53 protein-coding genes and 1 pseudogene (2 of these 54 running past the window's edge) are annotated in these 56833 nt (G+C 59.6%); 31 read left to right on the plus strand and 23 right to left on the minus strand.

From position 1 onward, the window contains the following. Together gyrA and NOR97_RS08345 are read left to right on the plus strand one after the other, a co-directional pair. On the plus strand, positions 1-1610 hold the 3' portion of the coding sequence (gene gyrA / locus NOR97_RS08340; protein WP_257598803.1) for a DNA gyrase subunit A. It extends 1117 nt beyond the left edge of the window; only the last 1610 of its 2727 coding nucleotides appear in the window; its start codon lies off the left edge, out of view; the stop codon is at positions 1608-1610. A 131-nt stretch (positions 1611-1741) separates the two neighbouring features. Next, complete coding sequence (locus NOR97_RS08345; RefSeq protein WP_257598804.1) at positions 1742-2404, plus strand: hemolysin III family protein; 663 nt, start codon at positions 1742-1744, stop codon at positions 2402-2404. A gap of 146 nt (positions 2405-2550) precedes the next feature. Here the strand turns inward: NOR97_RS08345 and NOR97_RS08350 are convergent, their stop codons facing one another. Genes NOR97_RS08350 through NOR97_RS08365 form a run of 4 tightly spaced genes read right to left on the minus strand, consistent with a single transcriptional unit; the run spans position 2551 to position 6872 of the window. After that, positions 2551-3396: a PHB depolymerase family esterase gene (locus NOR97_RS08350; protein ID WP_257598805.1), complete on the minus strand. Its 846-nt coding sequence runs from the start codon at positions 3394-3396 to the stop codon at positions 2551-2553. 53 nt (positions 3397-3449) lie between these two features. Further along, positions 3450-4919, minus strand: coding sequence for a carboxypeptidase M32 (locus NOR97_RS08355; protein ID WP_257598806.1), 1470 nt, complete (start codon positions 4917-4919; stop codon positions 3450-3452). A 1-nt stretch (position 4920) separates the two neighbouring features. Beyond that, complete coding sequence (gene ctaA / locus NOR97_RS08360; protein ID WP_257598807.1) at positions 4921-6069, minus strand: heme A synthase; 1149 nt, start codon at positions 6067-6069, stop codon at positions 4921-4923. A 59-nt stretch (positions 6070-6128) separates the two neighbouring features. Next, complete coding sequence (locus NOR97_RS08365) at positions 6129-6872, minus strand: RNA methyltransferase (protein ID WP_170344120.1); 744 nt, start codon at positions 6870-6872, stop codon at positions 6129-6131. 155 nt (positions 6873-7027) lie between these two features. Here NOR97_RS08365 and NOR97_RS08370 point away from each other — a divergent pair, with 155 nt between their 5' ends. After that, positions 7028-7648, plus strand: coding sequence for a thiamine phosphate synthase (locus NOR97_RS08370; RefSeq protein WP_257598808.1), 621 nt, complete (start codon positions 7028-7030; stop codon positions 7646-7648). Here the strand turns inward: NOR97_RS08370 and NOR97_RS08375 are convergent. Next, positions 7645-8787 carry a HupE/UreJ family protein gene (locus NOR97_RS08375; RefSeq protein ID WP_257598809.1) on the minus strand — a complete coding sequence of 381 codons (1143 nt, stop codon included), beginning with the start codon at positions 8785-8787 and terminating at the stop codon, positions 7645-7647. The two genes, NOR97_RS08370 and NOR97_RS08375, sit on opposite strands and share 4 nt — an antisense overlap. Positions 8788-8958: 171 nt before the next feature. Between NOR97_RS08375 and NOR97_RS08380 the strand changes: the two genes are divergently transcribed. From NOR97_RS08380 to NOR97_RS08390, 3 genes are all read left to right on the plus strand, one after another. Continuing rightward, positions 8959-9852, plus strand: a complete 894-nt coding sequence (locus NOR97_RS08380) for a PfkB family carbohydrate kinase (protein ID WP_257598810.1) — start codon at positions 8959-8961, stop codon at positions 9850-9852. Next, positions 9849-10760 (plus strand): pseudouridine-5'-phosphate glycosidase, encoded by a 912-nt coding sequence (locus NOR97_RS08385; RefSeq protein ID WP_257598811.1) that lies wholly within the window; start codon positions 9849-9851, stop codon positions 10758-10760. The genes NOR97_RS08380 and NOR97_RS08385 overlap by 4 nt, the downstream gene beginning before the upstream one ends. Before the next feature lie 64 nt (positions 10761-10824). After that, on the plus strand, positions 10825-11502 hold the full coding sequence (locus NOR97_RS08390; RefSeq protein WP_170344115.1) for a DUF502 domain-containing protein: 678 nt from the start codon (positions 10825-10827) through the stop codon (positions 11500-11502). Here NOR97_RS08390 and NOR97_RS08395 read toward each other — a convergent pair whose 3' ends face one another. The 3 genes from NOR97_RS08395 to NOR97_RS08405 form a co-directional block, all read right to left on the minus strand. Next, positions 11503-12528 carry a patatin-like phospholipase family protein gene (locus NOR97_RS08395; protein ID WP_170344114.1) on the minus strand — a complete coding sequence of 342 codons (1026 nt, stop codon included), beginning with the start codon at positions 12526-12528 and terminating at the stop codon, positions 11503-11505. 64 nt (positions 12529-12592) lie between these two features. After that, on the minus strand, positions 12593-13366 hold the full coding sequence (locus NOR97_RS08400; protein ID WP_257598812.1) for a 3-hydroxybutyrate dehydrogenase: 774 nt from the start codon (positions 13364-13366) through the stop codon (positions 12593-12595). A 135-nt stretch (positions 13367-13501) separates the two neighbouring features. Next, the gene (locus NOR97_RS08405) at positions 13502-13720 is read right to left on the minus strand and encodes a hypothetical protein (RefSeq protein ID WP_257598813.1); all 219 of its coding nucleotides are present in this window, start codon (positions 13718-13720) and stop codon (positions 13502-13504) included. Here NOR97_RS08405 and NOR97_RS08410 point away from each other — a divergent pair. Both NOR97_RS08410 and NOR97_RS08415 read left to right on the plus strand, forming a co-directional pair. Then, positions 13665-15482: an extracellular solute-binding protein gene (locus tag NOR97_RS08410; RefSeq protein ID WP_374041567.1), complete on the plus strand. Its 1818-nt coding sequence runs from the start codon at positions 13665-13667 to the stop codon at positions 15480-15482. The genes NOR97_RS08405 and NOR97_RS08410 overlap by 56 nt on opposite strands. A 559-nt stretch (positions 15483-16041) precedes the next feature. Then, positions 16042-16281: a hypothetical protein gene (locus NOR97_RS08415; RefSeq protein ID WP_170344111.1), complete on the plus strand. Its 240-nt coding sequence runs from the start codon at positions 16042-16044 to the stop codon at positions 16279-16281. Here NOR97_RS08415 and NOR97_RS08420 read toward each other — a convergent pair. Then, positions 16270-16893, minus strand: coding sequence for a helix-turn-helix domain-containing protein (locus NOR97_RS08420; RefSeq protein ID WP_170344110.1), 624 nt, complete (start codon positions 16891-16893; stop codon positions 16270-16272). The genes NOR97_RS08415 and NOR97_RS08420 overlap by 12 nt on opposite strands. A gap of 64 nt (positions 16894-16957) precedes the next feature. On the opposite strand from NOR97_RS08420, the gene NOR97_RS08425 reads away from it, so the two are divergent. From NOR97_RS08425 to NOR97_RS08440, 4 genes are all read left to right on the plus strand, one after another. Beyond that, a complete protein-coding gene (locus NOR97_RS08425) occupies positions 16958-18475 on the plus strand; it encodes a class I adenylate-forming enzyme family protein (RefSeq protein ID WP_257598815.1) in 1518 nt (505 codons plus the stop codon). Continuing rightward, positions 18472-19131 (plus strand): DsbA family oxidoreductase, encoded by a 660-nt coding sequence (locus NOR97_RS08430; RefSeq protein ID WP_257598816.1) that lies wholly within the window; start codon positions 18472-18474, stop codon positions 19129-19131. The genes NOR97_RS08425 and NOR97_RS08430 overlap by 4 nt, the downstream gene beginning before the upstream one ends. 76 nt (positions 19132-19207) lie before the next feature. After that, positions 19208-20416: a multidrug effflux MFS transporter gene (locus tag NOR97_RS08435; protein ID WP_257598817.1), complete on the plus strand. Its 1209-nt coding sequence runs from the start codon at positions 19208-19210 to the stop codon at positions 20414-20416. A gap of 58 nt (positions 20417-20474) precedes the next feature. Then, on the plus strand, positions 20475-22133 hold the full coding sequence (locus NOR97_RS08440; protein ID WP_257598818.1) for a tetratricopeptide repeat protein: 1659 nt from the start codon (positions 20475-20477) through the stop codon (positions 22131-22133). Positions 22134-22279: 146 nt separating this feature from the next. Here NOR97_RS08440 and mfd read toward each other — a convergent pair whose 3' ends face one another. Continuing rightward, entirely contained in the window at positions 22280-25738 is a 3459-nt protein-coding gene (gene mfd, locus NOR97_RS08445) for a transcription-repair coupling factor (RefSeq protein ID WP_257598819.1), read from the minus strand. Between the two features lie 21 nt (positions 25739-25759). Then, entirely contained in the window at positions 25760-26284 is a 525-nt protein-coding gene (locus NOR97_RS08450) for a component of SufBCD complex (protein ID WP_170344104.1), read from the minus strand. A 120-nt stretch (positions 26285-26404) separates the two neighbouring features. Here NOR97_RS08450 and hemB point away from each other — a divergent pair, with 120 nt between their 5' ends. The 4 genes from hemB to NOR97_RS08470 all read left to right on the plus strand — a co-directional run bounded on the left by hemB (position 26405) and on the right by NOR97_RS08470 (position 31257). After that, positions 26405-27403 carry a porphobilinogen synthase gene (gene hemB / locus NOR97_RS08455; protein ID WP_257598820.1) on the plus strand — a complete coding sequence of 333 codons (999 nt, stop codon included), beginning with the start codon at positions 26405-26407 and terminating at the stop codon, positions 27401-27403. A gap of 142 nt (positions 27404-27545) precedes the next feature. Continuing rightward, positions 27546-28121 carry a YSC84-related protein gene (locus NOR97_RS08460; RefSeq protein ID WP_170344102.1) on the plus strand — a complete coding sequence of 192 codons (576 nt, stop codon included), beginning with the start codon at positions 27546-27548 and terminating at the stop codon, positions 28119-28121. 168 nt (positions 28122-28289) lie between these two features. Next, positions 28290-30752 carry a penicillin acylase family protein gene (locus NOR97_RS08465; RefSeq protein ID WP_257598821.1) on the plus strand — a complete coding sequence of 821 codons (2463 nt, stop codon included), beginning with the start codon at positions 28290-28292 and terminating at the stop codon, positions 30750-30752. 109 nt (positions 30753-30861) lie between these two features. After that, entirely contained in the window at positions 30862-31257 is a 396-nt protein-coding gene (locus tag NOR97_RS08470) for a nuclear transport factor 2 family protein (protein WP_257598822.1), read from the plus strand. A gap of 1 nt (position 31258) precedes the next feature. On the opposite strand, the gene NOR97_RS08475 is transcribed toward NOR97_RS08470, so the two are convergent. The 5 genes from NOR97_RS08475 to trkA form a co-directional block, all read right to left on the minus strand. Then, complete coding sequence (locus NOR97_RS08475; protein ID WP_257598823.1) at positions 31259-31564, minus strand: putative quinol monooxygenase; 306 nt, start codon at positions 31562-31564, stop codon at positions 31259-31261. A 14-nt stretch (positions 31565-31578) separates the two neighbouring features. Further along, the gene (gene hflX, locus NOR97_RS08480; protein WP_257598824.1) at positions 31579-32856 is read right to left on the minus strand and encodes a GTPase HflX; all 1278 of its coding nucleotides are present in this window, start codon (positions 32854-32856) and stop codon (positions 31579-31581) included. Then, positions 32856-33095, minus strand: a complete 240-nt coding sequence (gene hfq, locus NOR97_RS08485; RefSeq protein ID WP_005982826.1) for an RNA chaperone Hfq — start codon at positions 33093-33095, stop codon at positions 32856-32858. The genes hflX and hfq overlap by 1 nt, the downstream gene beginning before the upstream one ends. 132 nt (positions 33096-33227) lie before the next feature. Continuing rightward, positions 33228-34766 (minus strand): TrkH family potassium uptake protein, encoded by a 1539-nt coding sequence (locus NOR97_RS08490; protein WP_257598825.1) that lies wholly within the window; start codon positions 34764-34766, stop codon positions 33228-33230. After that, the gene (gene trkA / locus NOR97_RS08495; protein ID WP_170344096.1) at positions 34766-36142 is read right to left on the minus strand and encodes a Trk system potassium transporter TrkA; all 1377 of its coding nucleotides are present in this window, start codon (positions 36140-36142) and stop codon (positions 34766-34768) included. Before trkA ends, NOR97_RS08490 begins: the two co-directional genes overlap by 1 nt. Positions 36143-36238: 96 nt before the next feature. On the opposite strand from trkA, the gene NOR97_RS08500 reads away from it, so the two are divergent. Next, positions 36239-36718, plus strand: a complete 480-nt coding sequence (locus NOR97_RS08500; protein WP_257598826.1) for a hypothetical protein — start codon at positions 36239-36241, stop codon at positions 36716-36718. Between the two features lie 18 nt (positions 36719-36736). Here NOR97_RS08500 and NOR97_RS08505 read toward each other — a convergent pair whose 3' ends face one another. The 5 genes from NOR97_RS08505 to dusB all read right to left on the minus strand — a co-directional run bounded on the left by NOR97_RS08505 (position 36737) and on the right by dusB (position 43966). Further along, positions 36737-38146: a sigma-54 dependent transcriptional regulator gene (locus tag NOR97_RS08505; RefSeq protein ID WP_257598827.1), complete on the minus strand. Its 1410-nt coding sequence runs from the start codon at positions 38144-38146 to the stop codon at positions 36737-36739. Beyond that, positions 38143-40407, minus strand: coding sequence for a PAS domain-containing sensor histidine kinase (locus NOR97_RS08510; protein WP_170344732.1), 2265 nt, complete (start codon positions 40405-40407; stop codon positions 38143-38145). Before NOR97_RS08510 ends, NOR97_RS08505 begins: the two co-directional genes overlap by 4 nt. A 123-nt stretch (positions 40408-40530) precedes the next feature. Continuing rightward, positions 40531-41898, minus strand: a complete 1368-nt coding sequence (locus tag NOR97_RS08515; RefSeq protein WP_257598828.1) for a sigma-54 dependent transcriptional regulator — start codon at positions 41896-41898, stop codon at positions 40531-40533. Then, positions 41898-42986, minus strand: coding sequence for a nitrogen regulation protein NR(II) (locus tag NOR97_RS08520; protein WP_257598829.1), 1089 nt, complete (start codon positions 42984-42986; stop codon positions 41898-41900). Before NOR97_RS08520 ends, NOR97_RS08515 begins: the two co-directional genes overlap by 1 nt. Continuing rightward, positions 42983-43966, minus strand: a complete 984-nt coding sequence (gene dusB, locus NOR97_RS08525) for a tRNA dihydrouridine synthase DusB (RefSeq protein ID WP_374041568.1) — start codon at positions 43964-43966, stop codon at positions 42983-42985. The genes NOR97_RS08520 and dusB overlap by 4 nt, the downstream gene beginning before the upstream one ends. A gap of 182 nt (positions 43967-44148) precedes the next feature. Here dusB and NOR97_RS08530 point away from each other — a divergent pair, with 182 nt between their 5' ends. The 7 genes from NOR97_RS08530 (at position 44149) to NOR97_RS08560 (ending at position 51334) form a co-directional block, all read left to right on the plus strand. Beyond that, complete coding sequence (locus tag NOR97_RS08530; protein WP_257598830.1) at positions 44149-45279, plus strand: bifunctional 2-C-methyl-D-erythritol 4-phosphate cytidylyltransferase/2-C-methyl-D-erythritol 2,4-cyclodiphosphate synthase; 1131 nt, start codon at positions 44149-44151, stop codon at positions 45277-45279. Next, on the plus strand, positions 45276-45773 hold the full coding sequence (locus NOR97_RS08535) for a phosphatidylglycerophosphatase A (protein ID WP_257598831.1): 498 nt from the start codon (positions 45276-45278) through the stop codon (positions 45771-45773). Before NOR97_RS08530 ends, NOR97_RS08535 begins: the two co-directional genes overlap by 4 nt. After that, a complete protein-coding gene (locus tag NOR97_RS08540) occupies positions 45770-46246 on the plus strand; it encodes a CinA family protein (RefSeq protein ID WP_257598832.1) in 477 nt (158 codons plus the stop codon). The genes NOR97_RS08535 and NOR97_RS08540 overlap by 4 nt, the downstream gene beginning before the upstream one ends. Positions 46247-46443: 197 nt before the next feature. Continuing rightward, on the plus strand, positions 46444-47625 hold the full coding sequence (locus NOR97_RS08545) for an ammonium transporter (protein ID WP_257598833.1): 1182 nt from the start codon (positions 46444-46446) through the stop codon (positions 47623-47625). 142 nt (positions 47626-47767) lie between these two features. Beyond that, a complete protein-coding gene (locus tag NOR97_RS08550; RefSeq protein ID WP_170344088.1) occupies positions 47768-48448 on the plus strand; it encodes an orotate phosphoribosyltransferase in 681 nt (226 codons plus the stop codon). Positions 48449-48673: 225 nt separating this feature from the next. Continuing rightward, a complete protein-coding gene (locus NOR97_RS08555; RefSeq protein WP_170344087.1) occupies positions 48674-50164 on the plus strand; it encodes a replicative DNA helicase in 1491 nt (496 codons plus the stop codon). A gap of 123 nt (positions 50165-50287) precedes the next feature. Continuing rightward, positions 50288-51334 carry a Hint domain-containing protein gene (locus tag NOR97_RS08560; RefSeq protein WP_257598834.1) on the plus strand — a complete coding sequence of 349 codons (1047 nt, stop codon included), beginning with the start codon at positions 50288-50290 and terminating at the stop codon, positions 51332-51334. Positions 51335-51379: 45 nt separating this feature from the next. Here the strand turns inward: NOR97_RS08560 and NOR97_RS08565 are convergent, their stop codons facing one another. Further along, the gene (locus NOR97_RS08565) at positions 51380-51919 is read right to left on the minus strand and encodes a GNAT family N-acetyltransferase (RefSeq protein WP_257598835.1); all 540 of its coding nucleotides are present in this window, start codon (positions 51917-51919) and stop codon (positions 51380-51382) included. A 241-nt stretch (positions 51920-52160) separates the two neighbouring features. Here NOR97_RS08565 and alr point away from each other — a divergent pair, with 241 nt between their 5' ends. The 3 genes from alr to NOR97_RS08580 are packed head-to-tail and all read left to right on the plus strand — an operon-like array spanning position 52161 to position 54717. Beyond that, positions 52161-53195, plus strand: a complete 1035-nt coding sequence (alr, locus tag NOR97_RS08570) for an alanine racemase (protein ID WP_170344084.1) — start codon at positions 52161-52163, stop codon at positions 53193-53195. Beyond that, positions 53192-53974 carry an ABC transporter permease gene (locus tag NOR97_RS08575; RefSeq protein WP_170344083.1) on the plus strand — a complete coding sequence of 261 codons (783 nt, stop codon included), beginning with the start codon at positions 53192-53194 and terminating at the stop codon, positions 53972-53974. Before alr ends, NOR97_RS08575 begins: the two co-directional genes overlap by 4 nt. After that, on the plus strand, positions 53971-54717 hold the full coding sequence (locus tag NOR97_RS08580; RefSeq protein WP_152458164.1) for an ABC transporter ATP-binding protein: 747 nt from the start codon (positions 53971-53973) through the stop codon (positions 54715-54717). The genes NOR97_RS08575 and NOR97_RS08580 overlap by 4 nt, the downstream gene beginning before the upstream one ends. On the opposite strand, the gene NOR97_RS08585 is transcribed toward NOR97_RS08580, so the two are convergent. Then, positions 54714-55124 (minus strand): hypothetical protein, encoded by a 411-nt coding sequence (locus NOR97_RS08585; RefSeq protein WP_257598836.1) that lies wholly within the window; start codon positions 55122-55124, stop codon positions 54714-54716. The two genes, NOR97_RS08580 and NOR97_RS08585, sit on opposite strands and share 4 nt — an antisense overlap. Positions 55125-55248: 124 nt before the next feature. Between NOR97_RS08585 and NOR97_RS08590 the strand changes: the two are divergent. The 4 genes and pseudogenes from NOR97_RS08590 to NOR97_RS08605 form a co-directional block, all read left to right on the plus strand. After that, positions 55249-55458: pseudogene (locus NOR97_RS08590) on the plus strand (paraquat-inducible membrane protein A); the annotation flags it as partial. 99 nt (positions 55459-55557) lie between these two features. Then, positions 55558-56040 carry a cytochrome b gene (locus tag NOR97_RS08595; protein ID WP_257598837.1) on the plus strand — a complete coding sequence of 161 codons (483 nt, stop codon included), beginning with the start codon at positions 55558-55560 and terminating at the stop codon, positions 56038-56040. 77 nt (positions 56041-56117) lie between these two features. Continuing rightward, positions 56118-56570 (plus strand): paraquat-inducible protein A, encoded by a 453-nt coding sequence (locus tag NOR97_RS08600; protein WP_170344080.1) that lies wholly within the window; start codon positions 56118-56120, stop codon positions 56568-56570. Positions 56571-56720: 150 nt separating this feature from the next. Beyond that, positions 56721-56833, plus strand: the beginning of a protein-coding gene (locus NOR97_RS08605) for a DNA repair protein (protein WP_257598838.1). 670 nt of this gene lie beyond the right edge of the window; only the first 113 of its 783 coding nucleotides appear in the window; the start codon lies at positions 56721-56723; the stop codon falls past the right edge of the window.

Genomic DNA, 56833 nt, shown 5'->3' on the forward strand with positions numbered 1-56833 from the left:
AAGATGTCGTTGCCCGCCGCACCGCATACGACCTGCGCAAGGCGCGGGAACGCAGCCATGTCCTGTGCGGTCTGGCCGTTGCGGTCTCGAACGTGGACGAGGTCGTGGCCACGATCCGGTCCTCGGCCGACGCGGCCGAGGCGCGCGAAAAGCTGATGACCCGCCGCTGGCCCGCGGCCGAGATCGAAAGCTATCTGCGCCTGATCGACGACCCGCTTTCCAAGATGAACGACGACGGCACCTACAACCTGACCGAGGTTCAGGCCCGTGCCATCCTTGACCTGCGCCTGCAACGCCTGACGCAACTGGGCGTCAAAGAGGTCACGGACGAGTTGGAAGAGCTGGCCGCCAAGATCAAGGAATACCTGGATATCCTGTCCTCGCGCGAACGCATCATGGGCATCATCGCTGATGAACTGCGCAGCGTCCGCGAACAGTTCGCGGTACCGCGCCGCACCGAGATCGTCGACTGGTCCGGCGACATGGAAGACGAGGACCTGATCGAACGCGAAGACATGGTCGTGACCGTCACTTCCGGCGGCTATATCAAACGAACCCCGCTGGCCGATTTCCGCGCGCAAAAGCGCGGCGGCAAGGGGCTGTCGGGCATGCAGACCAAGGAAGAGGACGTGGTCACCACCCTCTTCGTGGCCAACACGCATACCCAGCTTCTGTTCTTCACCACCGACGGGATGGTCTACAAGCTCAAGACCTGGCGCCTGCCCCAATCGGGGCGCACCGGCAAGGGCAAGGCGATCGTCAACATCCTGCCGATACCCACGGGTGTTTCGATTGCGGCGATCATGCCGGTCGATGTGCCGGATGAGGAATGGGAAAACCTTCAGATCGTCTTCGCCACCAGCGCCGGCGACGTGCGCCGCAACGCGCTGAGCGACTTCACCAACGTCAAGCGCAACGGCAAGATCGCGATGGACCTGCCCGAGGGCGTGGAACTGGTCAACGCGCGCATCTGCTCGGACGATGACGACGTGATGCTGGTCACCAATTCCGGCCGGGCGATCCGTTTCTCCACAACCGACGTGCGGGTGTTCAAGGGGCGCAAATCGACCGGCGTGCGCGGCATCCGGTTGAACGCGGGCGACCGTGTGGTCTCGATGTCGGTGATCCGCCATTTCGAGGCCACCCCGGACGAGCGCGCCGCCTATCTGAAGATGCGTCGCCTGATGGCCGGCGTGACCGATGACACCGAAACCGACGAGGATGGCGGCAATGCCGACAGCATCCTGCCGCAGGAACGCTATGCCGAGATGTCGGCGGCCGAGAACCTGATCCTGACCATCACGGCCAAAGGATCGGGCAAGCTCAGCTCGTCGCATGACTACCCGGTGCGCGGTCGTGGCGGCATGGGCGTGATGGCGATGGACAAGGCGATGCGGGGCGGCCCGCTGGTGGCCTCGTTCCCGGTCGAAATCGACGACCAGATCATGCTGGCCACCTCCAAGGGTCAGTCGATCCGGGTTCCGGTCGACGGCATCTCGTTCCGGTCCCGCAGTGCCGGCGGGGTCAAGGTGTTCAACACCGGCAAGGGCGAAGAGGTCGTCAGCGTCGCCCGGATCGCCGATCAGGGTGATGAGGAAACCGAAGAATAGCCCTCACGCTCAATTACGGATCTGAAACAAAACGCTCGCCCTGCGGGCGTTTTGTCATTCTGGATCACGATATCGACAACTCTCGGGATGATCTGCTTGCCCGAAGCCATTCTGCCGCCTAGCCTTTTCATATGTGGTCTTTTGCGCATATCCGACCAGCTTACAGTCGCACGGAACGGATCAGCGACGGTGTGGTCCATGTGCTCGGTGTCTCAAGTGCGTTGGTTGCCGTACCCCTGCTGATCACAATGACCATCTATTACCGGTATGATCAATCTGCGGTTCTGGGTGCCTCGGTTTACGGGGTGACGCTGATACTCATGCTCACGTTTTCCGCCTTGTACAACATGGTCGAAAACGAGGAATGGCGCGGGTTTCTGCAGCGCCTCGATCATTCTGGCATCTACGTCAAGATCGCTGGGACCTATACGCCGTTTCTTCTGTTGTCCGGTGCTCAGCCCCCGGGGCTGCTACTCGGATTGTGGTCTTCGGCGACGCTTGGGTCGGTTCTCAAGATGCTGGACCCAAACCGGTTCCGTTGGTTCGGGCTTGCGTTATACCTATTGATGGGTTGGGCGGTGGTCTGGGCCGGGCAATCCATGTTGGCTGACCTGTCCCCCACAATCGTCACGCTGATGATTGCCGGAGGGCTCGTGTACACGGCCGGGGTCGCCTTCTACCTGCTGGACTGGCTGCCGTTCCACAACACGATCTGGCACGTATTTGTGCTGCTGGGCAGCGTATTGTTTTTTGCGGCGGTCGCGGCCCGAATCGAACTGGTTCAGGTCGTTTAGGATAACCTGCGCGCATTTGTTCAGTAAAAAATTTTGGTCAGAATGAAAGAAAGCGGCCCCCCAAAGATAGAGTCGCGAGTGAAGCCGTAGACCCTCCCGCGTCCACCTCTCCATATCCACCAGACCAGTTTTGCGTTGGAAGCCCCCTATTCCAAAGCATTCACCGTCTCAAACCAGTCAAGCATCAGATCGCTCCGGCCACTTGGAACGCCATGCCCGGCCTCATAACCGATCACCGAAACGGTCGAACCGGTTTTACAACCGCTTAGAATGCGCTGATCATGGCTATCTGTCTCAACAACTTCATCCTTTTGGCAGCCTGCAGAAGATGCGAGCGTTAACGTAGCCTCAACTGCACCCATATATCCCGGATCGGACCACGAAGACCCGGAACCGGCGAATGGAATAACCGTGTCGTCATGACCATGGCTATAGAACATATCGAAATCGAAGTCCGCTGAAGCACAATCCCCAGGCTTGCCACGCACCGGTGTTCCAGCAATAGGGGCGAATGCTTTTAAACGTGGGTCAATATCTGCAAAGGCAAGATACCAAGCGAAGGATCCGCCTCGGGAATGGCCAGTGGTTACGATCTGCGCCGGATCAACGGGGAATCGAGCTAACACGTCCTCAAGCATATTGGCAATGAACTCAAAATCATCCCGGCCATAATATGCGTCATTCCAAACCCACCTTGTACCCGGGCCGTTTCGGTATTCAATTTCCAGCGCGGTCGGAACGACAATGGCATACCCGCGCTCCAGTATCGGCTTGACAAGAAATGCACTCTGAATCACCCGCTGCCCCGTTCCGCGCGATCCATGAAGAAAGATCACGGCCGGAAATGGTCCTTCGCCCTTCGGAAACAATACACTGTATTGCCGCCCTGAAACCATACATGGGGCACCCACGCCGCCACATTCCTGTGCTCGGTACAGATGTGAAAAGCTCTCCGCAGGTCGCGCTGGTTTGAGTGCCAAAACCAGAGCCATTGCTGCAATGCAAAGAGCAATGAGCCTTACCGTTCAGTTGCCGCTCCGTGCTTTCACAGCCCATATATCGCGCTGAATTTCTGTTCCAGATATCCCAGCAAAGGTTCGGGACCCGGCTCAATGCCGCTTGCCCGTCGGATAATCTCGCGCGGGGCATAAAGCCCGCCGTGCTGCTGGACGTGTTCGCGCAGCCAAGCAGTTGCGCCAGATGTGTCGCCGTCTGCCAGTTGGTCATCCAGCCCCGGCACCGCCGCTCGCAGGGCCTGATACAGACATCCTGCATAGACATTGCCCAGCGAATAGGTCGGGAAGTACCCGAACAGCCCGACCGACCAGTGCACATCCTGCAAGCAGCCGTTCGACGGTTTGTCGACCGCATAACCGAAGTCAGCCTTGAAGCGGTCATTCCAGGCCGCCTCAAGTTCGTTGACCTGCAAGTCTCCGGCCATCAAAGCGCGCTCAAGATCGAAGCGAAGCATGATGTGCAGATTGTATTGCACTTCATCGGCTTCGGTGCGGATATAGCCGTTGTGAACCCGGTTGACGGTGGCATAGAACGCGTCTGCATCGGCAATTCCGAAATCGCCGAATGCGACTTTCATCTGATCGAACAACCAGCCCGTAAACGCACGCGAACGGCCAAGCTGGTTTTCATAGATCCGACTTTGGCTTTCATGCACACCCATGGATACGCCACGCCCCAGTGGCGTCAGCAGGTAGTCGCGGTCGATCCCCTGTTCGTAAGCGGCGTGGCCGACCTCGTGAATGGTGGAATAAAAGCAGTTGAACGGGTCCGTTTCGCTGGTTCGCGTGGTGATGCGCACATCCAGACCCGAACCCGAGCTGAACGGATGAACCGCCTTGTCCACACGGCCGTTGTTCAGGTCATAGCCGAAGGTAATCGCCAGTTTTTGCGCAAGCTGCATCTGGATCAGCTCATCAAAGCTGCCGCTCAGCGCGGCAGGTTCCGGGCGATCCAGTACGGCCGCGCGCAAGGCCACCAGACGTGGGCGCATCTCATCGAAAATGGCCGCGATCTGAGCGCCGGTCGTATAGGGTTCATAATCCTCGACCATGGCGTCATAGACGTCTCCGCCCTGTGCCAGCGCCTCACCTTCCTGACGCTTCAGCGATACGACCTCTTCCAGCACCGGAAGGAACGCCGAGACATCTTCATCCGCGCGCGCCTGGGCCCATGTTCCCTGTGCGGCGGACGTAATTCGGGCAATCGCCGTAGCCAGATCGGCAGGCACCTTGACCGCCCGATCATAGGCGCGCCGGATTTCCCGAAGCTGCGCCTTTCCGACTTCATCCTGTGGGGCCGCCTGATCCAGCCACTCTGCCACGCGTGGATCTGCACGACGCGCATGAAGGACCGCCTCGATAGCGGCCATTTCTTCGGCACGTTGAGGTGCGGCCCCACGCGGCATGACGGTTTCCTGATCCCAGCCAAGCCGACCGGCAATCTGGCCCAATGCCGAGGTGTCACGCTGAAAAGCCATCAGTTCATCGAAAGCGGTCATGTTATTTTACTCCGCGCACAGATGTTGCGATTGGATATGCAGTCAGGAACCGTGCGCGCAGGATCAGAGTCCAGACGACGACGGCCATGAACTGGTGGAAGATGGCGATCTGCCAGGGCGCTCCGTAGACGACGGTTACGATACCGACGACAAACTGCACCGACAGGGCCGCAAAAGCCGCATTGACGGCGAAGCGCGTCTGAGGATGCGCGCTGCTGCTGCCGCGGCGCCAGACGAAGATGCCAAAGGCGAACAAGGCATAGCCCACGCAGCGGTGGATGAACTGTACCAGCCCCGGGCTTTCGAAGAAATTGCGCCACATCGGTTCAAGTGCGGTGGCGTCCGGCGGCAGCAGCTGCCCGCCGATCAGCGGCCAGTCGGTATAAGACCGTCCGGCGTCGATCCCGGCGACAAGCGCGCCAATGAGTATTTGCAAAAAGGCGAAATGCATGAGGCCCGTGGACAGCGAGAACAATTTCGCTTCCTTCATGCGGCGCGCCTGCATCAGGTCACGTTCTTCCCGGCCGAGCTCGAAAATATACCAAGCGAGGAACCCGAGAATAACGAAGGCCAGTCCCAGATGGGTGGCCAGGCGATAGCTGGCGACGGCGGTCATCCCCTCGCCCTGCGTCACGCCCGAAGCGACCATCCACCAGCCGACAGCACCCTGGAGACCGCCCAAAAGGCCGGGGATCAGCAGCTTGCCTGTCCAACCCGTGGGTATCTTGCGGGCCACGAGGAAACCCAGAAAACCGGCGGCCCAGACCAGCCCGATCAAGCGGCCCAGTTGGCGATGCCCCCATTCCCACCAGTAGATGGTTTTGAAGTCGCTCAGCTGCATCCACTGGTTCTGAATGCGCCACTGGTCGATCAGCTTGTACTTGTCGAACTCGGCCTGCCAGTCGGCCTCGGACATCGGTGGAACTGCTCCGGTGATCGGGCGCCATTCGGTGATCGACAGCCCGCTGTCAGTCAGACGCGTCAGGCCGCCGACTGTGATCATCACGACGACCAGGGCAAACAGGATCATCAGCCAGGCACGGATTGCCTTGCGCGCGCCGCCACGCCCCCGGTCGATCATACCGGGTTGAACCGCCTGTTGTTTTTCCGTGTCCGAGACCTCTTCGAAGATGCTGCGCTTACCGCTCATGCTGTCCTCATGTCCTGATTTCGTCGCAAGCTAGGGTGTGGTGGAAGATAGGTCCAGCCTCAGCCCTTGTCTTTCCAGCGGACCATCTGCCGCATGATCCCGTGCAGCATCTGCACGTCGGCCCGCGTCATCCGCATCCGCGACCACAGGTTGCGCAGGTTGATCTTCATGCCCTCGGCCTTTTCTGGGGGGTAGAAGAACCCGGCCTCTTCCAGCCGGTCCTCGTAGTGCTCGACCAGTTTTTCGACTTCGATCCCCGTGGCCCAGTCGCCCTTGCCCAGATCGGTGGATTCATGCACCACGTCGCCGGTCTGGCGCATCCACTCGTAAGCGGTCAGCAAGACGCATTGGCCCAGGTTCAGCGACGCGTATTCCGGGTTCACAGGCACCGAGATGATTGCGTTTGCCTTGGCGATGTCTTCGTTCTCCAACCCCGCGCGTTCGGGGCCGAACAGAACCGCAACCTTTTCGCCCGCCGCTACCTTTTCAGCGGCGATCTGCATGGCGCGCTCGGGGCTGTAGACGGGTTTTGTCAGCCCGCGTTGCCGTGCAGTGGTGGCGAAGACAAAAGTGCTGTCGGCCAGCGATCCGGCCAGATCGTCAAACAGCTGCGCTTCGTCCAGCAACCGGCCCGCACCGCTGGACATCGCCACCGCCTTGGGGTTCGGCCAGCCGTCACGGGGCGCCACGATGCGCATCCGGTCCAGCCCAAAGTTCCACATCGCCCGGGCCGCGGCACCGATATTCTCACCCATCTGCGGGCGAACAAGCACGAAGGAAGGCTGGGATTTGTCGCTGGGCATGGTTCACCTTATGAAAACTTGGCCTGCTGTAATCGGCAGGCACTTGCAGGGCAAGGCGTTGGGGGTGTTATTTGCGCGGCCTCAGCCATAAAAGTTTGCTTCCCCGCCGCAATCCGCTAAACCGCGCCAAAGACTGAAACCCGAAGGACGCGCCCATGGACACCCCCGAGCAGCCGCAGATTTACCTGATCACGCCTCCGACGATCGAGCTGAGCACGTTCCCCGCCAAACTGGCCTCGGTTCTGGACGGGGCCGAGATCGCCTGCATCCGCCTGGCGCTGGCTGGCAACGACGAAGATACCATTGCCCGTGCTGCTGATGCCTGCCGCGAGGTGGCCCACGCCCGCGACGTGGCCATCGTTATCTCGAACCACGTGCTGCTGGCGCAACGTCTGGGGCTGGACGGGGTGCATCTGGATGACGGCGCGCGCTCGGTCCGTGCCGCGCGCAAGGAACTGGGCGCGGACGCGATCGTCGGAAGCTTCTGCGGCGCGTCCAGCCATGACGGCATGACGGCGGGCGAACACGGCGCGGATTATGTGGCCTTCGGCCCCGTAGGCACTGCCACGTTGGGCGACGGAACCCGCGCCGAAAAGGATCTGTTCCAATGGTGGTCCGAGATGATCGAAGTTCCGGTCGTGGCCGAAGGCGGCCTGACGCCTGAACTGATCGGTGATCTGGCCCCCTGCACCGATTTCTTTGGTATCGGCGACGAGATCTGGGGCGGTGACGACCCGCTGGGTGCGCTGAACAGGCTGCTGGCGGCGATCTCTTAAGCCAGCAACCAGGGTTCAGCCATCCAATACACGCCGATCCCGGCGATCAGAATCGAGGCCAGAACCGAAATCCGGCCTCGTGTTCTGTGTGACCCGCCTGCAACCAAAAGCGCGCAGGCAAAGGCCAGAACAGCCACGAAGACAATCGGCATTATATTTCCGACGCCAAACCCAAAAACAGCCGGGGCCAGATGATCGGGCGGCACCCCGATCCCAGTCAGAGCCGTAGCCAATATCACCCCGTGAAGACTGCCTGTGGCAAGCACAGCCAACAGGCGCCAGACCTGCAAGTGCCGGGCCACCAGGTTCCATAGCGCCAGAATGATGATCGCAGCCACCAAGGCCTGATCCTGCATGTTTTCTGGTACGTCCAGCACGCCGTACATGCCCAACCCGAGCCCGATAAAAACTCCTGCTGCCAAAAACGCCACCTGAGACATCACAGGCCGCAGGCTCAGCGTCAGCATCACGAGTGTCAGAACAAGGATGGATGGCTTGAGGGGGCTTTGAACAAATCGGCTGATCCCCTTTGCGAAATACGTCTGCAATGTCTGCTCGGTCGTCAGCGACGCCCCGCCCTGCAACGGGATCAACGGGCTGATTTCTCCGGCCGTCAGAAACCCTGTATACGGGGCCACAACGTTTTGCTGACGAAGCACAACCGACCCGCCGTGCAGCGGCCAGGTCAGGCGCAGGTTCGATGCCTGATCCGACAAATAAGCGGTCAACAACAATTTGGAAACACGCACTTTTTCGACATCTCCCACCACGGGAATACGCACACCTTCATAAGACAGGTCCAGGCGATCAGGTGCTTCGACAACAAGGTTCTGCTTCCAGACCTGAACGAAATTTCTGATCTGAGGTTCCAGTTCCGACGACACCAATCGTCGCAGAGATCGGTACTGTGAATTGCCGGAATAAGCGTCGGGTTGTGTCGGATCGGCACCGGCCAGCATAGCCTCGGCGTTCAGTTTCACCTCGAGAAACAGAGTGTCATCCTTGACCCAGAAATCAATGACCGTCGGCGGGGCCGTTTGCGCCTTTACGGATCCCGGATGCAAGGTCAGAAGAACGAAAAAACTCAGGGCGCAGGTATTGAGGGCTCGGAGGATGGCACGGAAGACAGGGCCATTCATACGAAACGCTCCAACAGGAAAACAAAATCACCAATCATTGCATTTGATTGTTCCCGCGAAGGCCTCGGATCGCAAGCCCAAAGGCCATTTCGGCCCAGGCCGGTCGGGAATCTCTTGTTGCGAAGACGTTCCGGCTTGCACGGGCAACACTGCTGCGGCATGACGTCCCCTATGACTCAGAACACCAATATCCTGTGCATCGGCTCGGTCCTTTGGGACGTGATCGGCCGATCGGCCAGCGCCATGCGACAGGGCTCGGACGTGCCGGGCCGGATCACCCGCCTGCCCGGCGGCGTTGCGATGAACATCGCCATGACACTGGTTCGGTTCGGGATGACGCCCACCCTGCTGACCGCCATTGGCCGTGATCCCGAAGGCGACGAGCTTGTCCATGCCTGTTCACGCCTCGGCATGGTGACGGATCACATCTATCGGTCGCAGGATTTGCCGACTGACCGCTATATGGCCGTCGAAGGTGCGAACGGGTTGATCGCGGCGATTGCCGACGCGCATTCGCTGGAGGCCGCAGGCGCAAAGATACTGCGCCCCTTGATGCACGGGCCTTTGGGCTATGAGAACGCACCGTTTGAGGGCCCGATCGCACTGGATGGCAATCTGACACTGGACCTGCTGGAAGAAATTGCCCAAAGCCCTGCTTTTGCCCGTGCTGATCTGCGCGTGGCCCCGGCCTCGCCCGGCAAGGCCGAACGTCTGCTGCCCTTCCTGAAACACGCCCGTGCCACGCTCTATGTGAACCTCGAAGAGGCTGGCATCCTGTGCCAGCGCGAATTCCCTGATTCCGAATCCGCCGCGAAAGGCCTTCTGGATCGCGGCGCGCTGCGCGTTCTGGTCACCGATGGCGGCAATTCGGCAACCATCGGCAGCGCGACAGAAGTCCTGACGCAAACACCCCCTGCCGTTCTGGTCACCCGCGTGACCGGTGCCGGGGATACTTTCATGGCGGCCCATATCGCCTCAGAATCCCGCGGTGCATCCAGTGACGAGGCTCTGGCCCGCGCCCTGCACGCCGCTGCAACCTACGTTTCCGGAGAAACCCCACTGTGATCGACATCCAATACTCAGCCGAAGTCCGCGCCGCCAAGGACGCGGGCCTGCCCATCGTTGCGCTGGAAAGCACCATCATCACCCACGGGATGCCCTACCCGCAGAACATCGAAGTCGCGGCACAGGTCGAACAGGACATCCGCGATGCGGGTGCGGTTCCTGCAACCATGGCCGTGATCGAAGGCAAATTGCATGTGGGGCTTGAGCAGGATCAGCTGCAATGGCTGGGTCAGGCACAAGGCGTTGCCAAGATCTCGCGCGCGGACATGGCAGCGTGCATCTCGACCGGTGGCACCGGGGCCACCACCGTTGCCGCCACGATGATCGCCGCGCATTATGCCGGGATCGAGGTTTTTGCCACCGGCGGTATCGGCGGCGTGCATCAGGGGGCCGAGACCACGTTCGACATCTCTGCCGATCTGCACGAGCTTGGGCATACGCCCGTGACCGTCGTCGCAGCCGGGGCGAAAGCCATCCTGGACCTTGCCAAAACGCTTGAGGTTCTGGAAACGCTGGGCGTGCCTGTGATTGCACATGGTCAGGACGAGTTTCCTGCGTTCTGGTCGGCAAAGTCGCCCTTTGCCGCGCCCCTGCGCATGGACAGTGCCGACGCCATCGCCAAGGCCCACTCCACCCGCCGCGCGCTGGGTCTGCCGGGCGGGCAGTTGGTGGCAAACCCGATTCCGGCCGCCGATCAGATTCCGGCCGAGGAACTGGCCCCGATCATCGCCGAAGCCCAGTCAGATGCGGATGCCCATCGTATCACCGGCAAAGCCGTGACCCCCTATCTGCTGCAACGTATCTTTGAAAAGACCGAAGGCCGGTCCCTGGTCGCCAACATCGCCCTTGTTCGAAACAATGCGCGGTTGGCGGCCAAGATCGCGCAAGCGCTGGTCAAACAGAGGTGACGTTAACCTATTGTACCAAGGCCGTGGATTGACTACCTAATTCCGGAAACCATTCGGAACCGCAATGAATACACCGTTCGACGAAGAACCTCACCGCCGCCCGGGCATGCTTTCACGGCTGCGCGCGTCCTTTCTGACGGGCGTCGTGGTCATTGCGCCTGTCTGGTTGACGGTCTGGCTGATCTGGTCGGTGGTCGGCTGGATAGACAGCGCGGTCCTGCCGCTGGTGCCCCACCAGTTCCAGCCCGAACAGTATGTGGGCATCAACCTGCGCGGTGTGGGCGTGGTGATCTTCCTGATATTCACCGTTCTGGTCGGCTGGATCGCCAAGGGCATTCTGGGCCGTTCCCTGATCCACTTCGCCGAAAGCGTTGTTGACCGGATGCCTGTCGTGCGCTCGGTCTATTCCGGGATCAAACAGATTTCGGAAACGGTGTTTGCCCAGACTGAGCGGTCTTTTGAAAAAGCCTGCCTGATCCAGTACCCGCGTCGCGGAATCTGGGCCATCGGCTTTGTCTCGACCAGCGCCAAGGGTGAGGTAAGCGAACGCGCCGAAACCGGCGGAGAGCTGCTCAGCGTCTTCGTACCCACGACACCCAACCCGACATCGGGGTTCCTGCTGTTCTTCCCCGAAGAAGACGTGATTCTGCTGGATATGAGCATCGAAGACGCAGCCAAACTGGTGATTTCAGCGGGGCTTGTCTATCCGAATGGAAAAGATCCGACCCAGCCGCCCGAGTGATCAGCTGAACATCGCAGGCAGATCAATTGTGCTGGCCTGACCCAAATCGTCCTTGTGTTCCGCAAGAAAACCATCCGCCGCGTCCCGTCCGGCCTGTTTCAGCTTATGCAGAATGACCGGATTGGGCACGGTCTTGGTGGCAACGGACAGGCTGTTCATCAACGCGTCATCCGCAATCATGTGAACCAGAACACGGCTCATCTCTCCGGAAGTCAGCTTGCCCTCTTTCAGCAACCGTTGGACAAAGCTGATCGCCCGCAACTCGCGAAACAGGGATGAGTTGAAGCTGATCTCGTTGATCCGGTTCTGGATTTGCTGCGGTGTGACCGGAACTTCGTCGCGCTCCAGCGGATTGATGTTCACGATCACCACGTCATCCGGCAAATCATCGTTGAACAGCGGATAGAGCGCCGGATTGCCGGTATACCCTCCGTCCCAATAGGCTTCGGTCCGGTTTGTCTTCGGGTCAAAAATCTCAACCGCCTTGAACAGGGTCGGCAAACAGGCCGAGGCCAGAATAGCCTCCGTGCTGATCTCGTCTCCGGTAAAGACGCGGATCTTGCCGCTGCGTACGCAAGTGGCGCACACAAACAGGCGCGGGCCTTCTTCCGCGCATATCTCGTCAAAATTGAACCTGTCCACCACCGGCTTCAAGGGGTTGCTGTAGAACGGCCCGTACGCATAGGGCGACACCATCCGCGACCACGCATCCCCGATCGAAAACGGCACAGAATATTCCACCGCTTGCGCGATGGCCGCCGGTTCCAGGCCGCGAAACCAGTTGGCAAAACGCATGTCGCCAATAGCGCCCATGCGCGTCCACAACCCATCCAGGCGCGCCCGCGCGCCTTCGCGCCCGGAATGAACCATACCAGATTTGTAGGCCGCACCGTTCAGCGCCCCTGCGGAAGTTCCTGTGATGGCAGCGACCTCGATGTCTTCCTCGTCCAAAAGACGATCTAGCACACCCCAGGTGAACGCCCCATGCGCCCCACCTCCTTGCAAAGCCAGATTGATCCGCTTCATACCGCAACCCCTTCATCTTTTTCAAAATACTCCGGGGGTGTGGGGGCAGCGCCCCCACGAAACCTCAAAGCGCTGTCCAGCCGCCATCGACGGAAATCGTGGTTCCGGTGATCTGAGCCGCCGCGTCCGAGCACAGAAAGACAGTCGTTCCACCCAGTTGCTCGACGGTGGCGAACTCCTTGGACGGTTGCCGTTCCAAAAGAATGTTCTTCACAACGTCCTCACGGCTCATGTTGTATTCTTTCATCGTATCGGGGATCTGCGACTCGACCAGCGGCGTCAGCACATATCCCGGGCAGATGGCGTTGCAGGTGATCGGCTCTTGCGCGGTTTCCAGCGCTACGGTCTTGGTCATTCCCACCACGCCGTGTTTGGCCGCAACATATGCCGCCTTGTAAGGGGATGCCGTCAGACCGTGGGCCGAGGCGATGTTCACCACCCGTCCCCAACCCGCCTTGCGCATCATCGGCAACGCGGCCGCCGTGGTGTGAAAGGCCGAGTTCATGTTGATTGCGATAATCGCGTCCCATTTGTCTACCGGGAATTTGTCGATCGGCGAGACATGCTGAATCCCGGCATTGTTCACCAGAATGTCACAAGACCCCGCCTGTTCGATCAAGGATCGGCATTCCTCGCCCTTGGACATGTCGGCCTTGATGTAGCGCGTATTGGTTCCGGTCTCTTTCGCAATTTCGGCGGCCAGCGCGTGATCTTCATCGCGATCGGTAAAGGAATTCAGAACCACATCGGCACCGGCCTTGGCCAGCTCGCGCGCGACGCCCAGCCCGATGCCCGAATTTGATCCCGTGATGATTGCCGTTTTGCCGGACAGGCTCATGTCCATTCTCCCTCAAGCGTTGATCAGGCGCACCATGCCATGCTGCACCTGCAAAGAAAACGGGGAAACACTTCACATTGGAATCCCGGCCTGAGACTTCGCGACGCACAAAAAAACGCCCGCACGAAGCGGGCGTTAAGTTATTGAGGCAGGTTTCATACAGGCAAGAAACCTATCGAGCAGTGCAACCTTTATAAGCAATTCTGCGCCTTGGTCCAAGCTAAAAGTTTGATAATAAGAAAAATCATCACTACGGTGAACACCAACAAAATAAGGCCAGAGCAGGATTGTTTCCAAAATGAGCCCGGATTTTCTCCGTCCGTTTCGATCCCTTTTGGCGGGAATCGCCAGCATTTTCGTGATCTCCGTCGCCCATGCAGAATCGTCTCATGGCATAGCTATGTACGGGGACCCGGCCCTACCACCGGATTTTGTGTCTCTCCCATACGCCAACCCGGATGCCCCCAAAGGCGGCAAAGCGGTGTTCGGAAACACGGGCGGCTTTAACAGCCTGAACCCGTTTTTGCAAAAAGGCACCGCGCCATGGCAGTTGCCTTTCTGGACCCATGAAAGCCTGATGGGGCGATCCTGGGACGAACCTTTCACACTTTACGGGCTGTTAGCCGAATCAGTTGAGACCGATCCAGACCGGTCCTGGGTCGAATTCACCCTGCGGGAGGAGGCGCGTTTTTCAGACGGCACCCCGGTCACGGTCGATGATGTGATCTGGTCTTACGAGACTTTGGGTACCCAGGGGCATCTGCGCTATCGCGGGCTTTGGGGCAAGATCGACAGTATCGAACAAACCGGCCCGCGTTCGGTGCGGATCACGTTCAATGAGCCCGACCGAGAGCTTGCGCTGCTGGCCGGGATGCGCCCGATCCTGAAAAAAGCGCAATGGGATGGCAAGGATTTCGCGGATGCACAACTGCATGATGTGCCGATTGGAACCGGCCCCTATGTGATCGAAAGCTACGAAGCGGGGCGCTTTGTGAATCTGCGACGCAATCCGGACTATTGGGGGACCGACATTCCGTTTCGCCGCGGCACCATGAACCTTGATGAGCTGCGGATCGAATTCTACGGCGACGGCAGCGTCTTGTTCGAAGCTTTCAAAGCCGGAGAGTTGTCGGCCGTTCGTGAATTCAATGCCGACAAATGGGACACGCAATACAACTTTCCCGCCGTGCAGCGCGGCGACGTCATCAAGACTGAAATTCCGCATGGAAAACCGTCGGGAATGACCGGGTTCGTGATGAACACACGAAAGGCTCCGTTCGACGACTGGCGCGTGCGCGAAGCGCTGATGCTTGCGTTCAACTTCGAGTTCATCAACGACACGATAACCGGTGGCGCCCAACCAAGGATCACGTCTTATTTCTCGGGGTCCGACCTTGCCATGCAGCCCGGCCCAGCCCGGGGGCAGGTAAAAGACCTGTTGCTTCCTTACGCTGACATCCTGTTGCCCGGCACGCTGGAAGGGTATGAACTGCCGAAGGGGGACGGATCGGCCCGGAACAGGGCAAACCTTCGCAAGGCCACCAAGCTTTTGAGCGAGGCAGGCTGGACCGTTCAGGACGGCGTACTGCGTAACGAAAATGGTGATGCCTTTCAGGTGACTTTCCTGCTGCAACAGGGCGACAGCGAGATGGCAACCGTGGTCGAGATCTATTCCCGCGCGCTGGAACGTCTTGGCATCCAGGTCACGACGGAACAGGTCGACAATGCCCAATATGTCGGGCGCACGTCTGAACTGGACTTTGACGTCACAACATTCCGCCGGGCGCTTTCCCTGTCTCCTGGCAATGAACAGCGTCTTTATTGGGGCAGCGAAACTGCTGATGCCCCCGGCACACGCAACCTGATGGGCGTATCCTCGCCCGCAGTTGATGCCATGATCGATGCCATGCTGGCCTCAAAAACCCGCGAGGACTTTACCGCCGCCACCCGTGCGCTGGACCGGGTACTGACAGCAGGCCGCTATGTCATCCCGATCTGGAGCTTTGACATCGGACGCATTGCGCATGTCAAAGAACTGAAGCACCCGAAAACCCTGCCCATCTATGGCGACGGTCCGCAATACATGCCAGAGGTATGGTGGTACGACGCCCGATAGAGGCGTGATCCACAGGCCAGCCGATGGATATGTGATCCCGGCTGGTCCTTCCAAGCGGGCATTCCAAACGTCGGAGGCTCGAAGCTCCACCTGTTCCGTACAATCTCCGGTCAGAAAGTTTCCATCAGTCGGCAAAATTCAGCACATTGCCACGTCATACAAGATATCGTTTGATCGCACACAAACCGCCATAAAGTGCTGCCAACACCATCATCACCGGGTGATCCCGCAGGAAACGCCCTCGAACAGTTTTACTCATCCATAAAAATCTGTATATAAACGGCATATTTAGCCGTCAGAAACAGCCGGAGACAGCCCAAGATCCCGGACTGCCCGGACAATCTGACGCTGGAAACCAAAGAACAAACGGGCCCGCCGCCACTCACACCAAATGTAGGCCCGTCGGCCCGTTGCGGAAACTTCGCAGCGGGCACAAATCCCCCTCGAAAAAGCGTGGTCCAGCGCTGCGACATTTTGTCATGTCTTACCCTGCGGCACCCTATCCGTACTCTGGTATCGGGGGAGAGCAGTCCTAATCGTTGCTAAGGGAAGCTCATTGATGATGAACTGGACCGATCTTACGAACGACTGGAATGCGGCATGCGAACGCGCAAAGCGGCGTTTCCCGAACCTGCGTGACAAGGACATGATGCGCGTGTTGAAGGATCGAAAAGGGTTTGAAGCCTATTTGGCCGAACGTCACCAACTTACGATGAACGAGGCGCATGAAGAGGTCGAAGATTTCCTGTTCACCGAAGGGCTGAACCGGGAATTCAGCCGAACCGCTTTAGGCAAGTGATGTGACCCAAAGGATCGTCGCGTCTTCGTCACTGACGGAAATCACGTTGTGGCCCATGCTGCCGTCGTAATACGCACTGTCCCCTCTGCGCATCTCAACCGGCTCGTAAAACTCGGTGTAAAGCTTGACGACACCGGTCAGCACATACATGAATTCTTCACCGTCATGGCGCACCCAGCCGTCAAATTCATCCATTGACCTTGCACGGACCCGCGCACGATAGGGCAGCATTTGTTTCTTGGTCAGGGTTTCGGCCAGCAGCTCGTGTTCATAGGTTGTGGTGGCATGAGCCGTGCCGTCGCCCACACGGGTGATCGCCATGCGTCCGATCACCTGATCGCGCTGGGGCGGCGTGAACAGTTGCGGAACAGAAATCTCCAGCCCGGTCGCAAGCTTCTTGAGCGCGTCGTAGGTCGGCGACATCTGCCCGTTTTCAATCTTGCTGAGGGTCGAACGTGCCAATCCGGCCTGACTGGCCGCCTGTTCCAATGTCCATTCCCGCGCTTTGCGCAGCTCTCGCACACGTGCGCCAAGGTCCAACGGTTCGACTTCGGTATGGGCGCCAGAGTCGCGGGCAATTCGGATCAGAGATTTGGGATCTTGAGTGCTCATGACCCTTCTATAGGCCCGGCCAGCCACGCTTGCAACGCGACAGGCGGCGCGATAGCCAGAGGCCATGTTGTCAATCTTCGATCAGGGGTCGCCCGCACCCTGCCCCGCGCCATTCAATCTGGCGGCTCATGTTCTTGGCCGCGCCGATCACGCGCCGGACAAAGTGGCCTTGTCGGTATTGCGCCCGAATGGCGGGCAGGACTGGACCTATCGCGATCTGAAAGCAGCCGTGCTGGGCACCGGCGCGGGGTTGCTGCGGGCCGGGTTGAAACCCGGTGATATCGCCCTGATGCGGTTGGGAAACACGGTGGATTTCCCGATTGCCTATCTGGCGGCAATTGCCGTGGGTATCGTGCCGGTGCCGACATCGTCGCAGCTGACGGAACCCGAAACCGCCAAAATGATCGACGAGCTTTCTCCGGCGGCCATTCTGCGTGATCCGGGCGTTGCCTGCGCCTCGCATTCCAGGCAGATCGGGCTGGACGCGTTGAAAGCGATGCGAAACCTGCCCCCGGCAGATTTTGACATGGGCGATCCGGAACGTATGGCCTATGTCGTCTACACCTCTGGAACTTCGGGCAAGCCTCGGGCCGTGGCCCATGCCCATCGGGCAATCTGGGCGCGGCAGATGATGGTGGATGGCTGGTATGGTCTACGCGAGACCGACCGGCTGTGTCACGCGGGGGCTTTCAACTGGACCTATACGCTGGGCACCGGCCTGATGGATCCATGGACCATGGGGGCAACCGCCCTGATCCCGGAACCCGGCACCGATTTAACGGCCCTGCCAGAGTTGCTGCGCCAGCATGGCGCAACGATCTTTGCTGCGGCCCCGGGGGTCTTTCGCAAGTTGGTGCAAGGGCGCAATCGGTTGGAACTGCCAGACCTGCGCCACGGATTGTGCGCGGGTGAGAAACTGTCGCGCGCCCTGCACGAACAGTGGCTGAACGCCACCGGCACCGAGCTGTTCGAAGCCTACGGCATGTCCGAATGCTCTACTTTCATTTCCTCCAGCCCGGATCATCCTGCGCGCGGCGACGCATTGGGACAACCGCAACCCGGGCGTCGTGTGGCGATCCTTGGTCCGGACGGTCCGGTGCCACAGGGGCAGGAAGGCACCATCGCCATTCACCGGTCTGACCCCGGGTTGATGCTGACCTATCTCAACGCACCCGATGAGGTTGAAACGCGGATGCAGGGAGGTTGGTTTCTGACCGGCGATCAGGGCGCCATGGCGGTGGATGGCCAGATCAGCTATCTGGGCCGCGACGACGACATGATGAACGCGGGTGGCTATCGCGTGTCCCCGGTCGAGGTCGAAGCCGCCCTGTCCCGCTTTCCGGGCATCACCCAAGTCGGCGCCGCCGCGGTCGAGGTCAAACCGGACACATTTGTGATCGCGGCCTTCTATACGGGCCCGGAAAAGCTGGACGATGCGGCCTTGCGCACCTATGTCGAAGCCAACCTGGCGCGGTACAAACAACCCCGCGCCTTCATCCATCTGCCTGCCCTGCCGACCGGCGGAAACGGCAAACTCCTGCGCCGGGCGCTGCCGGCCTATTTCGAGGCACCAACAAAATGACCCAGACCGTCAAGCTCGACATCCTGTCCGATCCGATCTGCCCGTGGTGCTATATCGGCAAGACTCAACTGGACAAGGCACTGGCCAACGCGCCCGACCACCCCTTTGTCATTGAATGGCATCCGTTCCAGTTGAACCCTGACATGCCGGATGCGGGAATGGATCGGCGCGAGTATCTCGAGCGCAAGTTCGGCGGCAAGGACGGCGCGGTTCGCGCCTATGCGCCGGTGGTGGAACAGGCCGAAAAGGCAGGTCTGAACATCAACTTCGAGGCCATGGAACGTACCCCCAACACGCTGGACGCCCATCGCCTGATCCATTGGGCTGGCATCGAAGGCAAGCAGAACGAGGTGGTGGATGCGCTGTTCGACGCCTATTTCGTACAGGGTCGCGACATCGGCGACCACGAGGTGCTGGCCGACATCGCAGACAGCACCGGAATGGACGCAGCCGTGGTCATGAAGCTGCTGAAATCAGACGCCGACCGCGAGGAAATCCGCAACCGCGATGCTCATTCCCGCAAAATGGGCGTCAGTTCGGTCCCGACCTTCATCGTCGCCAATCAACACGCAGTTCCCGGCGCCCAACCTCCTGAAATGTGGGAGAAAGTGATCGCTGAAATCATGTCTCAACTTGAGGCTTCCCCTGCAGAATAGCACAGAGGTCTGTGCAGTTTTCCAGTCTGGCCTATGCCGACCCGCCGTGATAGCGCGAACGGGTTAGGAGTGCTTCATGGCCAATCGCATGTCGAAGGCGGAATTCATCGCACTGATTGCAATGATGTTCGCCACCATCGCCTTTTCGATCGATTCAATGCTGCCTGCGCTGCCCGAGATCGGCGCGCAGCTCAGCCCCGATGACGTTAACCGTGCCCAACTGATCCTGACGTCATTTGTATTGGGCATGGGAATCGGCACGTTTTTCACCGGCCCTCTTTCGGATGCGCTGGGACGCAAGCCGGTCATTTACGGCGGCGCGGCCCTTTACATTGCAGCCTCAGCGGTTGCGTGGGCCAGTTCTTCACTGGAACTGGTCTTGATTGCGCGTGTGGTTCAGGGCCTGGGCGCCGCAGGTCCGCGCGTGGTGGCCATGGCGATCATTCGCGACCTGTATTCGGGCCGCGAAATGGCGCGAATCATCTCGATTGCGATGATGATTTTCACGTTGGTACCCGCAGCGGCACCGATGTTGGGCGCCGGTGTGATCGCCCTGTTTGGCTGGCGCGGGATCTTCGTGTCTTTCATTCTGTTTGCGTTGGTCATCATTTCCTGGATGGGTGTTCGCTTGCCGGAATCTCTGGCCCGGGAAAACCGCCGTCCCTTCCGCATTCCGCTGATGTTCTCGGCCGCGAAGGAAATGTTTTCCCATCCGACCGTGCGCCTTTCGATCATGGTTCAGACCCTGTGCATGGGGGTGCTGTTTACCATGCTGACAATGGTTCAGCCCGTTTATGACGTTATCCATGACCGCGCCGAAAGCTTTCCGTTCTGGTTCGGGTTCGTGGCGCTTATGTCCGGGTCGGCCAGTTTGCTGAACGCGGCACTAGTGGTGCGTGTGGGCATGCGCCGGATGGTGACATGGGCGCTGGGGGGGCAAATCCTGATCACCGCTTTTGTCATGACGCTCAACACGATGCACCTTTCGCCGGACGCTTCATTTGCGCTGTTCGTGTTCTGGCAAACCATGGTGTTTTTCATGGCCGGCGTGACGATGGGCAACCTGAACGCCATCGCGATGGAGCCGATGGGGCATATTGCCGGAATGGCAGCCTCGGTCATCGGATCGATTTCGACGGTGCTGGCCGCCGCCATCGCCGCACCGATCGGGCTGTTGTTCGACGGTTCGATCACGCCTTTGACCTTCGGCATCCTGAGCATGTGCATTCTGGCCTTCGGGCTTATGCTGCATATGGGCCGCGTTGAAGAACGCCTGCCAGCCTGATCTGTGCGACTCGTCAGAAACGCGCTACTCTCGACCTGAACCGAGCGGAGGGCTTCTGATGCGTGAATACTATGATCTGGGCAGCTATTCCTGTCCGGTAACGACCTCCGTTCCCGAGGCTCAGCTGTGGTTCGACCGCGGCCTGAACTGGACCTATGGGTACAATCACGAAGAAGCCGTGGTTTGTTTCCAGCGCGCAGTCGAACATGACCCCCAATGCGCCATGGCATACTGGGGCGTCGCCTATGCAGCCGGGCCAAATTACAACCTGCCATGGGACTTGCAGGACAAGCAGGGACGCAGCAAGGCGCTGGCGCTGGCTTATGATGCCATGCAAAACGCCCTTCGATTGGCGGACCGCTGTACGCCTGTCGAGCAAGCTCTGATCCGAGCCCTTCCAGCGCGATACCCGCAGCGGGATCCGGCCGAGGACATGCACCGGTGGGATCACGAGTTTGCCGAAGCAATGCGCGCGGCGTTCGCCGCGCACCCCGATCATGCGGACCTGCGCACCATCTACGTCGAGGCGCTTTTGAACCTGACGCCCTGGAAAATGTGGGACCTGCAAACAGGTCAACCGGCAGATGGCGCTGCGACGCTTGAAGCGCAAGAGGCGTTGGAATGGGTCCTGTCCAACGATCCGGCCGCCATGTCTCATCCCGGCCTGCTGCACCTTTATGTTCACCTGATGGAGATGTCGCCCACGCCGGAAAAAGCCCTGAAAGCCGGTGATGTCCTGCGCACATTGGTGCCCGATGCGGGGCACCTGGTGCATATGCCGACACATATCGACGTGCTGTGCGGCCACTACCACAACGTGGTGCATTGGAACGAAAAAGCCTCGGACGCGGATCTGAAGTATTACGAACGCGAAGGCGCGTTCAATATCTACACCGGCTACCGCCAACACAACTATCACTTCGCCATCTACGGCGCGCTGTTTCTGGGGCAGATCGAACCTGCCCTGCGCGCCAATCAGGGTTTGTGGGAAACGACGCCCGAAGAAATGCTTCGCATCGAAAGCCCCCCCATGGCGGATTACTTCGAAAGCTACATGTCCATGGGGCCGCACATCCTGATCCGCTTTGGCCGCTGGGAAGAGGCCAAGGCGCTGGAGCTGCCCTCCGATCCGGATCTCTACCGCACCCTGACGGCCACGACCCACTACGCCCGCGCCATCGCACTTGCCGCAACCGGTGATGTTGTCCATGCCGAAGCGGAAGAGAACCTGTTTCTCGCAGCCAGGGAATGCGTTCCGGAAACGCGCAGGCTGCACAACAATCGTGTGATCGACCTGCTGGAAATCGCGCGGGAGATGCTGCGCGGTGAGATCGAGTACCGAAAGGGCAATTTCGAGATCGCCTTTGCCCATCTGCGCCGCTCGGTCGAACTGGACGACACCCTGCCCTATGACGAGCCCTGGGGCTGGATGCAGCCCACCCGCCACGCGCTTGGCGCATTGCTGTTCGAACAAGGTCATGCGGCAGAAGCAGAGGCTGTCTATCGCGAAGATCTTGGCCTTGGCGGTTCGCTCAGCCGCGCTTCGATCCATCCCGACAACGTGTGGAGCCTGAAGGGGCTGTACGATTGCCTCAAAGCCCGCGGGGAAGATGTTGAAATCCTACAGGTCAAACAACGCCTGGATCTGGCTCTGGCCCGGGCAGATCGGGCGGTTGCGGCGTCCTGTTTCTGTGCGCAGGCTGCAATGCGTGAATAATGTGCGATGAATCGCGCTGCCGCGCGATGCCTCCGGCGGGGATATTTTTGGCCAGATGAAGCCGGGGTCCGTTACTTCATCTGGCCGCAAATATCCCGGGGGAGATGCGCGGAACGCGCAGCGGGGGCAGAGCCCCATCTTGCCTATCAGCCAGCCTTGGTCTTCTTCTTTTCCGCGACCACCTTTTCAGCAAGGTCACGGGCAATCGCAAAGGCCCCTTTGATCTTGTCGCTGTCTTTCTTCCAATCCCGGCGCACGACGATCTTGTTATCCTTGACCTTGGCCATGCCGCGTTGGTTCTGAATGAATTCGACCAAACCTTCTGGGGATGCGAACTTGTCATTGTGGAACTGGATCGTCGCGCCTTTCGGGCCTCCGTCCAGCTTGGCAATGCCCGCCCGTTTACACATGGCCTTGATGCGCACGACCAGCATCAGAGTGTTAACCTCTTTCGGCAGTTTGCCGAAACGGTCGATCAACTCTGCGGCGAAACCTTCCAGTTCCACCTTGGTCGACAGCGATGACAGGCGCCGATAGAGGCCCAGACGAACATCCAGATCGGGCACGTAATCCTCGGGAATCAGAACCGGCACGCCCAGATTGATCTGCGGGGCCCACTGGTCATCAGCATCAGACAGCCCCTCCATCTCACCCGCTTTGATCTTGGCGATCGCCTCTTCCAGCATGGACTGGTAGAGTTCATAGCCTACATCGCGCATCTGACCGGACTGTTCTTCGCCCAGTAGATTGCCCGCGCCTCGGATGTCCAAATCCTGCGAGGCCAAAGTGAACCCCGCCCCCAGCGTATCCAGAGAGCCCAGAACCCGCAGGCGTTTCTCGGCAGTGGCGGTCAGCTTCTGCCGTGGTTTGGTGGTCAGGTAGGCATAGGCGCGGGTTTTGGACCGCCCCACCCGGCCCCGGATCTGGTAAAGCTGCGCAAGACCGAACATATCGGCGCGGTGCACGACCATCGTGTTCGCCGTCGGAATGTCCAATCCGCTTTCCACAATGGTCGTGGCCAGCAACACATCATACTTACCGTCATAAAACGCGTTCATACGGTCATCGAGTTCACCCGCCGCCATCTGGCCATGTGCGACCACATAGGACAGTTCCGGCAGTTGGCTTTTCAGGAACTCCTCAATCTCGGGCAGGTCCGAGATGCGAGGGACGACGTAGAAACTCTGCCCGCCGCGATAGTGTTCACGCAGCAGCGCTTCTCGGATCGTGACCGCGTCGAATTCGCTGACATAGGTTCTGATCGCCAGACGGTCGATAGGCGGGGTGCCAATGATCGACAGATCGCGCACTCCGGTCAGCGACAATTGCAAGGTTCGCGGAATCGGGGTTGCGGTCAGGGTAAGAACATGGATGTCCGAGCGCAGTTGCTTCAACCGTTCCTTATGCCCCACACCGAAGTGCTGTTCTTCGTCGATGACCAGCAGACCCAGATTGTGAAACCGTATGTTCTTGGCCAGCAGCGCATGGGTCCCGATCACGATATCCACCGTACCGCGGGCCAAACCGTCGCGGGTTTTCTGGGCCTCTTTCGCCGAGACAAAGCGCGACAATTGCCGAACCTCCAGAGGAAAACCGCGGAACCGTTCCCTGAAGCTTGCGGCGTGTTGTCGGGCCAGCAATGTTGTCGGAGCCACGACCGCAACCTGCACGCCGGACATGGCGGCGACAAAGGCGGCGCGCATCGCCACCTCGGTCTTGCCAAAACCGACGTCACCGCAGATCAGCCGGTCCATCGGCGCGCCCGAGTGCATATCCTCCATTACATCCGAGATCGCCCTCAACTGGTCGTCGGTTTCCTGATAAGGGAAACGGGCGCTGAACTCCTCCCACGCGTGCGGCGGAGGGTCCATTACGGGGGCTTTTCGCAAAGCACGTTCCGCCGCGATGCGGATCAGCTTGTCGGCCATCTCGCGGATGCGTTCTTTCAGCTTGGCCTTCTTGGCCTGCCAGGCGCCGCCGCCAAGTCGATCCAAAAGCCCTTCGTCATGTCCGTATTTCGACAGCAGTTCGATGTTTTCGACCGGCAGGTACAGCTTTGCCTGCTCGGCATATTCCAGCAGCAGGCATTCATGGGCGGCTCCGGCGGCCGTTACGACCTCCATTCCCATGTAACGACCGATCCCGTGATCCACATGCACCACCAGATCACCGGGGCTGAGGGATTGGGTCTCGGTCAGGAAATTCTCGGCCTTGCGGCGCTTCTTGGGTTGGCGGATCAGCCTGTCGCCCAGAACATCCTGTTCGGCGATCACCGTCAGGTCGGGGGTCTCAAAACCGTGCTCCAGCGCCCAGACGGCAAGATGCAGGCCGCGCTTTCCGATACGCGTGCCATTTGTTATCGGAATCGCCTCGGCTAGACCTTCATCCTCGATCAGGCCGGTCAGACGTTCGCGCGCACCTTCCGAATAGGACGCGATCAGCACCGGACCTTTGTCGAGCCTGGCGGTGATGTGGCTGGCCAAAGCACCGAACAGGCTGATGCTTTCCTGCTGACGTTCGGGGGCAAAGTTGCGCCCGATCCGCCCGCCCGCATCGATGACACCCGGGCCCGACGCCTGCGGCAATGGGCTGAACTGCATGACACGCCGATCCCCGACGGCCGCCTCCCACGCGGCATCATCCAGATACAGCAGCCCCGGAGGAGTGGGTTTGTAGACCGTATCCATACGGGATCGGTTTTCCAGCGCCAGACGCCGGGTCTCATATTGATCGGCAATCGTCTCCCATCGGGCCAGTCTGGCCGGTGTAACCTGATCATCGACAGTGATCGTGGCATCCGGCAGATAATCAAACAACGTTTCAAGCTTCTCGTGGAAGAAGGGCAGCCAATGTTCGATGCCCTGATGCTTGCGACCGGCGCTTACCGCCTCGTAAAGCGGATCATCGGTTCCGGCAGCGCCGAATTCGATCCGATAGTTCTGGCGGAACCGCGTGATAGCCGCATCATCCAGAATGACCTCGGACACCGGAGCAAGTTCGACCACGTCCAGCTTTTCGGTCGTGCGCTGAGACACGGGATCAAAACGGCGCGCGCCGTCCAGTACATCTCCGAACAGGTCCAGACGGACGGGGCCCGATTCACCCGGAGGGAAGATGTCGATGATACCGCCGCGAATGGCATAATCGCCCGGCTCCATCACGGTGGGGCTTTGCGTGAAGCCCATGCGCACCAGGAAGTTGCGCAGCGCGGTCTCGTCAATGCGCTGATCGACGCGGGCGGTAAACGCCGCTTCGCGCAACACGTCTCGCGCCGGGACGCGTTGGGTAGCCGCATTCAGTGTTGTCAACAACACGAATTTCTGCGGCATCTGGTGAACCAGCGCCGCCAGCGTGGCAACGCGGGCCGCCGAGATATCCGCATTGGGGGACACCCGGTCATAGGGCAGACAATCCCAGCCCGGAAACACGAAGACCGGCATGTCGGGGGCAAAGAAAGCCAGCGCGGCGCGCATCGCTTCCATCCGCTTGTCATCTCGCGCGACATGGGCCACCGGCCCGTTGCTGCGGGCGATTTCGTTCAGCACAAGCTGCGCGTCAAACCCTTCGGGGGCGCCGCCAACTGTCACGTGGTTCGGAGCCTTCATCGCCTCGCCTTTCAGATTTTGCTATCCCAGAACGCCAATCGAGATGTTCTGATACATGCCCCAGAACGAAGTGACCAGTATCGAGATCATGCCTATGATCTGGGTATAGAGCCGACAGCGCGCAATGGTTTTCGAAACCGAGTCGAGCGTCAGTTCCTGCCGCCGCAACCGTCGTGCATGCACGATGTTCACCAGCAGAACAAGCGTCAATGGAAACAGAAGAAGGAACACGGCCTGCGCGAACTCGACGCCGTAATAGAACCCCAGCGTGGCCAGTCCGGTGAACAAAAAACTTCCGAACGCCAACAGGATGGTTCCTGACATGTCGACGATCAAAAGTATCCGGTTGGTGTGTATGCGAACGATGTCGAGAAGGTCGATCTCGACCTGCCCGCCAATGCGCCGTGCACGCACCACCAGATCGTAGGGAATGCCCATCACCCAGTGACTGGCCGATGACCAGACAACCGCCAGCACGATCCAGAACCAGAGATTCGAGAAGCTGCGCATGTCGATGACTTCAAAGATCGAAGAGTACCAGTCCAAACCCAACCCTTTATTCAAACCACTCAGGGAGGTTCGGCCACGCTGCCGCGTCCATTGATACCCTTGAGACCTTTGTGAATTCATGCCACCCAATGCACGAATGTTCAAGGAGAACGCGCCATGAAACCGACCATTGCACCCTATCCCATGACCCGCTTTCGGCGTGCCCGTCAATCCCGGGCAATTCGCGGGCTTGTGCGCGAGAACACCTTGACCACGGATGACCTGATCTGGCCGGTTTTCGTACGCGACGGCGAAGGGATTGAAGAGCCCGTACCCTCGATGCCGGGCGTAGTTCGCCGGTCGGTGGATCTGATTGCAAAAGCGGCCGTCGAAGCGCAGGCGCTTGGAATCCCGGCGATCTGCATCTTTCCCTACACGGATTCTGCGCTGAAAACAGAAGACTGCGCCGAGGCCTGGAACCCCGACAACCTGTCGAACCGGGCCATCCGGGCGATCAAGGCGGCAGCCCCTGACATCGCGGTGATGACGGACGTGGCGCTGGACCCTTACAATATCAACGGTCATGACGGTTACGTCGTCGACGGCGAGATCGTGAATGATCAGACCATCGAAGCGCTGGTCAAGATGACCCTTGCCCAGGCCGACGCCGGAGCCGACATCATCGGACCGTCGGACATGATGGACGGCCGGATCGGGGAAATGCGCCGCGCTTTGGAAGGCGCCGGGCATCACAATGTGATGATCCTCAGCTATGCCGCGAAATACGCCAGCGCTTTTTACGGCCCCTTCCGCGACGCCGTCGGCGCCTCGGGCGCGCTGACCGGTGACAAGAAAACCTATCAGATGGATCCGGCCAACTCGAACGAAGCCCTGCGGCTGATCGAACGCGATCTGACCGAGGGCGCGGACATGGTGATGATCAAACCGGGGATGCCCTATCTGGATATCTGTCGCCGTGTGAAAGACAGCTTTGGCGCACCCACCTATGCCTACCAGGTCTCGGGCGAATACGCGATGATCCAGGCGGCCGCCCAGAATGGCTGGATCGACGCAGAAAAGGCGATGCTGGAAAGCCTGCTGGCCTTCAAGCGCGCCGGGTGCGACGGTATTCTGACCTATTTTTCGCCTCAGGTTGCCCGCATCCTGCAAGGCTAAAACCCCGAAGAGTCGCAATTTTTCGCCGACAAGCCCCCTTGAGCGGGCAGCTTTCCCGTGACACATCGCCCTAATCGGCGTATCCTTGCCGGCAAGATCGGGATGACCCGACACATCAGGCACAGTTACAGAGAAAAAAACCATGAGCAGTTCCAACTCCCCCCGACTGAACCGTCGCGGCTTTGCCTTGGGCATGGCAGGCCTGTCCCTGACCGCCGCCTGCGGCAACGGCGTCGGCAATTCAAACTCGTCCATGATCGACGCCCGCGTCGATGCCACGCTGACCGAAATGTACAGCCGGTATCCCAACACCGTGGAAATCGCGAACAAAGCCAACGGCATGTTGGTTATGCCCCTGATCACCGACGCCGGATTGATCTTCTTTGGCGGTGCCTACGGCCAAGGCGCGCTGCGCATCAACGGCGCTACGGTCGATTACTATTCTGCAATTTCCGGAACCGCAGGTCTGCAAATCGGTGCGCAGCAATATGCGCATATCCTGTTCTTCATGACCGAGGATGCGCTGAACGATTTCCGCCGTTCCAGCGGATGGACAGCCGGTGCCGATATTGGATATGTGGTTGACGCAACAGGGAATTCCTTGTCCACGGACACGACAACACTGCGTTCGCCGGTGCTGGCGGTGGTCTTCGGCCAGGCCGGTCTTAAATTCGGTGCGACCGTCGAAGGTACGAAATATACCCGCATCATTCCATAACCCGGATTACCACTTCCCCCACACATGGCCCCGTCGCAGCACAACACTGCGGCGGGGCATTTGATTTCAACCCTTCCCGCGCAGGTTCTTGCCGCGTTCCTCTTTCGGTCGGACCGACCATCCTCTAGTCTCTGCGCAACATTCGTCTGAACAAGAATTGAGGCAGTAATGGGTCTTGTTTTCCGCTGGCTGGTGCGCATCGCGTCGGGTCTGATCATTTTGATCCTCGCCGCAATGGGCCTTGTCTATTTTCTGGCCAGCCAATCCCTGCCGGACTATGACCAAACGCTTGAGGTCGAAGGTCTGACCGCCCCGGTCGAGATCGTACGCGACACCGCCAACGTACCGCATATTCTGGGCCAGACCGATCCCGATGTGTTCTTTGGGTTGGGATATGCCCATGCACAGGATCGACTGTGGCAGATGACTGTCATGCGCCGTACCGCGCAAGGCCGACTGTCCGAGGTCTTTGGCCCGCGCACGCTTCACATCGACAAGCTGCTGCGCAGGTTGGACCTTTATGGGCTGGCCCACCGCTCGGTCGAGGTGCAGGACGATTATACAAAGGCCGCTTTGCGTGCCTATTCCGCCGGGGTCAATGCCCGCCTGACCGAGATCAACGAAGAGGCGCTGGGTCGCGGCGCACCCGAGATGTTCCTGTTCAACGCTCCGGTCTCGCCCTGGCAACCGGGTGACAGTATCGCAATAATCAAGCTGATGGCGCTGCAACTGTCAGGCCACCTGACCGATGAAGTTCTGCGCGCGCGCACGTCCTTGATGCTGAACAATCCAGAACGTCTGGCCGACATCCTGCCCGACGTTCCCGGACCCGGCATTGCCGCGCTGCCCGAATATGCCACCCTGTTCCCAGATCTCCCCCGTTATGCTGCGGGAACGGACATTCCCGAAACACCTCTTTCACCCCTTCCCAAACGTGGTCTGGCCGGAGCTTCAAATGCCTGGACCGCCGCGCCGTCACGTTCTGCAAGTGGCGGAACCCTGTTGGCCAACGACCCTCATTTGGGTTTCATTGCGCCCGGGATTTGGTACCTGGCACATCTCGGCCTGGAAAAAGGCGGTGTCATCGGGGCCTCGATCCCGGGTGTGCCCGCCATCATGACCGGACGCAGCGACCGGTTGGGATGGGGGCTTACATCCTCGTATCTTGACGATCAGGACGTTCATATCGAGCAGCTTAATCCCGACAACCCCGAGGAATACCTGACCCCGACCGGCTTCAAGAAATTCCGGACCCGCCCTTCGATCATCGAGATCAAGGGGGAAGCTCCGGTTACGCTGACCCTGCGCTGGACCGAGAACGGGCCGGTGCTGCCGGGCACGGACTACAAGCTGGAAACCATCACCCCGCCGGGACATGTGGCATCGCTGTCCTGGACGGCACTCAGCCCGCAGGACACGTCGATGTCGGCGTCCATGGCGCTGATGAACGCCGACAACGTCGAACAGGCCATCGCGGTCGGCGAACAGTTCATCGCGCCTTCTCAGAACCTGTCGCTGGTCGACAAGACGACCATTGGGATGAAGCTGATCGGCGCCATGCCTCGGCGTGATCCGCAAAACCAAAGCCGTGGGCGTATCCCCTCGCCCGGCTGGATCGAGGCCAATCGCTGGCAAGGCCGCCTGCCCTATGCCGACAACCCGGAATTCGTGGCCCCCGTCGGCGGTGTTCTGGGCAACACGAACAACAAGATCATCGACCGCCCGTTCCCGGATCACGTCTCGTATGAATGGGGCGATACGCAGCGCGTGCATCGCTGGGAACGCCTGATGCAATCCCGCGAGGTGCATACCCGCGACAGCTTTATCGAAGCGCAACTGGACACGGTCAGCTTTACCGCGCGGTCCCTGTTGCCGCTGATCGGTGCCGATCTGTGGTTCACCGGGGCTTCGGCCCCCGAAGGAACGCCGGAACGCCAGCGCCAGATCGCGCTGTCGCTGCTGGCGGAGTGGAACGGTGAGATGAACGAACACCTGCCCGAGCCGTTGATCTATGCGGCCTGGCTGCGTGCGCTGCAAATCCGGCTGATCTCGGACGAGCTTGGGCCTCTGGCCAGCGAATACAAACATGTCGAACCGCTGTTCATCGAACGGGTCTATCGCGACATTGACGGGGCGGGTGTCTGGTGCGACGTGGTTCAAAGCGCACCGGTCGAGACATGTACCGAGATGGCGCGGCTTGCGCTGGACGACGCGCTGATCTGGATATCTGAACGATATGGCAGCGCGCTTGAATCCCTGCGTTGGGGCGACGCTCATCAGGCAACTCATGATCATCCCGTGCTGGGCTCTGTCCCGATATTGCGGTTTTTTGTGAACATTCGCCAATCGACCAGCGGCGGCGACAACACATTGCTGCGAGGCCGCACGTCAGGCGAAGGGCCTGATCCGTTCCAGAACGTGCACGGCGCCGGGTATCGCGGGGTTTATGACTTTGCCGACCCCAACAGCTCGGTTTTCATAACGGCGACCGGGCAGTCGGGTCACTTCCTGTCGCGCTACTATGACGATCAGGCGCAGCTGTGGCGGCGTGGCGAATACATCCCCATGTCACTGGATCTTGATCTGGCCCGCGCCGCGGCTGTCGGAACAACCAATCTGATCCCGCGATAATCCGCCTATTCGGCAAGTCCCCGCCCCGATTTTTCGGCCCTCGTGGCGCCCAAGATCAAATTCGCCTAACATTATCGGACTGATTATGTGGGACCAAAGGGGGGCGAGTATGGCCAGTATTCGGGATGTCCTAAATAATCTTGCGCGCGACTACGCAATCGCATGGAGTTCTGGCGACGCTGACGCAGTTGCCGGTTTCTTTGCACATGACGGGCAGATCACCTTCAACGATAGCGAACCAGCCAAAGGACGCGAAGCAATCGCCAACCTGGTACGCGAATCCTACGCCAGCTTTCCAGATCTGGAAGTGCGCTGTGACATGATGCGATGGGCCGGAACGCATGCCATATTCGTCTGGACCCGCGAAGGGCACCACGCCGAAACCGGCAATCACGTTGTCACACGTGGATGGGAGGAATGGGAACTGACGCCAGATTACCTTGTACAGTCCTCGTTGGGCTGGTTCGACGCGGGTGACCACCAACGGCAGATAGACGGGGCCTGACTCAACGTCCGTTGGATGCGCGTTCTATCCTGTAGTCTCGCGGTATCCTCTGAGTGACCCGAGCCCAGTCAGATGCCCGTGTCCGGGCCTGATGTGCATCGAAAGCCTGCTGATCCGCAAACACTTCTGACACGTTGAACCGACCCGGACAGGTCTGATCCTCGATCACGTCGAAAGATATACAGCCTTGTTCCGCGCGGGTCAGTTTCACATGGTCCGGCAACGCTGCGCGCACCTCCTCCAGCCGGTCCGCAGGCACATCTATATGGCCGTTCAGGAACACTCTTTGGTCCGGCTTGTCAGACATATCCATCCCCAACGCTAATTCTTCAGCGCCTCGAACTGAGCCGCTTGTTTCTCGGTCCACAGAACGGTGATGCGAAACCCGTCCTCGGTCTGTTCTTCGCTGCTTACGACATCCTGGCGGAACAGCCAGGCCCGCTTGTCCCCGTCAGAGAAAGACAGATCCAATACCGCCTCACGCCGTGCACCTTGCAGACGCATCGCGATCTCGGACAGCAAAGGTGCGATGCCTTCGCCGGTGACCGCTGAAATCGCAAAAATCTCGGGATCTCGGTCCGCGCGTGCCAGCGTCGCCTCGCGCTCATCGGCGCTCAGCAGGTCAATCTTGTTCCAAACCTCAAGCCGGGGCCGCTCGTCGTCGACGCCCAGCGAGGTCAGGATCGCCTCGACATCCTGCGCCTGCGCCTCTGTTTCCTCGTGGCTGATATCACGCACATGGACGATCAGATCGGCACCCAAGACCTCTTCCAGCGTCGCCCGGAAGGCCGCCACAAGCTCGGTCGGAAGGTTCGAGATAAAGCCCACCGTGTCCGACAGGATCACTTCGGGGCCATCAGGCAGTTGCACGCGGCGCATGGTCGGGTCCAGCGTGGCGAACAGCATGTCCTTGGCCATCACCTCGGCCCCGGTCAAGTGATTGAACAGCGTGGATTTCCCTGCGTTTGTGTAGCCCACGAGAGCGACGATTGGATAGGGCACCTTGGCCCGGGCGGCACGGTGCAGTGTCCGGGTCTTGACCACCTTCTGCAACTGCCGCCGCAAGCGCACCAGTTGTTCGTCAATGGCGCGGCGGTCGGCTTCGATCTGGGTTTCGCCGGGTCCGCCGACAAATCCCAAACCACCGCGCTGGCGTTCAAGGTGGGTCCACGCCCGTACCAGCCGCGTCCGCTGATAGCTGAGCGCCGCCATCTCGACCTGCAACACGCCTTCCCGCGTACGGGCGCGATCGCTGAAAATCTCAAGGATCAACCCGGTCCTGTCGAGGATCTTGACCTTCCACGCCTTTTCCAGATTGCGTTGCTGCACCGGTGTCACCGGCCCGTCGATCAGAACCAGTTCAACTTCGTTGTCGTGAAAACGCTCACCAAGTTCTTCAATCTTGCCGCTGCCGAACAAATACCCGGCCTGAGCGCGTTGAAGGCGCACGATTTCGGATCCGATCACATCCAGATCAGGCAATGCGGCGGCCAGTGCCACCGCCTCTTCCAGCGCCGGTTCAGGGACACGGCGCTGTTCATCTGATTTGATTTCGGGATGCAGCACCCAGGCCCGGGTGCGCATCCGGTCATGTTCCATCAAGAGGCGTCTTCGCCCTCATACAGGTTGATCGGCTGTGACGGCATGATGGTCGAAATCGCGTGCTTGTATACCAACTGCGACTGTCCGTCGCGGCGCAACAATACGCAGAAATTGTCGAACCAGGTGATAACACCCTGCAATTTCACGCCGTTGATCAGGAAAATCGTGACCGGAACCTTAGCTTTCCGTACATTGTTCAGGAAGGCATCCTGAAGATTCTGTCTGTCCGAAGCCATATTTTTATAATCTCGCCATTGTTCTTGCTACGCGCTGCGGACCAACGCGCTCCCTCCGGCAGAGTATGGAGTGCTACGCACAGATATTCCAGATGAAAAATCAGGCGTTAGCCACCGCAAGTTACACCCGGCTCAATCCCGCCAAAGCGACGGGGTGATCAGGGCGATGATCGCCAGCGTTTCCAGGCGACCTACGACCATCGCCGCGCACAACGTCAGTTTGGCACCCGCGGAGAGGTCGATCAGGCGAATTGGAACGTCCGTGGCCAACTCGATCAACGGCCCCGTCGTACTGAGCGTGGCCACGCTGAGCACCATGGCCTGTTCGAACCCGGACCCCATCGCCGCCAGCAGAAGGTTGAACACGGCAAGAGTCAGCGCAAAGAGCATCAGGAAGATCCAGGCGATGAACGCCCCATCGCTTTGAATGCGGCGATTGCCACCCCCTGCACTGCTGATGGACGAAGGATAGATCAGGCGATCAATCTCACGCGCGCCGTTCAGATACAGGGCGAAGACCCGCAACAGTTTGACCCCCCCGGCCGTCGTCGCGACGCCTCCGCCGATCAATGCCAGCCCCATCAACAGCAAACCGGGCGTTCCCAAACCCGACAGTTGCTGTGCGTCGTTCCAGTTCGCGCTTTCAAAGCCGGCCGTCGTCAGGAAAGCCAGAACGGTGAACAGCATCCCCCAAATGACCTGCAAAGCCTGCATTGGTTCCATTTGACCACCGATTTCCGTCACGCCCGCAACAACCCGGAAGAACAACAGGATTGCGACAGCCAAGACAATCATCAGACCGACACGAAACTCCGGGTCCTTATCCAGACGGGAATAGCCCGTTGTCGCGGTATCCTTTGAAAATGTCAGGCGCGAGAGCGCAAAGAACAGGAACAGAAACAGGATGGCTTCGCCCGTAAACCCGGCCTGCGCCCCTTCCATGCCCCCGACCGGAGAGATGCCGGACGTGGCCATTACTGCCATCGCATGGCACACGGCCGTCAGGCCGACTTCACCCGAGATCAACAGAAGAACCCAGATCACGGTCGTCAGCCCGACATAGACTGGCGTCAGCGTCCTGGCGACACGGATCAGACGGCCACGCGGGTCCACGCGTTCGCTCTGTGCCACCCCTGACACCGGGCGCCCCGGCTGGCCTCTGGTGGTGACTTCGAACCCGCCAAGCGACAGCGGCGCAAGGATCGCCGCCGCGGCGATCCACATCAGCAGGCCCCCCATCCAACCGACCATGGCGCGCCACAAATGCAATGGGGCCGTCAGACGGGCCGGATCCGGAAACAGGTCCGCCCCCGTGGTCGTCAGAGAACTGACCATATCGAAATAGGCGTTCAGAAAGGTGGTGGTTCCAAGCGCGTCGTGAAACGGGATCGCAAGAAAGATGGGCAGCAGCGTGAAACAGCCCAGCATCACCGCCAACTGCCCCAACGTGCCGCGCCGGGGTATGCGGTTGGAGGACGCCATCGCGATCGTAGCCACCAGAAACAAGCCCAGTATCCCGGAATACAGAAAGGATCGTGACGTATCGTGATCATCCAGTGCCAGCGCATAGATCGCCGGAATCCACATGGTCAGGGATGCAATGCCCCAGATCAGCAGGAACAACGGCAACCGCCGCAACAATCCAACCCGTTGTGTCCTTGCATGCGCCATCAGAAGAAATCGATTGAGACCTGCATCAGGCGTTCAACCTCTGGCACGTCCTTGGCCATGGCAAAGATTGCGACCACATCTTTTTCATCGATCCGCAGGCTGCCGGTCGGTCGCAGAACGTCGTCTCCCTTGCGGACTGCGCCCACAAGCACACCCTCGGGGAAGTCGATATCGCGCAGACGTTGCCCGGCCATGGGCGAGGTCGACAGAACCTCGGCCTCGATCACCTCGGCCTCGGCATCCCCGATGGAATAGACCTGACGCACCCGCCCATGACGGATGTGTCGCAGGATCGAGCTGACGGTTGTCGCCCGCGGATTGATATAGGCATCGATCCCCAGAGGCCCCATCAGGGCCACCATGCTGGGGTCGTTGATCAACGCAATCGCCAGAGCACAGCCTTCGGCCTTGGCACGCACCGCGGCCAGCATGTTCGTACGGTCGTCATCCGTAACCGCCAGCATCGCATCGGCCCGCTCGATCCCCGCCTCGCTCAGCAACCCGGCATCCAGCCCGTCACCATGCAGCACGATCGTCCGTTCCAGAGCTTCGGCGGCAAGCTCAGCGCAATGGCGGTCGCGTTCGATGATCTTGGCCCGCACACGGCTTTCGCGTTCTTCCAGCGTTCTGGCCACTTCCAGCCCGACATTTCCGCCGCCCACGATCACCACGCGATCCTGCCGCTTCTGCGCCTTACCGAACACTTCCATGGTGCGATCCACGTCCTTGACGTTGGTAAAGACATAGCATTCGTCGCCCACAAACAGCTGATCATCGGATTCGGGGGCAAACAGCGTGCCTTCGCGCCGCACCCCAACCACGATGGAACTGAGGGTCGAGAACAGATCCGTCAGCTGCCGCAACGGTGTATTCACGATCGGGCAATCCTCTTCCACCCGCACCCCAAGCAGCTGCGCCTTGCCGTCCATGAAAATCTCGGTGTCAAAGGCGGATGGGGCAGACAGGCGGCGCATGGCAGCGGCGGCAACTTCGCGTTCGGGACTGATCACCACATCAATCGGCAGATGATCACGACGGTACAGATCCGAGTGGATCGCCTCGAGATAGGATTTCGACCGCAGGCGCGCGATCTTGCGCTGGATCGAAAAGACCGAGTGCGCCATCTGGCAGGTGACCATGTTCACCTCATCCGAATGGGTGGCGGCGATGATCATGTCAGCGTCACGGGCCCCTGCCCGTTCCAGCACGTCCGGGTAACTTGCAAACCCGGCGATCCCCTGCACATCCAGCGTTTCCGTCGCCCGCCGTACAAGGTCGGGGTTGTTGTCCACGACGGTGACATCGTTCAGCTCGCCCGAAAGATGCCGCGCGATCTGCCAGCCGACCTGCCCCGCACCGCAAATAATGACCTTCATGCTTCTGGCCCTTCTGCCTGAAAGGATTGAATGACAGATGCCCCCAGAGCGGTCAATTGAATTGTCATCGCAGCCCGGCTGCGGCAAGATAAGCGCATGAAAACGCTGTTTCCTATGCTGCTACCTCTGATGGTGTTGTCCTCATGCGGACCTCTTTCGCTTTACTACCGCGAAGGTGAAACCGTGTCGCGCCTGCAAAAAGAGACCACCCAGTGCCAGCTGAAGGCGGTCAAAGAGGTGCCGGTAGCCAATCAGATCCGCCAAAGCCCGCCAACCTATTGGCCGGGGCGTACCTATTGCGACGGCAGTGGTCGTTGCTATCAATCGCCCGGCTGGTGGCAGCCCGGCCGTGTTTATACCGTGGATGTGAATCAGGGCCTGCGCAACACGGTCGAAGCGCAATGCATGGCCCAGAAAGGGTTTCGACCCGTCAGCCTGCCGCCGTGCAAGCAGAACGTGAAATCACGCGTGCCCGCAACGCGAACGACAACATTGCCACCGCTCAACAGCGCGTCGTGCTTTGTGAAATTCGATGACGGCTCGTTTCAGATCATAACGCCCGGTCAGGCCGGCTGAGGCCCTGCGACCGGCAGGTTATTCTGCCGGTTCGGGTTCATCGATTTGCGCCACGCGCGCGCCGGATTTGTTCGAAGTCACCACGCCCAGCGATTTCAGTTTCCGATGCAGGGCACTGCGTTCCATGCCTACAAAGCTGGCCGTTCGGCTGATATTGCCGCCAAACCGGTTGATCTGTGTCAGCAGATACTCTCGCTCGAACGCCTCGCGGGCTTCGCGCAGCGGCAAGGTGGCCAGCGCGCCAGACAACACGACACGACCTGAATCTTCTGCCTTTTCTTCCTCGTTGGGCAACTCACGCGCCTCGATCGGGCCGGAGCCATCGCCAAGGATCAGAACCCGCTCGATCAGGTTCTTGAGCTGGCGCACGTTGCCGGGCCAGGTCATCGTCTGCAACAGGGCAACGGCCTCTTCCGACAATTCCCTGATCGGCAAACCCTGAGTTTCGTTGCACATCTCAATAAAGTGCTGCGCCAGAACCGGGATATCTTCGCGCCGATCTTCCAGTGACGGCACGGCAATCGGAACGACGTTCAGACGGTGGTACAGCTCTTCCCGGAAGCGTTCAGCCGCGATTTCCTCGTCAAGATCCTTGCTTGTTGACGAGATTACGCGAAGATCCACGCGCACCTTGTCACTGCCACCGACACGCTGGAACTGCTGATCCACCAGCACCCGCAGGATTTTAGATTGTGTCCCAAGGGGCATGTCGGCAACTTCGTCAAAATAGACCACGCCGCCATGCGCCTCTTCCAGCAAACCCGATTCCACGCCGCGTTCTGCCGATTCCCGGCCAAACAGCACCTCTTCCACACGCTCGGGTTCGATCCCGGCACAGTTTACCGTGACAAATGGCGCATTGGCGCGATTGGAATGGGCATGGATATATCGCGCTGCAATCTCCTTGCCGGACCCCGCAGGGCCGCTGAGCATCACGCGGCCATTCGACTTGGTCACCTTGTCCAACTGCGCCTGCATGGCGCGGAACGCGGCGGATTTGCCGATCATGTCGGAATTGTTGACTTCTTTCCGCTTCAGAGACGCATTCTCGCGACGCAGGCGAGAGGTCTCCATCGCGCGGCGGATCACCACCATCAACTGGTCTATGTTGAACGGCTTTTCGATAAAATCATACGCGCCCTGCTTGATTGCGGCGACGGCAATTTCAATGTTGCCGTGGCCAGAAATGATCACCACCGGCACGTCCGGGTTGTCACGTTTCACCGCTTTCAGGATGTCGATGCCATCCATGCGGCTGTCCTTCAGCCAGATATCCAGGATCAACAACCCCGGCGGTTCCGAGTTGATTGACGCCATGCACTCGTCCGAGTTGGCCGCCAGCCGGGTTGAATAGCCTTCGTCCTCCAGAATGTCGGACACCAGCTCGCGAATATCGCGTTCATCATCTACGATCAGAATGTCACTCATCTTTGGCCTGCTTTCAGTTTGTTGGTTCTAATTGCCTGCTTCTGTGGCGCTGCCGTTGGGGACACTGTAACCCCCGGCAATCGGATCACGGCCATCGCGCCAAAATGGTCCTGTCCGTCAAATACGGGCGCATCCTCGAGGGTCAGCGCGCCGCCATGCTCTTCTATGATCTTCTTGACGATGGGCAGGCCCAGCCCGGTCCCTTCGTCACGTGTCGTTACATAGGGTTCAAACAGCCGTGCCCGATCCACGGGCAGACCTATCCCGTTATCTGCAATGGTGATAACCGTACCCGCGTCATCACTGGTAACCGCCACTTTGATCTGTGGCAGAAGGTTGTCGGGCGCCCCTTTTTCTTTAAGGGTTGCAATGGCTTCCCCGGCATTCTTGATGAGGTTGGTCAGCGCCTGATTCAGCATGGTTGCATCCACATCCGCCATGATCGGCTGTTGCGGCAGATCGGCATCGATCTGCACATCCGGCTGCCCGGCCTGTTGCAGCAGGACCGCCTCATGCACCAGATCAACAAGGTTCTCTTCCCTGCGCTCGGGTTCAGGCATCCGTGCAAACTTCGAGAATTCATCCACGATGCGACGCAGGTCGTTGGTCTGCCGCACAATCACGTTGGTCATCGAATCCAGGCTGCTGCTGTCTTCCTCGTCCAGCTTGCGTGAGAACTTGCGCTTGATCCGTTCCGCGCTCAGCTGGATCGGGGTCAGAGGGTTCTTGATCTCATGCGCGATGCGGCGGGCCACGTCACCCCAGGCCGCCATCCGTTGGGCGCTGACCAGATCGGTGACGTCATCGAAGGCAACCACATATCCTTCCAGGCCCCCGTCTTCTCCGCGCCGGATGGCCATGCGGACCAACAGGTTCTCAAGCCGCCCCTTGCGGGTCACCTTGATTTCTCCCTGAACGGCCTCTTGCCCGCTGTCCTTCAGACTTTCGAACAGGGGCAGAAATTCCGGCACTGCAATGCCGATGGCAAGATGCTGCTCGCCCCTGGTCCAATCCAGCAACCGCTCGGCCGAGCGGTTCACGAAGGTGATGCATCCTTCCGGGTCCACGCCAACGACACCGGACGTGACCGAGCTGAGCACCGAGTCGAACAGACGGCGCCGGCTTTCAATCTGCCGCGTGTTCTCCAACAGCGTATCCCGTTGTCCTTTCAACTGCCGGGTCATCTGGTTGAAATACCGGCCCAGCATCGCGATTTCGTCGTCGCTGGCTTCTTCAATAACCTGAACGCTCAGGTCACCGGCCCCAACCCTCTGTGCCGCAGTGGTCAACCGCCCCACGGGACGCGACAGCCGTTCGGCAAACCACATGCCCAGGGACATTGCCGCAAGGATCAGGATCAAGGCAAAGCCCAGATACAACAGGCCGAACTCGAACAGCACCCGGCCCCGTTCACTTTCAAGCTGTTGGTAGAACTGTGCCGTTTCCTTGGTATCGTCCAGCAGCGTCAACAACTGTCCGTCCACCTCGCGGCTGACATAGAGATAGCGATCCAGATAAGCCTTCAGAGGAACCAGCGCACGGAACTCGTTGTTGGGCCAGTCGGCGATGATCAGCAAGCCCTTGTCGGTGGCTTCAGCAATCTGTTCGGGGGTTGGGGCTTCGTAGTTGAACAGGTAGGACCGGTCCCCGCGCGATTTGATTTCGCCACCACCGTCGATGACATAGGCTTCGCGCAGCCCCCGTTGAATCTGAGCCTGCCCCTGCGCCAGAACTTCACGCAGTTCAGCGTCGGAGATATAGAAATCCAGCGATCGTGCATTATCCAGATATCGCGCAAGAACAGACGCGTCTTGTATCAATCCCTGGCGGTGTTCCTGTTCATAGGCTTCTGCTGCCGTCAGCGAAGATCCCACAACCTGACGCACGCGGTCGGAAAACCAGCCCTCAAGGCCGATATTGACGGTCAATCCGGCAAAAATCGCCACGGTCACGGTTGGTACCAGCGCCAGCAGAGTAAACGCCCCGATCAGGCGCAAATGCAGGCGCGAACCCGCCGACTTGGCCCGTCGTGCGGCAATCAAGCTGCCAACCTGTCCAAGCACAAGTGCTGCAACAACCAGAACGTAAACAAGGTCGGCCAACAGAATCAGTCGCAAGGTCGGTGCCGTCGCACCAAGATCGAAAGGACCGATGACAAGGTAAGTGGCCAGCGCCAGAACGGGGCCCATGAGGACCAGCCCCAGAGTGCCAAAATTGCGCAGTTTCCGTGATTTACGCCATCGACTGATCGATGGGATCATCCCGCTCTGTGCTCGGGTTGCCACTGTCTGCCCTCATCCTGATGTGCCGCTTGCGCGGCTTACCGCCATATATCGTGATCTTTTCCCAACAGATGCCGGGATGCCACGGTTTGTGTGGCGATATTACATCAGTTTGCGTCGACGTGTCACCTGAATATCGAGATCCGTAATCTTTTTTCGCAGCGTATTTCGGTTGATTCCCAGCAGATCGGCACATTTCGCCTGATTTCCGCCGGTTGCATCCAGTGCGATTTCGATCAGTGGGGCCTCAACTTCACGCAATATGCGCTGATACAGACCCGGGGGCGGCAGAATGTTGCCGTGCAGGTCAAAATACCTCCGCAAGTGACGCTCGACCGAAGTCGACAGCTTTTCGCGTTCGCCACCGCTCAGGACCGGTTCTGCCTCTGGCTGGCTGCCCAGCACCATTTCCACTTCGGTTTTCGTGATTTCGTCAGCGCGGCTGGTCAGACCCAGCCGGCGCACGGCATTTTCCAGTTGCCGTACGTTCCCAGGCCAGGAATAGCGCCGCACCAGCTCCACCGCCTCGGGGCTGAGCCAGCGCTTGGTGCCGTTCTCCCGCTCTTCCCGCATCAGGAAATGCTCGGCCAGCAACGGAATGTCGTCCACCCTTTCTCGCAATGACGGTACGTGGATCGTGGCCCCGCACAGACGATAATACAGGTCCTGGCGGATACGTCCGTTCTCCATCCCTTCGGTCAGGTCCGACTGGCTGGTGGCCATGAAACGGGGAACGTGATCGCCCGGTGTGTCCATCATGCGGACGATACGCGCCTGAAGCTCATCATCGATATCTGCGATTTCGTCTATCAACAATGTGCCGCCGCGAACCCGCGCCATCACGCGCGCCGGGCCCTCCAGATCGCGCAATTCGGCAGCGGTGACAGTGACAAAGGGCAAGGTTCGACGGTCGGAGAAATCGTGAATGGCCCGCGCAATCAGTGACTTGCCCGTGCCGCTTTCGCCGGAGATCATGACCGAGAGATCCGTGTTCATCACCCGGGCGACCAACCGATACAGGGCCTGCATCACCGGTGTACGCCCGACCAGAGGCAGTTCTTCGGGGCGCTCGCTTGTGCCTTCGGCCGGCACTGGCTGGGCACGTTGTTTCTGATCCAGCGCCCGCGCCGTCCGTTTCATCAGATCCGGCAGGTCGAAGGGTTTTGGCAAATAGTCATAGGCATCCGCCTCTGTCGCCTGAATCGCCGTCATGATGGTGTTTTGTGCGGAAATCACGATCACCGGCAAACCGGGGCGGTCTTCGGCAATCTTCGGCAGCATCTCAAGCCCGTTTCCATCGGGCATGACCACGTCGGAAATCACCACATCCCCTTTTCCCTCGCCGACCCAGCGCATCAACGTGGTCAGCGACGAGGTCGCGTGCACCTTGCACCCGGCACGCGTCAGGGCCTGCGTCAGAACAGTGCGGATCGTGCGATCGTCATCCGCGACCAGTACGGTGCCATCCATCAGGTGCTCTCCTTCTTGTCCTCGATTGCGTCTCGCGGCGCGCGGCGCAGTGACAGTTTGAATACCGTTCGCCCGGGCACGGATTCGGCCGAAATCCAGCCGTCATGGTCCGAGATGATCTTGCTGACCAGCGCCAACCCCAGGCCGGTGCCGTTTTCCCTGCCGGATACGAACGGATCGAAAATGTCGCCACGGATGTCTTCAGGCAGCCCCGGACCATCGTCGATGATCTCGATCTGCAAGGGCAGCGAATGCCCTGACCCGTCACTGCGACGCAGCCGGAAGGAATGTTCGAAATAGGTGCGCAGGCGGATCGTTCCGCCCTGCGGCCCCGCCGCCTCGGACGCATTCTTAAGCAGGTTCAGGACCACTTGCAGAAACTGGTCCGGGTCTCCATAGGCCAGCGGCAGCGACGGGTCATAGTCTTCGATGATCGTCATATCCGCACCAAACCCCAGCAACGCGGACCGTCTTGCGCGATCCAGCACATCGTGGATGTTGACCGGCTTGAAGTCAGGTTTCTGAAGGTTCCCGAATTGCTCGACCTGTTCCAGCAGTTTTACGATCCGGCGGCTTTCGGCGACAATAAGGTCAGTCAGTTCAAGATCTTGCGGCGGTATATTCATGCTGAGCAACTGCGCCGCACCGGTGATCCCGGCCAGCGGGTTCTTGATCTCGTGCGCCAGCATTTCCGCCATGCCGATGGCGGATTGTGCCGCGGATTTGACCGTATTCCCCCGCGTCATCCGACCTGCCAATTCACGAGGCGAGATGATCATGATCATGGACCCCGGATGCCCGACCAAAGGCGCAATCTGCAACGCGCATTGCAGCGGCGCCCGGCTACCCGATCCCACATCCACATCATTCACGAACAAAGGTGTGCCCTGCCAGCGGGCGCGCTCGAACGCCTCTTCCAACGGCGCGTCCACGGCGATCTGATCCCACACCGGATGGCCGATCACCGATTTGCGCGATGCGTTCAGAAACCCCTCACCGGCAGCATTCACATCGGATATCCGGTCCTGTTCATCAATAATGAACGCCGGAACCGGCAGCGAGTTCCAGATGCTGGTGTCAGAATTCATGCCGCCACCTCGTCCGTGACGCTGAGCGCATCCGCCAACAGGCGCGGCACTTCCCCCGGATCGCGTGACGTCAGCACCGCCCGGCGCAGAGGCGCAGGTGTTGCGGCTTCGTCCATGTACCACCCCAGATGCTTGCGAGCGACACGCAGGCCCAGATCGGTGCCGTAGAAATCCAGCATCGACTGATAATGCGCGCAAACCATATCAATCAGATCATGACCGGTCGGAATATCGGGCGCCTCGGCCCCGTACAGGTCGTGACAGATTTGCGCCAACAGCCAGGGCTTGCCCTGAGCACCACGACCCACCATCACCCCATCCGCGCCGGACTGGCGCAACGCGGTTCGCGCGGCGTCAGTGTCCACGATATCTCCGTTCGCGATGACCGGGATCGATACGGCCTCTTTCACCGCCCGGATCGCCCGCCAATCAGCGTGACCCTTGTAGAACTGACAGCGTGTGCGGCCATGGATCGTGACCATCTGAATACCCGCGTCCTGAGCGCGGCGCGCCACGTCGGGCGCGTTCAACAGACTATCGTCCCATCCCAGCCGGGTTTTCAGCGTCACCGGCAGATCGACCGCACCCACAACGGCCTCGATCAGTGCCAGCGCGTGATCCGGCGTTTTCAGAAGGGCCGAGCCGGAATAACCGTTTGTCACCTTCTTGGCGGGGCATCCCATGTTGATGTCGATCACGCGCGCGCCACGATCGGCCACCTGACGGGCCGCCTCGGCCATCCAATGGGCCTCGCGCCCTGCCAGTTGTACGGCGGTGTTTTCCACATCCGCGGACAGTTCCGCCCGCTCCCGCACGCCGGGTTTGGCCTGCACCATCTCCTGACTGGCGACCATTTCACTGACCACCATGCCCGCACCAAACCGCATCACCAGATCGCGAAACGGGCGGTCGGTGATTCCGGCCATGGGCGCCAGCAAAACAGGCGGTGCTATTTCCTTGTCGGCAAGGTGCAATGTCAACGCGCTTAATCCTTGGGCAGTTGTGGTTTTGATATCGTTTTCTGCGCATATGAACAACAAAACGGCGCGCAACAAGCCCGCAAAACTATCATATGCCCATTTTTTGAGCACATGACCATGGGTGATTGCCTCTGCATTCACCGCCGCCTAAACAATGCCCATCACGAGGAGAGCGCACACATATGACAACAGCCGCCATCATAGTCGCCGCCGGTCGCGGGTCGCGCGCCGGGGGTGGCGTGCCAAAGCAATGGCGCAGCCTTGCGGGCCGGCGGGTGGCCGATTGGACGATCGAGCGCTTTCGAGGACAGGTGGATCACATAGTTCTGGTGCTGTCCGACGAAGATAGCGCCGCATGGGAAGACTTCCGTGAAACCGACCTGATCCTGGCTTCGGGCGGAACGGATCGCGCGGGATCGGTGCGCAACGGATTGGCTGCTCTGGCCGACCGGACCGTGCAGCGCGTTTTGATCCACGACGTTGCACGGCCTTGCGTCACGCGCCGCATCATCACCGACGTTCTGAACGCCCTGGAAACATGTCCGGCGGCGGCGCCCGGGCTGGCGGTGACAGATGCGCTGTGGATCGGGCATGAACAGGCTGTGACCGGCACGCAGGATCGCAGCAACCTGTTCGCCGCGCAAACTCCGCAAGGGTTTCACTATGGTGCCATCACCGCTGCCCACGCCGCCCATCCGGGCGGCGCGGCAGATGATGTCGAGGTTGCCCGAGCCGCCGGGCTCGATGTCTGCATCGTACCGGGCGATGCCGACAATCTGAAAATCACCCGCCCCGAGGATTTTGCCCGGGCGGAACGCATAATGGGAACGGACATGGATGTAAGGCTGGGCAACGGGTACGACGTGCACCGTTTTGGCGATGGGGATCATGTGATCCTTTGCGGTGTGAAGGTGCCGCATGACCGCGGGCTGCAAGGCCATTCGGATGCCGATGTCGGGATGCACGCAGTCACCGATGCGATCTATGGCGCACTGGCACAGGGCGATATCGGACAGCATTTCCCACCTTCGGATCCACAATGGAAAGGCGCAGCCAGCGAGATTTTCCTGCGCCACGCGGTCGAGTTGGCGGAACGGATGGGATACCGTATCTCGAACGTCGATTGCACGTTGGTCTGCGAATATCCGAAAATTGGCCCGCATTCAGAAACCATGCGGGAAAAGATGTCTGAGATCATGGGCCTGCGCGCAGATCAGGTTTCGGTCAAGGCGACAACGTCCGAGCGTCTGGGCTTTACCGGCCGCGGCGAGGGCATCGCCTCGCTCGCCACAGCCTGTCTGGTGAAGGCATGAACGCGGCACAGATGATCGGTACGGTTGGCGGCGTTGGCTATTTGCGCCCCGCCCCTGGCACCTGGGGATCACTGGTGGCCCTGCCGATGGCCTGGTTATTGCACACGCTGGGTGGTTTCCCGTTGCTGGCGATCGCAACGGTTGCAGTTTTTTTCGGCGGCCTTTGGGCCACGCGGGTGATGACCAGGGGTCAGGATGACCACGACCCGTCCGAAATCGTCATTGACGAAGTCGCAGGCCAGTTCATCGCGCTTTGGGCGATTTCCTATCCGTCCTGGGCGCATGGAATCGACATTACCGCGCTCTGGCCCGGCTGGGTTGCTGGGTTCATCCTGTTCCGTCTGTTCGACATCACCAAACCGGGGCCCATTGGTTGGGCTGATCGCCGCGGAGATCCGATGGGCGTGATGCTGGACGACGTGATTGCGGGTGTTTTTGCAGCCATCGGCGTGATGGTTCTGGCAGGTATAGCACACGGAGTTCTGGGGCTATGAACGTGACAGACCTGCTGGACCGCGCCAAGGCGCAAGGCGTGATGATCGCCACCGCCGAAAGCTGTACCGGCGGCATGGTCGCTGCGGCCCTGACTGACATTCCCGGCAGCTCTGCCGTCGTGGATCGGGGTTTCGTCACCTACACCAACGAAGCCAAACAGGACATGTTGGGCGTTCAGGCCGAAACGCTGAACGCGCACGGTGCGGTTTCCGAAGAAGTTGCCCGCGAAATGGCAGAAGGCGCGCTGCGCAATTCATTGGCGCAACTTGCCGTCGCGATCACCGGTATTGCCGGGCCGGGCGGGTCCGAATTCAAACCCGAAGGGCGTGTGTGTTTCGGGTTGGCCGCCGAGGGGCGGCCGACGCATGTCGAAACCGTCGAATTCGGCGCACCCGGTCGCGATGCCGTGCGGCGCGCGGCGCGTGACCACGCCTTGGCCCTGCTGTATACGGCCCTTTCCGCAGGCGCCTAAACTTTTAGCACAAGACCCCTGAAACTGCTTCTTTTGAAGTCAGTTGAAAAAAGGCCGCCAAAACAGGCGCTTTTTTTCGCCTTGCCTCTTTTTTCTCCAACCGACGGTGGCTTGAAACAGCCCACACCGCTCACACAGCGCCGATCCGTGCCGAATTTCGACGGCCCGGCGCACTCATTCGGAAGGGAGAATGGCCCATGAACGGAGCCGATACAGCCTGGATCATCGTTGCAACCGCGTTGGTCCTATTCATGACATTGCCGGGCCTCGCCCTGTTCTATGGCGGCCTCGTGCGTGCCCGAAATGTCCTCAGCGTGTTCATGCATTGCTTTTCAATTGCCTGTTTGATGAGCGTTCTATGGCTGGTCGCTGGGTATTCCATCGCGTTCGGCCCCGGTGAAAGCGGGCTTTGGGGTGGTTTGGGCAAGGTCTTCTTAAACGGCGTCGACGTGGACAGCCTTGCGGGAACCCTGCCCGAGATCCTGTTCTTTGCCTTCCAGATGACCTTCGCCATCATCACCCCGGCGTTGATCGTGGGCGCCTATGTCGAACGTGTGGGCTTTGGCTTTGTCCTGACCTTCTCGGCGCTGTGGATGCTGCTGTGCTATGCGCCCGTGGTGCACTGGATCTGGGGTGGAGGGATGCTGGCTGATGGCGGCATTCTGGGCGAGATCGGCGTGCGCGACTTTGCGGGCGGTATCGTGGTGCACGAAACCGCTGGTCTGGCAGCCTTGATCATCGCGGTCATCCTCGGGCCGCGCCGCAACCGCACGACACCGCCGCACAACCCCGGTTATGTCATGATCGGTGCCGCAATGCTGTGGGTCGGCTGGTTCGGTTTCAACGGTGGTTCGCAACTGGCCGCTGATGGCGGAGCGGCGATGGCCCTGACCGTCACGCACCTGTCCGCAGCCACCGCTTCGCTGAGCTGGGCCCTGTGGGAACGTATCCGTTTTGGCAAGGCCTCGATGGTCGGTCTTGTCACGGGCACAATCGCGGGTCTGGCCTCGATCACGCCCGCTTCGGGTTTCGTCGGACCGGTTCAGGCCCTGATCATTGGCGCCGTGGCCGGCGTTCTGTGTCAGGAAGCCGTCAGCGTGGTGCGCAACAAGCTGAATATCGACGACACGCTGGATGTATTCGCCGTGCATGGCGTCGGCGGTATCTTCGGCACGCTCATGATCGCCCTGTTTGGCCTCGGAACCTGGACCGCTCAGTTGGGCGGGCTGATTATCGTGGGTGTCTTTACGGCAGTTGTCACGTTTGTGTTGGTCAAACTGGTTGCACAGATCACGCCACTTCGCGTAGACGCCGAGACCGAGACAAATGGCCTCGACCTCTCGGTACATGGCGAGCGGGCCTATGACATGAGCAGTTAAGCCCACCTTGGCTGCCCATCGCCCGTAAGGGCAAAAGCGGACCTCTTGGGGGTCCGCTTTTCTTTTGTCCAATCCCTCTCGACTCCGGCCCAAGGGTCGGGCTATCAGCCCGCAACGTGTTTTCAGCCCCGAGGTTTGCACCATGATCCCCAGTTCCTTTCCCGACAGCACCGAAATCGCCCGCCTGACCGCACGGATGTTGCTGGAGATCAAAGCCGTGCATTTCAACTCGCGGGAACCGTTCACGCTGGCCAGCGGGCTGCCCAGCCCGACCTATATCGACTGCCGCAAGCTGATCTCGTATCCGCGCATCCGATCGACCCTGATGGATTTCCTGACCGTCACGGTGATGCGGGACGCTGGCTTCGAGGCGTTTGACAACATCGCAGGCGGGGAAACGGCGGGCATCCCCTTTGCCGCCATGGTCGCCGAGCGCATGGCCCTGCCCATGACTTACGTTCGCAAGAAACCCAAAGGTTATGGCCGCAACGCCCGAATCGAAGGTGCGATGAGCGAAGGTGAACGTGTGTTGCTGGTCGAAGACCTGACAACCGACGGCGGCTCGAAACTGTCCTTTGTCGATGCGATCCGCGAAACCGGCGCCACCTGCGGGCACACCGCCGTCATTTTCTACTACGGCATCTTCCCCGAGACCGAGAAAACGCTGGGTGATCATGGCGTCAAGCTGCACTCGCTCTGCACATGGTGGGATGTTCTGGCCGAGGCCAAGGCACAGAAAGCCTTTGACGACGAGACCCTTAGCGAAGTCGAGGCCTTTCTGAACGATCCGCGCGGCTGGCAAGAGGCCAATAAACCAGCGTAAACCTGTTGTGGACGGAATGGGGACAAACCCGGAAGAATCGGGCAGCTCGCCACGATATATGGTGACTTTCCCCACAATTCCTACATAATAAGGGATGCAGACGCCGGCATCCAAGCGGTCTGGAAAGTTATCCCAAGGCTTTACCCCAAGTTAGCCACAGGTATTTCCAGATAGCTTGCGGTGGTGTTTCATGTGTAGAACCTCGGGACGGGCAGCGGGGACAAAATGAACGAGATCAGCAGTATCGAGCAGGCAGCGGCACAGATTCAGAACGCCGAAACCATGCCGCATTCCATTGAGGCCGAACAACAGCTTCTGGGTGCGATCCTGACCAACAACGACCTGTATGACCGGGTCGCCTCGATCATCGGGGCTGAACATTTCTATGATCCGGTCCATGCTCGGATTTACGAAGTGGCCTCGGCCCGTATTGCAAAGAATGCGCTCGCCTCGCCCGTGACGCTCAAATCGTTCATGGCCGAGGATGAGGGTCTGAAGGAACTGGGCGGTCCCGCCTATCTGGTCAAACTGGCCGGCGCTTCGATCAGCGCATTCGCGGTGCACGACTATGCCCAGATGATCTATGACCTTGCCATCCGGCGCGAGCTGATCCGGCTGGGCCGCGACATCTCGGACAAGGCGGCGCGGGTCGATGTCTCGAGCGAGCCAAAAGAACAGATCGTCGAGGCCGAGCAGCAGCTTTATCAGCTGTCCGAGCAGGGCCAGACCGAACAAGGCTTTCAATCCTTCCTCAAGGCCGTCACCGAAGCCGTCAACGTCACCAACGAGGCCTACCAGCGTGGCGGCGGCATGGCCGGGATTTCCACCGGTCTGGCCGATCTGGACAAGCAATTGGGTGGGTTGCACCCGTCCGACCTGATCATTCTGGCCGGGCGTCCATCCATGGGTAAAACCTCGCTGGCCACCAACATCGCCTTCAACGTTGCCAAGGCCTACAAGCGCGGGACCAAGCCCGACGGCAGCGAAGGTGCGATCGATGGCGGCGTTGTCGGCTTCTTCTCACTCGAGATGAGTGCGGAACAGCTTGCAGGCCGGGTTCTGGCGGAAGCCTCGGAGATTTCCAGCCACAAAATCCGTCAGGGCGACATGACCGAGGCCGAATTCCGCCGTTTCGTGGATGCGGCCAAGGAACTGGAAGCCTGCCCTTTGTTTATTGACGACACCCCTGCCTTGCCGATCTCGCAACTTGCCGCCCGGGCACGACGGTTGAAACGGACCCACGGGCTGGACTTGCTGGTCATCGACTATCTACAGCTGTGCCGCGGCATGTCCGACAACCGGGTGAACGAAATCGCCGAGATCTCGATGGGCATGAAAGCCATCGCCAAGGAACTGAACATCCCGGTCGTTGCGCTTTCACAGCTGTCCCGTCAGGTCGAAAGCCGCGACGACAAGCGCCCGCAACTGTCCGACCTGCGCGAATCCGGCTCGATCGAGCAGGACGCCGACGTGGTGATGTTCGTGTTCCGCGAGGAATATTACAAGGAACGGGAAAAGCCCGGCGATCACGAACTGGAAAAGATGGAAGAGTGGAAGCAGGCGATGGAACGTCTGCACGGCAAGGCCGAAGTCATCGTCGGCAAGCAACGTCACGGGCCCATCGGTACGGTCGAATTGTCGTTCGAGGCACAATTCACCCGCTTTGGCAATCTGGTCAAGCCCTGGCAACAGGGCGGTGAAATCGAGGGTTATTGATCGCGTAAAGAACGCCCGCCCCGTGCTGGACACGCCAAGCGCTTTGGTGTTTTCCCTGCCCGGTGTTAACGTGACGGTGTCGTTCAACCAAAACGTGCCATTTCCGCCCGGAGACCCACAGATTTGCCCGCGATCATATCGGAAATAAGATATCGCAACGGCCCGAACTTTGCTCCGGACGGAGATTACATTGAAATCCGTGTCCCCGTCGGAACCGATGTCACCGGGTTGCAGGTCGATGTTTACAACGCCAACGGCTCGGTACGCAGTTCGACGGATGTCGACACCGGAACGATGACCACCGTGGGCGGGTTCGACTATTACGTGATTTCGGCGCGCATCAACCGATTAGGGGCGGTCTCTCTTTCTGACAATGGTTCGGTTCTCAGCTTTGTATCCTTTGACTCGCAGGTGACAGCGACCCAGGGGCCGGCCAGTGGCCAGACCTCGACCCAGATCGGCAGCAACGGCACGGACGATACCGCGTCGCTGTCATCGAAGGACGGGGTCAACTTTGTCGAGGATCCCAATCCCAGCCCCGGCGCCCCCTGTTTTGCTTCGGACACCCTGATCCTGACGGACCGTGGCGAAATCAGGGTTCAGGATATCTGCCCGGGTGACAGGGTGATGACGACCGGAGACAGCTCGGCAACCGTTCGGCTTGTTCTGTCCCGGCACCTGCGCCAGACCGATCTGTTGAAAACACCCGAACTGCGCCCAGTCCGCATCACGGCCGGCGCCCTGGGGCACGGCCTGCCTCGCCGGGACCTGACGGTTTCACGACAGCACAGAATGCTGGTCCGTTCGGACATCGCGCAGCGCATGTTCGACACAAGAGACGTTTTGGTCTCGGCCATCCGGCTGACAGACCTGCCGGGCGTTTACGTGGATTACGATGCGACGCAGGTGGTTTATCATCACGTTGTCTGTGACCGTCACGTGGTTCTTTTTGCCGAAGGCGCGCCAAGTGAAAGCCTGTTTACCGGCCCCGAAGCTCTCAAATCCCTTCCGCCCGAAGCGTTGCACGAGCTGTTGCAGATTTTTCCGGGTCTCAGCTGCGATAAAGATATGGACCCTGCCTTCTATATCCCCAGCGGCAGACGGCAGAAAAAGCTGGTGGCCCGACATGTCCGGAACAGCAAGGCGATCATAGATCAGGCCCTGTTCTAGGCTGTGGAGCCAAGGCCATCGACCAAAGCGAAAAACCAATCCCACTCACCACAGCGTCGGGTTGTCCAGTGCAGAAACGCATTGCGATGGGCCTTTCAAAGGCTTCAGTTCGTGACCATCCAACGCCTGACCCAACCAGCCATGCGGATGGCTGAGTTTCAGCGGTGGCTGGGCAGTATCCTCGGTGATCTGCACAAATCCCGTTTTGCAATAATAGGCCGGGTCGCCATAGGTCAGTGCCACATCCACACCTGATGCCCGCAAGCGATCCAGACCATAAGAAATCAGCGCCTGTCCAATACCTGTTTTTTGCGAGCCCGTTTGAACGGCCATCGGCGAGAGGATGAACACATTGCGCGTATCCTGCGAAAACGTCATCCGGGAAAAGATGGCACAGCCAAGCAGCTCGTGATCGTTATGCGCCGTGCACACCAGAATGTCTTCAGGCGGCGTGCTGTTGATCAATTCACGTGCGAACGTACCAATTTCTGCGCCCTCTTCCGGCCCTTCCGATGCGGAAAAAACGTCTGCAAAAAAACTTGTGATCTGTGATGGGTCTACGGCCAATCCGCTAGAAAAATCCATGACTTCCTCATTGGTTGACGGTGCGCCCTCGCCTTCGCCGGGACAGAACGATCCTGTTCACAGGATCGCTTTAACTTGGATGTGAAGACAATCCCCGAACCGGGCAATTACAGCGGCAGGTTGCCGAAGCTTCCGATTTTTTGGTGTTTTCCGCCACAACAGACGAAACACCGTCATAAACCGCCAGGTAAATGCGCCATTCCCTCTTGACCTTGGACGGCGCAATGTCATGAACAGTGCCATGAGTACTGCACGTTTGACGATCAATCTTCAGGCGCTCGCCAGCAATTGGCGGGCGCTCGACGCGAAAACCGGGGTCGAAACCGGTGCCGTGGTCAAGGCCGATGCCTACGGGCTGGGCGCCGGGCCCGTCAGCGACACGCTGGCCGAAGAGGGCGTTCGCAAGTTTTTTGTGGCTGCCGCAGAAGAAGGCGCCGCTGTCCGCCAGGCGGTCGGTCCAGGCCCGATGATCTGTGTCTTTTCAGGGCATATGGAAGGCGATACCCAGTTGCTGCTCGCCAACGATCTGACACCATTGATCAATTCGCCAGAGCAGTTCCAACTCCACCAACACGCCCTGCCCAACCATCCGTTCGGCATTCAACTGGACAGTGGCATGAACCGGCTGGGTCTTGAACCCGCCGACTGGGCCGAATTGCGCCCAAAGGCCGAGGCGATGTCACCGGTTGTCATCATGTCCCATCTGGCCTGCGCGGACGAGCCGGACCATCCGATGAACCAGCAGCAGCTTAGAACCTTCCGAGAGATGACCGAAGGTGTCGCCGCGCCGCGTTCTCTGGCCGCGACCGGCGGCATGCTTTTGGGTCCCGAGTTCCATTTCGATTTCTGCCGCCCGGGCATCGGTCTGTACGGCGGCCTGCCCTTTGCGGACGCCAAACCCGTTGTCACGGTCGATCTGCCTGTCATCCAGGTGCGCAAGGTGGCCGTGGGCGAAACTGTTGGTTACGGCAACAGCTGGGTTGCGCGCCGACCCTCTCGTATCGCCACAGTCGCGGCGGGGTATGCAGACGGCCTGCATCGCGCCATCGGCGGCGGCATAGACACCTTCGCCGGCAATCAGCCCTGCCCGGTCGTCGGCCGTATCTCGATGGATCTGATCACGGTGGACGTCACGGACCTGCCGAAAGACCCGGAACGCCTGCGTATCCTGAATGGCCATCAGACCGTCGATGATCTGGCCGAAGCTGCCGGGACAATTGGCTATGAGATCCTCACATCAATGGGCAATCGCTATTCGCGGGGCTATGTGGAATGAACCCTCTCACCGCGCTCGGAGGTCTGGGCCGCACGGTTCTGAGCCTGCTTGCGGCCTTTGGCCGGGTGGCACTGTTCGCGCTTGATGCGATCTCGCATATACTGCGCCCCCCCTTCTATCCGCGCGAATTTGGCATGGCCCTGCTGAACATCGGCTGGCTGTCTCTGCCGGTCGTCGGCCTGACCGCGATTTTCACCGGCGGTGCGCTGGCATTGCAGATCTACGCCGGCGGCGCGCGTTTCAACGCCGAAGCCGTGGTGCCGCAGATCGTGGCCATCGGCATGGTGCGCGAACTTGGCCCGGTTCTGGTCGGGTTGATGATCGCGGCGCGCGTGACATCCTCGATCGCGGCCGAGATCGCCACGATGAAAGTGACCGAACAGATCGACGCGCTGGTCACGCTGTCCACGCATCCGATGAAATACCTCACCGTCCCGCGCGTTCTGGCCGCCCTGATCACAGTGCCTGCTTTGGTGGCCGTGGGTGACATCATCGGAATTGCCGGCGGCTACACCGTGGCCACGCAGAACCTGGGCTTCAACCCGGCGGCCTATCTTAAAAACACCGTGGATTTCCTGGAAACCCGCGACATCGTCTCATCACTGGTCAAAGGCGCGGCCTTCGGCCTGATCGCAGCCACCATGGGCTGCTACTACGGCATGAATTCCGGCCGTGGCGCGCAGGGCGTGGGCCGCGCCACAAAAGGCTCGGTCGAGGCCGCCGCCGTGTTGATCCTGGCTGCAAACTTCGTTCTCACGGGGGTATTCTTCTCGCTATGATCCGGATGGAGAACGTACATAAAGCCTTTGGTGACAACCACGTGTTGCAAGGCATGAACCTTGAGATCCCCAAGGGTACCTCGATGGTCATCATCGGCGGTTCGGGCACCGGCAAATCGGTCGCCCTGAAATGCATTCTGGGCCTGATCAAGCCCGACAGCGGCATGATCTATGTCGACGGCAAAGACGCGAGCAAAGGCGACCGTGACGCGTTTCTGGCCCGGTTCGGGATGCTGTTTCAGGGCGCGGCCCTGTTTGATTCACTGACCGTCTGGCAGAACGTCGCCTTCCGCCTGCTGCGCGGCTCGCTGAAGCGCCCGACCGAAGAAGCCCGCGAGATCGCCATCGAGAAACTCCGCCGCGTGGGCTTGAAATCCGACGTGGCCGACCGCTTTCCGGCGGAACTGTCAGGCGGCATGCAAAAACGCGTGGGCCTCGCGCGCGCGATCGCTGCCGAGCCCGAGATCATCTTTTTTGATGAGCCCACAACGGGCCTCGACCCGATCATGTCCGGCGTCATCAACGACCTGATCCGCGAAATCGTGACCGAAATGGGCGCCACCGCGATGACCATCACCCACGACATGAGCTCGGTCCGCGCGATCGCCGACAACGTGGCCATGCTGCACGGAGGCGTCATCCAGTGGACCGGCCCGGTGAGCCAGATGGATGCGTCTGGTGATCCCTATGTCGAGCAGTTCATCAGCGGGAGCGCAGAGGGGCCGATTGAGGCGGTGCGCTAGGCCTCTCCTATTGCCAGTTCATGTTTTAATTTCTCATAGGCTTGGTCGACGTGATCGAAGCGTAGGAGGTACTTTCCGCGCGGAACAACAATTTCGGGCGTTTCAATTCGAACCAAATCAAGGGTCTGCCCAAGATGGGTTCCTGAAAAAAGAACATATTCAGGATCCTGCCCTGTTAGGTGATTATACAACCTCCCTCCGAACCATTTTGCCCGACCTTGGGCTCGCTTTGCTTCGTAAAGGCGCAAGTGAAGCGCTCGAAAAAGCTCTTCTCGATCAAATGGCTTGATATCTGCGGCTATACTTCCCGCCGAAAGAGCGCCCATGAGGCCTATTGTCGTTGCTTCCTTAACACCAGTTTGAGTAGCGGAAGGTCCTTTGACAACTTTCACGATTGGCTTGGTCATTTCAACTCAAAGAGGAATAGAATAAGTTTCGGTCAAGCTAAGCCGTACTCCCGAACTTGCAACAAAAAACTTGCTGCTTTTTCCGCTGCTTCATAGATATTCACTGTATTGACCGAGATTCATAATGACCCTCCGCCTCGCCACCCTCTCGCTGCTGATCCTCTACCCCATCGCGTGGTTCGCCCCGCTGATGCGCGCAGGGTTCCTGCCGATCTTCGGCCTCAGCGAAATCAGCGTCATCACCGGGCTGCAATCCTTGTGGAAATCCGATGTCTTCCTCGCGCTGATCGTCACCATCTTCGCGCCTTACATCAAAACCATCGGCACCGCGCTGAAGGTTCCCACGCGCGACGAAAAAACTCAAAACTCATCGACGGAATTCCGAACTTCACGCGTTACACCAGTGTAACTCTTGTTTTTTTGGAGCTTCCCCATGCCCACTTCTTATTCGCGCACCCAAATCGCCCTCCATTGGGCCATTTTCTTGCTGATCGCGGTTCAGTTTCTCTTTCACGAGCCGATTTCTGAGGCATGGGATCAAATCGAACGCGGATTACCCGTCTCTTTTCAAGCACCAGTTGCTCTCCATGTATTCGGAGGCCTGCTTATCCTTGCACTTGCGATTTGGCGGATCGCATTGCGCCTGACCCGCGGTGCACCATCACTTCCGAAACAGGAAACCGCCGCGATGAAACTCGCTGCTCATGCAACCCATTTCTCGCTATATGCCTTGATGTTGCTTTTACCGGTCTCTGGCGCCCTTGCATGGTTCGGAGGAATAGAAGCATCCGCCGAAGTGCATGAAGTCATGAAAACGCTGATGCTTGTTCTGGTTCTTCTGCATATTCTGGCCGCCCTGTTCCATCAGTTCGTCCTGAAAACCAATTTGATGGCCCGTATGAGGCGGGCAGAGTAACCTTCCAAACAAGCATCCTTGCACAGACGATCCAACGACGTACTGTTAGGCGGTCAAACGTAACAGAACTGGCCGCCATGACCCTCCGCCTCGCCACCCTCTCGCTGCTGATCCTCTACCCCATCGCGTGGTTCGCCCCGCTGATGCGTGCAGGGTTCCTGCCGATCTTCGGCCTCAGCGAAATCAGCGTCATCACCGGGCTGCAATCCCTGTGGAAATCCGATGTCTTCCTTGCGCTGATCGTCACCATCTTCGCCCTGTTTGCGCCTTACATCAAAACCATCGGCACCGCGCTGATCCAATGGAATCTGCTGGATGCCCGCGTCCAGCCGGCGCTCAACATCCTCGGCAAGCTGGCCATGGCCGACATCTTCCTGATCGCGCTTTACATCACTTTGGCCAAAGGCATCTCTTACGCGACCGTTGAGACCGCATGGGGTCTCTACCTGTTTACAGCCTGCATTCTGGCCTCCATCGCGCTTGGCCATATTACAGAGATGACATCCACATCACGAAAAGCTCAGACCTAATTGATTGAAAACACAAATCTAAGTATCATCTTTATATTTCTAGCAGCAGTGTTTTGTAGTTTTCGGGTCCGCAGCGGATCGCACTAAGTCGTCAGATCACCTTCCGCTTTGGCCCGGTGTGTTCCGGTTTCAAGAAGGAGTTCGACGATCATGGCCGCCCTCCACAGTATTACAATGCAATTTCAGAATGCCTTTTTAAGACTGACATTTTTCCTGATCTGCCTGGCGGCCTTGTCGGCCGTTTCAGCCACGTTGTTGTCCGC

Source organism: Ruegeria sp. YS9 (assembly GCF_024628725.1).
Lineage (GTDB): Bacteria > Pseudomonadota > Alphaproteobacteria > Rhodobacterales > Rhodobacteraceae > Ruegeria > Ruegeria atlantica_C.

What these genes read in the sequence shown, in the direction of transcription:
- NOR97_RS08345 (WP_257598804.1), top strand. Translation starts at nt 1,742, where the DNA reads ATGTGGTCTTTTGCGCATATCCGACCAGCTTACAGTCGCACGGAACGG.
- hfq (WP_005982826.1), bottom strand. Translation starts at nt 33,095, where the DNA reads ATGGCTTCGGACAGACAGAATCTTCAGGATGCCTTCCTGAACAATGTA.
- NOR97_RS08515 (WP_257598828.1), bottom strand. Translation starts at nt 41,898, where the DNA reads ATGGATGGCACCGTACTGGTCGCGGATGACGATCGCACGATCCGCACT.
- NOR97_RS08470 (WP_257598822.1), top strand. Translation starts at nt 30,862, where the DNA reads ATGGCCAGTATTCGGGATGTCCTAAATAATCTTGCGCGCGACTACGCA.
- NOR97_RS08465 (WP_257598821.1), top strand. Translation starts at nt 28,290, where the DNA reads ATGGGTCTTGTTTTCCGCTGGCTGGTGCGCATCGCGTCGGGTCTGATC.
- NOR97_RS08530 (WP_257598830.1), top strand. Translation starts at nt 44,149, where the DNA reads ATGACAACAGCCGCCATCATAGTCGCCGCCGGTCGCGGGTCGCGCGCC.
- NOR97_RS08460 (WP_170344102.1), top strand. Translation starts at nt 27,546, where the DNA reads ATGAGCAGTTCCAACTCCCCCCGACTGAACCGTCGCGGCTTTGCCTTG.
- NOR97_RS08490 (WP_257598825.1), bottom strand. Translation starts at nt 34,766, where the DNA reads ATGGCGCATGCAAGGACACAACGGGTTGGATTGTTGCGGCGGTTGCCG.
- NOR97_RS08595 (WP_257598837.1), top strand. Translation starts at nt 55,558, where the DNA reads ATGCCCACTTCTTATTCGCGCACCCAAATCGCCCTCCATTGGGCCATT.
- NOR97_RS08365 (WP_170344120.1), bottom strand. Translation starts at nt 6,872, where the DNA reads ATGCCCAGCGACAAATCCCAGCCTTCCTTCGTGCTTGTTCGCCCGCAG.
- NOR97_RS08555 (WP_170344087.1), top strand. Translation starts at nt 48,674, where the DNA reads ATGAACGAGATCAGCAGTATCGAGCAGGCAGCGGCACAGATTCAGAAC.
- hemB (WP_257598820.1), top strand. Translation starts at nt 26,405, where the DNA reads ATGAAACCGACCATTGCACCCTATCCCATGACCCGCTTTCGGCGTGCC.
- NOR97_RS08350 (WP_257598805.1), bottom strand. Translation starts at nt 3,396, where the DNA reads ATGGCTCTGGTTTTGGCACTCAAACCAGCGCGACCTGCGGAGAGCTTT.
- NOR97_RS08415 (WP_170344111.1), top strand. Translation starts at nt 16,042, where the DNA reads ATGATGAACTGGACCGATCTTACGAACGACTGGAATGCGGCATGCGAA.
- NOR97_RS08405 (WP_257598813.1), bottom strand. Translation starts at nt 13,720, where the DNA reads ATGCTGGCGATTCCCGCCAAAAGGGATCGAAACGGACGGAGAAAATCC.
- NOR97_RS08440 (WP_257598818.1), top strand. Translation starts at nt 20,475, where the DNA reads ATGCGTGAATACTATGATCTGGGCAGCTATTCCTGTCCGGTAACGACC.
- NOR97_RS08500 (WP_257598826.1), top strand. Translation starts at nt 36,239, where the DNA reads ATGAAAACGCTGTTTCCTATGCTGCTACCTCTGATGGTGTTGTCCTCA.
- NOR97_RS08355 (WP_257598806.1), bottom strand. Translation starts at nt 4,919, where the DNA reads ATGACCGCTTTCGATGAACTGATGGCTTTTCAGCGTGACACCTCGGCA.
- alr (WP_170344084.1), top strand. Translation starts at nt 52,161, where the DNA reads ATGAGTACTGCACGTTTGACGATCAATCTTCAGGCGCTCGCCAGCAAT.
- NOR97_RS08575 (WP_170344083.1), top strand. Translation starts at nt 53,192, where the DNA reads ATGAACCCTCTCACCGCGCTCGGAGGTCTGGGCCGCACGGTTCTGAGC.
- NOR97_RS08390 (WP_170344115.1), top strand. Translation starts at nt 10,825, where the DNA reads ATGAATACACCGTTCGACGAAGAACCTCACCGCCGCCCGGGCATGCTT.
- NOR97_RS08505 (WP_257598827.1), bottom strand. Translation starts at nt 38,146, where the DNA reads ATGAGTGACATTCTGATCGTAGATGATGAACGCGATATTCGCGAGCTG.
- NOR97_RS08600 (WP_170344080.1), top strand. Translation starts at nt 56,118, where the DNA reads ATGACCCTCCGCCTCGCCACCCTCTCGCTGCTGATCCTCTACCCCATC.
- NOR97_RS08580 (WP_152458164.1), top strand. Translation starts at nt 53,971, where the DNA reads ATGATCCGGATGGAGAACGTACATAAAGCCTTTGGTGACAACCACGTG.
- NOR97_RS08520 (WP_257598829.1), bottom strand. Translation starts at nt 42,986, where the DNA reads ATGAATTCTGACACCAGCATCTGGAACTCGCTGCCGGTTCCGGCGTTC.
- ctaA (WP_257598807.1), bottom strand. Translation starts at nt 6,069, where the DNA reads ATGAGCGGTAAGCGCAGCATCTTCGAAGAGGTCTCGGACACGGAAAAA.
- NOR97_RS08550 (WP_170344088.1), top strand. Translation starts at nt 47,768, where the DNA reads ATGATCCCCAGTTCCTTTCCCGACAGCACCGAAATCGCCCGCCTGACC.
- mfd (WP_257598819.1), bottom strand. Translation starts at nt 25,738, where the DNA reads ATGAAGGCTCCGAACCACGTGACAGTTGGCGGCGCCCCCGAAGGGTTT.
- hflX (WP_257598824.1), bottom strand. Translation starts at nt 32,856, where the DNA reads ATGGAACATGACCGGATGCGCACCCGGGCCTGGGTGCTGCATCCCGAA.
- NOR97_RS08430 (WP_257598816.1), top strand. Translation starts at nt 18,472, where the DNA reads ATGACCCAGACCGTCAAGCTCGACATCCTGTCCGATCCGATCTGCCCG.
- NOR97_RS08370 (WP_257598808.1), top strand. Translation starts at nt 7,028, where the DNA reads ATGGACACCCCCGAGCAGCCGCAGATTTACCTGATCACGCCTCCGACG.
- NOR97_RS08375 (WP_257598809.1), bottom strand. Translation starts at nt 8,787, where the DNA reads ATGAATGGCCCTGTCTTCCGTGCCATCCTCCGAGCCCTCAATACCTGC.
- NOR97_RS08535 (WP_257598831.1), top strand. Translation starts at nt 45,276, where the DNA reads ATGAACGCGGCACAGATGATCGGTACGGTTGGCGGCGTTGGCTATTTG.
- NOR97_RS08545 (WP_257598833.1), top strand. Translation starts at nt 46,444, where the DNA reads ATGAACGGAGCCGATACAGCCTGGATCATCGTTGCAACCGCGTTGGTC.
- NOR97_RS08435 (WP_257598817.1), top strand. Translation starts at nt 19,208, where the DNA reads ATGGCCAATCGCATGTCGAAGGCGGAATTCATCGCACTGATTGCAATG.
- NOR97_RS08410 (WP_374041567.1), top strand. Translation starts at nt 13,665, where the DNA reads ATGAGCCCGGATTTTCTCCGTCCGTTTCGATCCCTTTTGGCGGGAATC.
- NOR97_RS08425 (WP_257598815.1), top strand. Translation starts at nt 16,958, where the DNA reads ATGTTGTCAATCTTCGATCAGGGGTCGCCCGCACCCTGCCCCGCGCCA.
- NOR97_RS08565 (WP_257598835.1), bottom strand. Translation starts at nt 51,919, where the DNA reads ATGGATTTTTCTAGCGGATTGGCCGTAGACCCATCACAGATCACAAGT.
- NOR97_RS08395 (WP_170344114.1), bottom strand. Translation starts at nt 12,528, where the DNA reads ATGAAGCGGATCAATCTGGCTTTGCAAGGAGGTGGGGCGCATGGGGCG.
- NOR97_RS08420 (WP_170344110.1), bottom strand. Translation starts at nt 16,893, where the DNA reads ATGAGCACTCAAGATCCCAAATCTCTGATCCGAATTGCCCGCGACTCT.
- NOR97_RS08380 (WP_257598810.1), top strand. Translation starts at nt 8,959, where the DNA reads ATGACTCAGAACACCAATATCCTGTGCATCGGCTCGGTCCTTTGGGAC.
- NOR97_RS08540 (WP_257598832.1), top strand. Translation starts at nt 45,770, where the DNA reads ATGAACGTGACAGACCTGCTGGACCGCGCCAAGGCGCAAGGCGTGATG.
- NOR97_RS08400 (WP_257598812.1), bottom strand. Translation starts at nt 13,366, where the DNA reads ATGAGCCTGTCCGGCAAAACGGCAATCATCACGGGATCAAATTCGGGC.
- NOR97_RS08510 (WP_170344732.1), bottom strand. Translation starts at nt 40,407, where the DNA reads ATGATCCCATCGATCAGTCGATGGCGTAAATCACGGAAACTGCGCAAT.
- trkA (WP_170344096.1), bottom strand. Translation starts at nt 36,142, where the DNA reads ATGAAGGTCATTATTTGCGGTGCGGGGCAGGTCGGCTGGCAGATCGCG.
- NOR97_RS08585 (WP_257598836.1), bottom strand. Translation starts at nt 55,124, where the DNA reads ATGACCAAGCCAATCGTGAAAGTTGTCAAAGGACCTTCCGCTACTCAA.
- NOR97_RS08475 (WP_257598823.1), bottom strand. Translation starts at nt 31,564, where the DNA reads ATGTCTGACAAGCCGGACCAAAGAGTGTTCCTGAACGGCCATATAGAT.